This is a genomic window from Streptacidiphilus jeojiense (assembly GCF_000719095.1).
Lineage (GTDB): Bacteria > Actinomycetota > Actinomycetes > Streptomycetales > Streptomycetaceae > Streptacidiphilus > Streptacidiphilus jeojiensis.
Genome location: NZ_JOEH01000007.1, coordinates 110,880 through 166,906, shown reverse-complemented (window position 1 = coordinate 166,906; position 56,027 = coordinate 110,880). Strand labels below are relative to the sequence as shown.

The 56,027-nt window shown below is 72.5% G+C and carries 51 protein-coding genes (2 of these 51 cut by a window edge); 23 read left to right on the top strand and 28 right to left on the bottom strand.

Annotated features, from left to right (window positions below; genetic code table 11):
* On the bottom strand, positions 1-685 hold the 5' portion of the coding sequence (locus IF29_RS0110840) for an NADP-dependent oxidoreductase (RefSeq protein ID WP_030252794.1). Its footprint begins 248 nt before the window's first position; 685 of the gene's 933 nt are visible here — the first part of the coding sequence; the start codon lies at positions 683-685; the stop codon falls past the left edge of the window.
* A gap of 198 nt (positions 686-883) precedes the next feature.
* On the opposite strand from IF29_RS0110840, the gene IF29_RS0110835 reads away from it, so the two are divergent.
* The 3 genes from IF29_RS0110835 to IF29_RS0110825 all read left to right on the top strand — a co-directional run bounded on the left by IF29_RS0110835 (position 884) and on the right by IF29_RS0110825 (position 2,814).
* Positions 884-1,087 (top strand): DUF4287 domain-containing protein, encoded by a 204-nt coding sequence (locus tag IF29_RS0110835; protein ID WP_030252793.1) that lies wholly within the window; start codon positions 884-886, stop codon positions 1,085-1,087.
* Positions 1,088-1,156: 69 nt separating this feature from the next.
* The gene (locus IF29_RS0110830) at positions 1,157-1,558 is read left to right on the top strand and encodes a type II toxin-antitoxin system VapC family toxin (RefSeq protein WP_030252791.1); all 402 of its coding nucleotides are present in this window, start codon (positions 1,157-1,159) and stop codon (positions 1,556-1,558) included.
* Between the two features lie 122 nt (positions 1,559-1,680).
* Complete coding sequence (locus IF29_RS0110825; protein WP_030252789.1) at positions 1,681-2,814, top strand: serine hydrolase domain-containing protein; 1,134 nt, start codon at positions 1,681-1,683, stop codon at positions 2,812-2,814.
* On the opposite strand, the gene IF29_RS43400 is transcribed toward IF29_RS0110825, so the two are convergent.
* The 4 genes from IF29_RS43400 to IF29_RS0110805 all read right to left on the bottom strand — a co-directional run bounded on the left by IF29_RS43400 (position 2,744) and on the right by IF29_RS0110805 (position 7,497).
* A complete protein-coding gene (locus IF29_RS43400) occupies positions 2,744-4,411 on the bottom strand; it encodes an ankyrin repeat domain-containing protein (RefSeq protein WP_051725163.1) in 1,668 nt (555 codons plus the stop codon). The two genes, IF29_RS0110825 and IF29_RS43400, sit on opposite strands and share 71 nt — an antisense overlap.
* Positions 4,412-4,612: 201 nt before the next feature.
* Positions 4,613-5,578, bottom strand: coding sequence for an ATP-dependent DNA ligase (locus tag IF29_RS0110815; protein ID WP_232242099.1), 966 nt, complete (start codon positions 5,576-5,578; stop codon positions 4,613-4,615).
* 189 nt (positions 5,579-5,767) lie between these two features.
* A complete protein-coding gene (locus tag IF29_RS43395) occupies positions 5,768-6,943 on the bottom strand; it encodes a hypothetical protein (protein WP_051725162.1) in 1,176 nt (391 codons plus the stop codon).
* 2 nt (positions 6,944-6,945) lie between these two features.
* Positions 6,946-7,497, bottom strand: coding sequence for a SigE family RNA polymerase sigma factor (locus IF29_RS0110805; RefSeq protein WP_037594835.1), 552 nt, complete (start codon positions 7,495-7,497; stop codon positions 6,946-6,948).
* A 205-nt stretch (positions 7,498-7,702) separates the two neighbouring features.
* Between IF29_RS0110805 and IF29_RS0110800 the strand changes: the two genes are divergently transcribed.
* On the top strand, positions 7,703-8,737 hold the full coding sequence (locus IF29_RS0110800; protein ID WP_030252780.1) for a LacI family DNA-binding transcriptional regulator: 1,035 nt from the start codon (positions 7,703-7,705) through the stop codon (positions 8,735-8,737).
* Here the strand turns inward: IF29_RS0110800 and IF29_RS0110795 are convergent.
* The 5 genes from IF29_RS0110795 to IF29_RS0110775 form a co-directional block, all read right to left on the bottom strand.
* Positions 8,734-9,810, bottom strand: a complete 1,077-nt coding sequence (locus tag IF29_RS0110795; protein WP_051725161.1) for a LacI family DNA-binding transcriptional regulator — start codon at positions 9,808-9,810, stop codon at positions 8,734-8,736. The genes IF29_RS0110800 and IF29_RS0110795 overlap by 4 nt on opposite strands.
* A gap of 79 nt (positions 9,811-9,889) precedes the next feature.
* Positions 9,890-10,918, bottom strand: coding sequence for an ABC transporter permease (locus IF29_RS0110790; RefSeq protein ID WP_030252777.1), 1,029 nt, complete (start codon positions 10,916-10,918; stop codon positions 9,890-9,892).
* On the bottom strand, positions 10,915-11,880 hold the full coding sequence (locus IF29_RS0110785; RefSeq protein ID WP_030252775.1) for an ABC transporter permease: 966 nt from the start codon (positions 11,878-11,880) through the stop codon (positions 10,915-10,917). Before IF29_RS0110785 ends, IF29_RS0110790 begins: the two co-directional genes overlap by 4 nt.
* Positions 11,877-13,493 carry a sugar ABC transporter ATP-binding protein gene (locus IF29_RS0110780; RefSeq protein WP_051725160.1) on the bottom strand — a complete coding sequence of 539 codons (1,617 nt, stop codon included), beginning with the start codon at positions 13,491-13,493 and terminating at the stop codon, positions 11,877-11,879. Before IF29_RS0110780 ends, IF29_RS0110785 begins: the two co-directional genes overlap by 4 nt.
* Before the next feature lie 80 nt (positions 13,494-13,573).
* Positions 13,574-14,692, bottom strand: a complete 1,119-nt coding sequence (locus IF29_RS0110775) for an ABC transporter substrate-binding protein (RefSeq protein WP_030252771.1) — start codon at positions 14,690-14,692, stop codon at positions 13,574-13,576.
* Between the two features lie 444 nt (positions 14,693-15,136).
* On the opposite strand from IF29_RS0110775, the gene IF29_RS0110770 reads away from it, so the two are divergent.
* From IF29_RS0110770 to IF29_RS0110760, 3 genes are all read left to right on the top strand, one after another.
* Positions 15,137-17,347, top strand: coding sequence for a glutaminase family protein (locus IF29_RS0110770; RefSeq protein WP_051725159.1), 2,211 nt, complete (start codon positions 15,137-15,139; stop codon positions 17,345-17,347).
* Between the two features lie 78 nt (positions 17,348-17,425).
* The gene (locus IF29_RS0110765; RefSeq protein ID WP_232242098.1) at positions 17,426-17,971 is read left to right on the top strand and encodes a hypothetical protein; all 546 of its coding nucleotides are present in this window, start codon (positions 17,426-17,428) and stop codon (positions 17,969-17,971) included.
* Positions 17,944-18,663: an SDR family oxidoreductase gene (locus IF29_RS0110760; RefSeq protein ID WP_232242097.1), complete on the top strand. Its 720-nt coding sequence runs from the start codon at positions 17,944-17,946 to the stop codon at positions 18,661-18,663. The genes IF29_RS0110765 and IF29_RS0110760 overlap by 28 nt, the downstream gene beginning before the upstream one ends.
* Before the next feature lie 69 nt (positions 18,664-18,732).
* Here IF29_RS0110760 and IF29_RS0110755 read toward each other — a convergent pair whose 3' ends face one another.
* Positions 18,733-20,592 (bottom strand): arabinofuranosidase catalytic domain-containing protein, encoded by a 1,860-nt coding sequence (locus tag IF29_RS0110755; protein ID WP_051725158.1) that lies wholly within the window; start codon positions 20,590-20,592, stop codon positions 18,733-18,735.
* A 199-nt stretch (positions 20,593-20,791) separates the two neighbouring features.
* Between IF29_RS0110755 and IF29_RS0110750 the strand changes: the two genes are divergently transcribed.
* On the top strand, positions 20,792-22,060 hold the full coding sequence (locus IF29_RS0110750) for an MFS transporter (protein WP_030252761.1): 1,269 nt from the start codon (positions 20,792-20,794) through the stop codon (positions 22,058-22,060).
* On the opposite strand, the gene IF29_RS44770 is transcribed toward IF29_RS0110750, so the two are convergent.
* The 3 genes from IF29_RS44770 to IF29_RS48940 form a co-directional block, all read right to left on the bottom strand.
* Positions 21,942-23,300 carry a glycosyltransferase family 87 protein gene (locus IF29_RS44770; RefSeq protein ID WP_030252759.1) on the bottom strand — a complete coding sequence of 453 codons (1,359 nt, stop codon included), beginning with the start codon at positions 23,298-23,300 and terminating at the stop codon, positions 21,942-21,944. The two genes, IF29_RS0110750 and IF29_RS44770, sit on opposite strands and share 119 nt — an antisense overlap.
* A gap of 70 nt (positions 23,301-23,370) precedes the next feature.
* The gene (locus IF29_RS43390) at positions 23,371-25,545 is read right to left on the bottom strand and encodes a SpoIIE family protein phosphatase (RefSeq protein WP_084713903.1); all 2,175 of its coding nucleotides are present in this window, start codon (positions 25,543-25,545) and stop codon (positions 23,371-23,373) included.
* A gap of 39 nt (positions 25,546-25,584) precedes the next feature.
* Entirely contained in the window at positions 25,585-25,926 is a 342-nt protein-coding gene (locus IF29_RS48940; RefSeq protein ID WP_408640810.1) for a response regulator transcription factor, read from the bottom strand.
* Here IF29_RS48940 and IF29_RS0110735 point away from each other — a divergent pair.
* Positions 25,889-26,626: a phosphotransferase gene (locus IF29_RS0110735; RefSeq protein ID WP_030252755.1), complete on the top strand. Its 738-nt coding sequence runs from the start codon at positions 25,889-25,891 to the stop codon at positions 26,624-26,626. The genes IF29_RS48940 and IF29_RS0110735 overlap by 38 nt on opposite strands.
* A gap of 167 nt (positions 26,627-26,793) precedes the next feature.
* Here the strand turns inward: IF29_RS0110735 and IF29_RS0110730 are convergent, their stop codons facing one another.
* The 3 genes from IF29_RS0110730 to IF29_RS0110720 all read right to left on the bottom strand — a co-directional run bounded on the left by IF29_RS0110730 (position 26,794) and on the right by IF29_RS0110720 (position 28,849).
* Complete coding sequence (locus IF29_RS0110730; protein WP_232242096.1) at positions 26,794-27,522, bottom strand: HNH endonuclease family protein; 729 nt, start codon at positions 27,520-27,522, stop codon at positions 26,794-26,796.
* A 145-nt stretch (positions 27,523-27,667) separates the two neighbouring features.
* Complete coding sequence (locus IF29_RS0110725; RefSeq protein WP_030252749.1) at positions 27,668-27,991, bottom strand: hypothetical protein; 324 nt, start codon at positions 27,989-27,991, stop codon at positions 27,668-27,670.
* Positions 27,992-28,063: 72 nt separating this feature from the next.
* The gene (locus IF29_RS0110720) at positions 28,064-28,849 is read right to left on the bottom strand and encodes a DUF899 domain-containing protein (RefSeq protein ID WP_030252745.1); all 786 of its coding nucleotides are present in this window, start codon (positions 28,847-28,849) and stop codon (positions 28,064-28,066) included.
* 226 nt (positions 28,850-29,075) lie between these two features.
* Here IF29_RS0110720 and IF29_RS41740 point away from each other — a divergent pair, with 226 nt between their 5' ends.
* Positions 29,076-30,836: a glycoside hydrolase family 27 protein gene (locus IF29_RS41740; RefSeq protein WP_084713900.1), complete on the top strand. Its 1,761-nt coding sequence runs from the start codon at positions 29,076-29,078 to the stop codon at positions 30,834-30,836.
* 89 nt (positions 30,837-30,925) lie between these two features.
* Here the strand turns inward: IF29_RS41740 and IF29_RS0110710 are convergent, their stop codons facing one another.
* A complete protein-coding gene (locus IF29_RS0110710; protein ID WP_030252743.1) occupies positions 30,926-31,369 on the bottom strand; it encodes a DUF6299 family protein in 444 nt (147 codons plus the stop codon).
* A gap of 153 nt (positions 31,370-31,522) precedes the next feature.
* Here IF29_RS0110710 and IF29_RS0110705 point away from each other — a divergent pair, with 153 nt between their 5' ends.
* The 3 genes from IF29_RS0110705 to IF29_RS0110695 all read left to right on the top strand — a co-directional run bounded on the left by IF29_RS0110705 (position 31,523) and on the right by IF29_RS0110695 (position 34,840).
* A complete protein-coding gene (locus IF29_RS0110705; protein ID WP_051725156.1) occupies positions 31,523-32,236 on the top strand; it encodes a hypothetical protein in 714 nt (237 codons plus the stop codon).
* A gap of 87 nt (positions 32,237-32,323) precedes the next feature.
* A complete protein-coding gene (locus tag IF29_RS0110700; RefSeq protein ID WP_030252741.1) occupies positions 32,324-34,354 on the top strand; it encodes an MFS transporter in 2,031 nt (676 codons plus the stop codon).
* Between the two features lie 159 nt (positions 34,355-34,513).
* Entirely contained in the window at positions 34,514-34,840 is a 327-nt protein-coding gene (locus tag IF29_RS0110695) for an STAS domain-containing protein (RefSeq protein WP_030252739.1), read from the top strand.
* Positions 34,841-34,894: 54 nt separating this feature from the next.
* Here the strand turns inward: IF29_RS0110695 and IF29_RS0110690 are convergent, their stop codons facing one another.
* Entirely contained in the window at positions 34,895-35,461 is a 567-nt protein-coding gene (locus tag IF29_RS0110690; RefSeq protein ID WP_030252737.1) for a hypothetical protein, read from the bottom strand.
* A gap of 189 nt (positions 35,462-35,650) precedes the next feature.
* Between IF29_RS0110690 and IF29_RS0110685 the strand changes: the two genes are divergently transcribed.
* From IF29_RS0110685 to IF29_RS0110675, 3 genes are read left to right on the top strand one after another with little or no spacing between them, the layout of a single operon-like run.
* Positions 35,651-36,352, top strand: coding sequence for a GAF and ANTAR domain-containing protein (locus IF29_RS0110685; protein WP_030252735.1), 702 nt, complete (start codon positions 35,651-35,653; stop codon positions 36,350-36,352).
* A 59-nt stretch (positions 36,353-36,411) separates the two neighbouring features.
* Positions 36,412-37,146 carry a GAF and ANTAR domain-containing protein gene (locus IF29_RS0110680; protein WP_063757477.1) on the top strand — a complete coding sequence of 245 codons (735 nt, stop codon included), beginning with the start codon at positions 36,412-36,414 and terminating at the stop codon, positions 37,144-37,146.
* Positions 37,147-37,186: 40 nt separating this feature from the next.
* On the top strand, positions 37,187-37,927 hold the full coding sequence (locus IF29_RS0110675) for a GAF and ANTAR domain-containing protein (protein WP_063757471.1): 741 nt from the start codon (positions 37,187-37,189) through the stop codon (positions 37,925-37,927).
* Between the two features lie 19 nt (positions 37,928-37,946).
* On the opposite strand, the gene IF29_RS43385 is transcribed toward IF29_RS0110675, so the two are convergent.
* Positions 37,947-38,669 carry a GAF and ANTAR domain-containing protein gene (locus IF29_RS43385; RefSeq protein WP_030252729.1) on the bottom strand — a complete coding sequence of 241 codons (723 nt, stop codon included), beginning with the start codon at positions 38,667-38,669 and terminating at the stop codon, positions 37,947-37,949.
* A gap of 198 nt (positions 38,670-38,867) precedes the next feature.
* On the opposite strand from IF29_RS43385, the gene IF29_RS0110665 reads away from it, so the two are divergent.
* The gene (locus IF29_RS0110665) at positions 38,868-41,204 is read left to right on the top strand and encodes an FUSC family protein (protein WP_051725153.1); all 2,337 of its coding nucleotides are present in this window, start codon (positions 38,868-38,870) and stop codon (positions 41,202-41,204) included.
* Here the strand turns inward: IF29_RS0110665 and IF29_RS0110660 are convergent.
* Entirely contained in the window at positions 41,152-41,775 is a 624-nt protein-coding gene (locus IF29_RS0110660) for a hemerythrin domain-containing protein (RefSeq protein WP_030252726.1), read from the bottom strand. The genes IF29_RS0110665 and IF29_RS0110660 overlap by 53 nt on opposite strands.
* 107 nt (positions 41,776-41,882) lie before the next feature.
* Here IF29_RS0110660 and IF29_RS0110655 point away from each other — a divergent pair, with 107 nt between their 5' ends.
* From IF29_RS0110655 to IF29_RS0110635, 5 genes are all read left to right on the top strand, one after another.
* On the top strand, positions 41,883-42,374 hold the full coding sequence (locus IF29_RS0110655) for a MarR family transcriptional regulator (protein ID WP_030252724.1): 492 nt from the start codon (positions 41,883-41,885) through the stop codon (positions 42,372-42,374).
* A gap of 57 nt (positions 42,375-42,431) precedes the next feature.
* Complete coding sequence (locus IF29_RS0110650; RefSeq protein ID WP_030252721.1) at positions 42,432-43,415, top strand: AraC family transcriptional regulator; 984 nt, start codon at positions 42,432-42,434, stop codon at positions 43,413-43,415.
* A 140-nt stretch (positions 43,416-43,555) separates the two neighbouring features.
* Entirely contained in the window at positions 43,556-45,352 is a 1,797-nt protein-coding gene (locus tag IF29_RS0110645; RefSeq protein ID WP_030252719.1) for an FAD-dependent oxidoreductase, read from the top strand.
* 1 nt (position 45,353) lies between these two features.
* On the top strand, positions 45,354-46,409 hold the full coding sequence (locus tag IF29_RS0110640) for a maleylacetate reductase (RefSeq protein ID WP_030252717.1): 1,056 nt from the start codon (positions 45,354-45,356) through the stop codon (positions 46,407-46,409).
* Positions 46,406-47,347, top strand: a complete 942-nt coding sequence (locus IF29_RS0110635) for an intradiol ring-cleavage dioxygenase (RefSeq protein ID WP_030252715.1) — start codon at positions 46,406-46,408, stop codon at positions 47,345-47,347. Before IF29_RS0110640 ends, IF29_RS0110635 begins: the two co-directional genes overlap by 4 nt.
* A 12-nt stretch (positions 47,348-47,359) precedes the next feature.
* Here the strand turns inward: IF29_RS0110635 and IF29_RS0110630 are convergent, their stop codons facing one another.
* From IF29_RS0110630 to IF29_RS0110615, 4 genes are all read right to left on the bottom strand, one after another.
* A complete protein-coding gene (locus tag IF29_RS0110630) occupies positions 47,360-48,823 on the bottom strand; it encodes a glycoside hydrolase family 76 protein (RefSeq protein ID WP_030252713.1) in 1,464 nt (487 codons plus the stop codon).
* A gap of 138 nt (positions 48,824-48,961) precedes the next feature.
* Complete coding sequence (locus tag IF29_RS0110625) at positions 48,962-49,795, bottom strand: aldo/keto reductase (protein WP_030252707.1); 834 nt, start codon at positions 49,793-49,795, stop codon at positions 48,962-48,964.
* Positions 49,796-49,995: 200 nt separating this feature from the next.
* Positions 49,996-52,557 carry a glycosyl hydrolase gene (locus IF29_RS0110620; RefSeq protein WP_380522497.1) on the bottom strand — a complete coding sequence of 854 codons (2,562 nt, stop codon included), beginning with the start codon at positions 52,555-52,557 and terminating at the stop codon, positions 49,996-49,998.
* Positions 52,558-52,803: 246 nt separating this feature from the next.
* Positions 52,804-53,298, bottom strand: a complete 495-nt coding sequence (locus IF29_RS0110615) for an Lrp/AsnC family transcriptional regulator (RefSeq protein WP_030252703.1) — start codon at positions 53,296-53,298, stop codon at positions 52,804-52,806.
* Positions 53,299-53,403: 105 nt separating this feature from the next.
* Between IF29_RS0110615 and IF29_RS0110610 the strand changes: the two genes are divergently transcribed.
* On the top strand, positions 53,404-54,699 hold the full coding sequence (locus IF29_RS0110610) for an APC family permease (protein WP_063757470.1): 1,296 nt from the start codon (positions 53,404-53,406) through the stop codon (positions 54,697-54,699).
* Positions 54,700-54,712: 13 nt separating this feature from the next.
* Here the strand turns inward: IF29_RS0110610 and IF29_RS0110605 are convergent, their stop codons facing one another.
* The 3 genes from IF29_RS0110605 to IF29_RS0110595 all read right to left on the bottom strand — a co-directional run.
* Positions 54,713-55,153 carry a (4Fe-4S)-binding protein gene (locus tag IF29_RS0110605; RefSeq protein ID WP_030252700.1) on the bottom strand — a complete coding sequence of 147 codons (441 nt, stop codon included), beginning with the start codon at positions 55,151-55,153 and terminating at the stop codon, positions 54,713-54,715.
* A 60-nt stretch (positions 55,154-55,213) separates the two neighbouring features.
* On the bottom strand, positions 55,214-55,897 hold the full coding sequence (locus IF29_RS0110600; RefSeq protein WP_030252698.1) for a class I SAM-dependent methyltransferase: 684 nt from the start codon (positions 55,895-55,897) through the stop codon (positions 55,214-55,216).
* Positions 55,898-55,963: 66 nt separating this feature from the next.
* Positions 55,964-56,027, bottom strand: partial view of a DUF3887 domain-containing protein gene (locus IF29_RS0110595; protein WP_051725152.1) — the end only. It continues 566 nt past the right edge of the window; 64 of the gene's 630 nt are visible here — the last part of the coding sequence; the start codon falls outside the window, past its right edge — the gene reads right to left on this strand; its stop codon occupies positions 55,964-55,966.

The following is a 56,027-nucleotide window of genomic DNA, read 5'->3' as shown; positions in this document are numbered from 1 at the left end:
GCTGGCCGCCGGGCTTCAGCACCTCGAGGGAGCGGGCGGCCGTGTCCCCGCCCAGGGTGTCCAGGACCAGGTCGACCGGGTCGATGTCGGTGAAGTCCTCGTTGCGGTAGTCGACCAGCTCGTCGGCCCCCAGCTCGCGCAGCAGCGCGTGCTTGGGGGCGCTGGCCGTGCCGATCACATGGGCGCCGCGCTCCTTGGCGATCTGCACGGCCAGGTGGCCCACCCCGCCGGCGGCGGCATGGATCAGCACCCGCTGCCCCGGCCGCAGGTCAGCCGTGTCCACCAGCGCCTGCCAGGCGGTCAACGCGGCCAGCGGGATCGCGCCCGCCTGGACGTGGTCGATCCCGGCCGGCTTGCGCACCAGCGCGCGGGCCGGTGCGACCACGTACTCGGCGAAGGAGCCCGCCCCGTACGGGTACGGCAGCATGCCGAACACCTCGTCGCCGGGTTCGTGGATGGTGACCCCGATGCCGACGCCCTCCACCACACCGGACACGTCCCAGCCCAGGACCAGCGGCAGGCGGTCCAGGAATCCGGGGAACTGCCGGTGCTTCCAGTCGGTGGGGTTCATGCCTGCGGCCTTCACCCGCACAAGCACCTCGGAGGGGCCGGGAACCGGACGCTCGCACTCGGTCTCGTGCAGGACTTCCGGGCCGCCGTAGCTGTTCTGGCTGATCGCGTTCATCGTGGTCATACGGCCACGATGCCTGCTGCGCGGCTGCCGGGACAGTGGCCCGAAGGTCATGATCCGCAAGGATCAGGCCATCGGCTCCGCCGGGGTGCGGAAAACCGCGGCAGGACATGCGCCCGACGTAGATGAGTTCGACGGGTGAATACGGTCTGACCTGAGAAACCACCGCACCGAGAAGAAGGAGACCCAGCCATGACGGCACCGGTGAAAGGCCCCGCCAGCTACTTCCCCTCGATCGAGAAGAAGTACGGCCGACCCATCGCCTACTGGACGGAGCTGATCCGCTCCGCCCCGCTGACCAGGCACATGGAACTCGTCACCTGGCTGAAGACCGAGCACGGGCTGGGCCACGGCCACGCCAACGCCCTGGTGGCACACACCCTGGCGCAGCGGTAGGCAGCGGGGCGGCGCCGCCTACGATGCTGGCGTAGGCCCTGGAGGAGGAGACCGCCCACGACGAAGTACGTGATCACTCCGGACGTGGCCCTGCGCCTCGCCGAGGCAGAGGCGGCGATCCCCGACGAGCACCGACTCCTGGCACCGACGCTGCTCCGCTCCCAGCTGCTGACGCTCCTTTACCAGGCGGTGCGCCGCGGCGAGATGTCCAGGAAGGACGCCGATCGCCGTCTCGACTACGTCCGCTCCCTGCGGATTCGACTGCTCGGAGACCGTTCCCTGCAGTCCACCGCCTGGAGGATCGCCGACCGGCTCGACTGGCCCGACACCCTCGACGCCGAGTACGTCGCACTCACCCAGCTCCAGGGCGACGCACTGGTCACCCTGGACACGGACCTCGCCGACGCGGTCAAGGGACTGGTGACGGTCGCTCCCGTCGAAGCGGTCTCGCAGCCCCCGGGGTGGTGCTAACCCCCGGTGCGATCCGGGCGGGAGCCCCCGGGCCGATGGGCCGCTGGTTGGCGACACTGGACCAGTCGGCGTCGCCGAGTCCGGCGAATCGCCCATCGCACCGCACTGAACAGGGGATCCCCATGCGCACTCGCATGATCGCCGTGTGTGCCGCTCTGGTGGCAGTCGCAGTGGGCACCACCGGAGCAGCACCCCGGGCTTCCGCAGCCGATGCCCCGGCAACCCGGTACGGGGAGGTCCAGGCGATTCTGCAACGGCTGACCACCGTTGACGGGGCGCCAGGGGCGCTGGCCGACATCGGGGCCGGCGGCAGCCGGACGGTGCTGACCAGTGGGGTGGCGGACCTCGCCACCGGCGCGCCGGTGGCCGCGGACAGCCGGTTCCGGATCGGCAGCATGACCAAGATGTTCGTCGCCACCGTGGTGCTGCAACTCGTCGCCGAGCACAGGGTGGACCTCGACGCACCGATCGAGCGCTACCTCCCCGGGCTGGTCCGGGACAACGGCAACGACGGCCGCGACATCACCGTGCGCCAACTGCTCCAGCACACCAGCGGCCTACCCGACTACGTGGACTATCTCAGCGAGGACAGCATCCTGGCCGATCCGCTGGCCCACTACAGCCCCCGGCAGCTGGTGAGCACCGCCCTGGCACATCCCCGGCTGTTCGCACCCGGGACCGGATGGAGCTACTCGAACACCGACTACGTGCTGGCCGGGCTGCTCATCCGGGCCGTGACCGGCCACGCGTACGGGCAGGAGATCGACCGACGCATCATCAAGCCGCTCGGCCTGCACGACACTTCGGTGCCCGTCGACCGGTCCGCCATCCCCGGCACACATCCACACGGCTACGCCGAGGTGACGGCTGCCGACCCGGTCGACGTGACCGCGTTCAACCCGTCGGTGGCCTTCGCCTCCGGGGCCATGATCTCCAGTGGCGCGGACATGGACCGGTTCCTCGGCGCGCTGCTGCAGGGAAGGCTGCTGCCGCCCGCCGAACTGCGGGCGATGCAGACCACGACCCCGACCGGTGACGCCTCCGGGAGCGGATACGGCCTGGGCCTGCAGAGCACCCCGCTGCCGTGCGGCGGGGTGTTCTGGGGACATGACGGCGGGATCTTCGGCTTCGAGACCATGAGCGGTGCCACGCCCGACGGCCGCCAGGTGACCGTGATGGTCAACCTCAACCCCGGCGGTACCGCCGCGCAGGACGCCGACATCCAGGCCGCCGTGACCGCAGCCCTGTGCGAGTAGTCGCGGTCGGACCGGCCTCAGTCCGCCAACTCCCGGGCCGCCTCCGGCCGGCCGAGGTGGTGGGCCCAGTCCAGGGGAGTGGCGTCGAAGCGCCGGTCGCGGATGGCGGGTCGGCCCCCAGCTCCAGCAACAGCCGGATCGCCGGGACGTCGTCGGCCGCGGCGGCCTGGTGCAGGGCGGTCTCCCAGGGCTGGTCGGAGGGGATGTCCCCGCGGCCGAGCGCGTTGACGTCGAAGCCGAGCCCGGCCAGCAGGCGCAGCGCCCCCGGCCGGCCGTTGGCCGCCGCCCAGACCATCGCCGACGGACGGGCCGCGCGCGCTTCGGCGGCTACCCCGGGGTGCGCGGCCAGCAGCCGGGCCACGGCGGGCTCGTCGCCCGCCAGGGCCGCGCCGAGCAGCGCGTCCACCGGGTCCGCGGGCGGGGTTTCCGCACCGTGGGCGACCAGGTAGTCCACGAGCTCCTGGTCGCCGTTGCGCAGGGCCCGGGCGGCGGGGGTGCGACCGTCGGCGAACGGGGCCCGTACGTCCACGCCGTGCTCGACCAGGAGCCTGACCCGTTCGCTCTGGCGGTGGTCGACGGCCCAGCCGAGCTGTCCGCGCAGTAGCTGCTGCGGGGTGTCCAGGGCCTCGCCGAGGCGGGCCCGCCACGGGCCGCCGTCGCCCTGTCCGAGGCCGTGGTCGAACAGCAGGCGCAGATGGTCGTCGTCCGTGCCGAACATCCGGTTGTAGAGGGCCTGGCCGTCCGACGGGTCCGCGCCCGCCTCCAGGAACTGCCGGGCCAGGGCCAGCGAGTCGGGATGCCGGGGCTGCCGCAGCGGTCCCTGCTCGCCCTCACCGAAGGCACCGGTGAGCAGGGTGAACGGGGTAGGCAGGCCGTGCCAGAGGTAGCCCTCGTGCGGATCGGCCCCGGCATCGAGCAGCAATCGGGCGGCGACCGGCGCGTCCCCGCCGACGGTGCCGTGCGTGCCCGCGGAGCCGGCGCCGCCGCGGGCGGCCACCCCGAGGCGCGAGTAGACCAGGTAGAACAGCGGCGTCCAACGGTAGGGGCCGCCGCGCCGGGTGGCGGCGGCCCAGGGGCCGGCCGGGTCCGCAGCGAGATGGCGGAGCAGGGCAGCCAGGTCGGCGGCCGCGCCCGCGGCCCAGATGCTGAGGTCGACCAGGTCCGGGTGGAGCGCCAGCAGGTCCGCCGCCCGGGACCAGCGGTCGGGGCCGTCCGCCGGGGTGTAGCCGAGGCAGGCCAGGCGGCAGAAGCGGTCGGCCCGGCTCTCGGCGTCCTGCCCGACGGCGTCGGGTTCGCTGGGATCCCAGCGATAGCGGGCGATGGTCTGCAGGTGGTGCTTCAGCCGGGGCCAGCCGGCGAATCCGTACTCGCGGGCGACGACCAACTGCGCGGAACTGAGCAGGAACCCCTGGTCGGCGGCGAAGCCGTGGACGGCGACCCGGCGGGCGGCGTCGGGATCACCCCCGCGGACAGCACGTTGCAGGGCCCGGCACTGACCCCGCAAGTGGTCCAGGTCGGCGTCCTCCGGCAGGACCCGACGACCGGGTGCCCGGCCTGCGGCCGGGGCGGGGTCTGCGGGGGAAGGATCGGTCGGCACAACGGCCTCCTCTCGTCATGCCTGCTGTCCGCGTGGTCAGGCCGAAAGGAGTGCAGGGCCGTACGCACAGGTGAACCCGGATGGGCTGAGCCCTTCCCGCGGACCGGAGGCGCTCCGTGGCGCCGTGCTCCGACCCTAGCGTCCGCCCCACCCGCCCGGAAAGCCCGGCTCGAACCCCGGTGCCTGCACCGAGGAGGTGCATCAGTCGGCGTGGGCGCCGCGCAGGCCGCGCCAGACCGGGTGGGCGAGCAGGCCGGCGTCGGTGACGTCCAGGTAGTCGACCTCGCCGGTGACCTCGGGGCGGACGAAGCGGAGCGGGTCGGTGCGGGGGAGGGCCGGTCCGGCGGTGAAGGGGGAGCGGTCGGCGCCGAGGTGGCTGAGCAGGCCGACCAGGGCGCGGCCCTCGGCGTTGGAGAACCCGGCGCCCACCCGGCCGACATAGCGCAGGTCGGCTCCGTCACGGACACCCAGCAGCAGGGCCTTGACGGTGGTGCCAGCCGGGATCCAGCCGCCGATGGTGATGTCCAGGGACTTGGTGTGCTTGAACTTGATCCAGTCCTCGGACCTGACGCCGGGCCGGTACGGCGAGGCCAGGCGTTTGGCGACCACGCCCTCCAGGCCCTTCTGCGCGGTCCACTCCAGCGCCGCGTCGGCCTCGCTCCCGGGCCAGACCGGTGGGACGACCACCCGGTGCCCGTCCAGCGGCAGGGACTCCAGCACCTCGCGCCGGTCCCGGTAGGCCGTCTCCACCAGCGAGCGCCCGTCCAGCCAGAGCACGTCGAAGAGCATCAGCGTCACCGGGAAGGTCCGCGCGCCGGAGCGGATCGCCGCCGGCCGGCGCAGGGACATCCGTTCCTGGAGCCGGCCGAAGGAGGGGCGGCCGTCCGGGCCCGCGGCGATGAGCTCGCCGTCGAAGACCGCGTCGGTGCCGCGCGGCAGCAGGTCCAGCAGTTCGGCGGCCTCGGGGTAGCGCTCGGTGGCCTGGTTGGCGTTGCGGGTCAGCAGCCGCAGGCCCCCGGCACTGCCGTCCAGGTAGGCGGTGATCCGCACCCCGTCCCACTTCACCTCCACCGCCCAGCGGTCCGGGTCGGCGGGAAGCCGGGTGCCTGCGGTGGCGAGCATCGGCCGGATCAGCGGCAGTTCCACGAGAGTACGGCCCAGGGCCACGGTGATCAGCGCCTTCGGTGACGTCGGCGGGCGGGACGCCGACCGTCACGTGCCGGGGGACCGACGGATCTCTGCCACTGCTGCCCCTGGACCCGGTCATCCGCTGCGATCGGCGCCCATCCACGCTAAGACCGGACCGCCGTTCCCGCAGCTCGGAGCTGCGGGAACGGCGGTCCGGCCGACTCGGCGTCAGCCGATGGAGAAGAACGGTGCGTCACCCCGCACGGTCATGTCCGGATCCGTGGGGATGGAGACGACGCCTCCGGCTGGGTTGTCCGCGCCGTTGGCGGCGATCAAGGACACCTCGCCGCGCTTGAGACAGGAGGCGAGGGTCGCGGGAACGACGAGCCGGGTGCGCACCGCCACGCTCTGTCCTGCGCCGAGGCCGATCGTGTCGAGCTTCGGCCACTGGCCGCTGAGTGAGACGGTGCGCCAACTGCTGCCGTCCCACCACTGGGCGGTGGCGAACGGTGTGAAGTCGCAGTTGGGCGTGGATCCAGCGGCATTGAGATACAGACCCACCCCGCTGTAGTCGGCCGTGGTGGTGTTGCTCAGCGTGAAGTCGAACTCGGCCGAGGTGGTTCCGGGGGCCACCGAAGCGGGGCCGGTACCGGTCAGGCTCGGGGTGGCCAGCGGCAGCGTCCGCGACCGGGTGACCGGCGCCGAGCCGCCATCGGCCAGGGTGACCTGGAAGTCGACGGATTCGACGCCGACCGGGGTCACCCGGAGCTGCTCCTGCACGGTCGCCTGCGCCGGCAGGCTCAGCTGGTACGTCGCCGTGTCGGCGGCGGAGTTCCCGGATCCCGCCTTGGTGTAGCCGACCGGCACCGATACCCAGGCGCCGCCGGACCCGTCCTGGCGCTGGACGATCCCGCGCTCCTGCGGCGTGGTCGACGTGGGGGAGCCGACTGTCGGCGCGCCCAGGTCCACGGTCACCGTCTCGGTGCGGGCGGCGCCGGGGTTGGAGACCGTGAAGCCGACCTGGTTCGCGGTCCCCTTGGCCAGTTCGGCGGGCAGCTGGAGGGACAGGCTCGGTGCGACATCGCCGGGCGCGGAGCTGGTGGACGGCGCCGGGGAGGCGCTCGGGCTCCGGCTCGGACCCTGGCTCGGGTGGCTGGTGCCGGTGGAACTGCTGGGGCTGACGGCGGGCGGGGGTGGCACGGGTCCGCCTCCGGACCGGCCCACGGCCAGCGCCGTACCGATCCCGCCGGCGACGAGCGCCGCCGACAGTGCCGACACGGCGACCCGCCGGCGCAGGGTGCGGGTCGCCCCGCGACGCCGGGCAGCCTCCGGACCGCGCGGCCGGGCCGCTGCGCCCGCGGAGGTGGCGATGGTGGACAGCAGGGTGTCGAAGTCCTCTGGCACGGCTAGATCTCCTTCCCGGTGCTGGGCCGCGGGGCGGCGCCCTGGTCGGTGCGGTAGGCCGGCGCCGGTTCGACGGACTCGCTCAGATGCGGGGCCAGGGCCCTGCGCCCGCGGGAGAGCCGGGCCTTGACGGTCCCGGCCGGGACCCCGCTCTGGGCGGCTATCTCCTCCACGGACAGACCGACCAGGTGGTAGAGCACGATCGACTCGCGCTGGTCGGGCGAGATCCTGCGGAGCGCCGCCACCAGGGCCAGGTGATCCGGGTTCAGCCCCTGCACCACGCCCTGCCCGCGCTCGCGGCGGTGCGCCGAGAGCCGGTTCACGGTCTTGCGCCAGGTCGAGACGCTGAGCCGGTAGGCGACGGTGCGCACCCAGGCCTCGGGCGCACCGTGTCTGCTGACCTTGGCCCAGCGCTGCCAGGCGCGTGCATAGGCCTCCTGCACGCAGTCCTCGGCCTCGCCCAGACTGCCGGTCATCGCATACAGCTGGCCCACCATCCGCCGGTACGTCGCGGCATAGAACCCGTCGAAGTCCAAACTGGGCTCGTCCCTCACCGCGCCTCCCCTCCTGTTCGCGCATCCGGCAGCGCTCCTCGGCGCTGCCGCAGTGTTCACGCCTGGGGAGGCACCCCAGTTGCATACCGGACCCGGAAAATGATCCGGTGGCGCTCCTGCGCCCTCAGGGCCGCTATTCTCACGTTGAAACGGCGTGATGGAGGGCTCGAGGAGCCCGCCCGCCGAGGGTGACGGGGGTGAGTCCATGGCGGCGAGGACCGGTGGCTCGGCGGTACCGCGGCTCAAGGACGTGGCGGAGGCCGCGGGGGTCTCGGTGAAGACGGTCTCCAACGTGGTCAACGGCTCGGTCCAGGTCGCCGAGGAGACCCGGGCGCGGGTGCAGCAGGCCATCGACGAGCTGGGCTACCACCCGAATGTGATGGCCCGTCGGCTGCGCACCGGGCGCAGCGGAGTGATCGCGCTGGCCTTCCCCGAACTGCCCTCGCCGTACTTCGCCGAACTGGCGGTCGAGGTGACCGCCGCGGCCCGCCGGCACGGCTGCACGGTGCTGATGGACGACACCGGGGGAGACCCGGTCGCGGAGCTGCGGATCGCCTCCGGTCTGGGCGACCCCATGATCGACGGGGTGATCCTCAGCCCGCTCGGCCTGGACCAGGCGGAGCTGGTGGACCGGGAGCGCCCGATCCCGCTGGTGCTGCTCGGCGAGGCGGACCTGGGCCCGGTGGCGGACCGGGTGCACATCGACAACGTCTCGGCGGCCCGGGACGCGACCCAGCACCTGGTGGACCAGGGATACCGGCGCATCGCCGCCATCGGCTGGCAGGACCCGTCCCCCCGGGCGACGGCGCAGCAGCGGCTGCAGGGGTACGCCGAGGCGCTGGAGAGCGCCGGCCTGCAGCCCGATCCGGCGCTCTTTCCGCCGGTGCGCTCCTACTTCCGGCCCGACGGCGCCGCGGCGATGCGGCGGCTGCTGAAGCTGCCCGAGCGCCCGGACGCGGTCTTCTGCTTCAACGACCTGCTGGCGCTGGGCGCGATGCGTGCGGTGCACGAGGCGGGGCTGCGGATACCGGAGGACATCGCCTTCGTCGGCTTCGACGACGTGGAGGAGGCCGAGTACGCGATCCCGTCGCTGACCACCATCGCCCCGGACAAGACGAAGATCGCCGAGCTGGCCGTCAGCCTGCTGCTGGAGCGAATCCTGCACGGTGACAGCGCACCCAGCCAGTTCCTGGTCCCGGGCTACCGGCTGGTGGTGCGCGAGAGCAGCCGGCGGCGCTAGCCCGGCCCGGGCCCGGGCGCGGACCAGTTGCCGGGCGGCGGGCGGGGGCGGCTCGGACGCCCGGCGGTGGACTCGCGGATCACCAGCCGGTGCCCTGGCCTGATGCGGCGCGGCGGGGGCGCCGGATCCGCCCCGGCCGCGCCGATGCGCTCCAGCAGGCAGTCCACCGCCAGCCGGGCGATGGCGTGCTTGTCCGGCGCGACGGTGGTCAGCGAGACCGCCGCGTAGCGGCCCTCCTCGACGTCGTCGAACCCGACCACGGCGATGTCCTCGGGCACCCGCAGCCCGCGCTCCGACAGGACGCGCATCGCGCCCAGCGCGACCAGGTCGTTGTAGGCGAACACGGCGTCGGGCCGTTCGCCCCGGTCCAGCAGGGCGGCCATCGCGACGGCTCCGTCGCGCCGGTCGAAGCCGTCGGTGGCGGCGACCAGCGCGTCCCTGGCGAGTCCGCCGGAGGCGGCGATCTCCTGGCGCCAGCCGCTCAGCCGCAGATGGGCCGGCTGGCGCGCGCTCTCCTCGCGGGCGCCGAGGAAGGCGATCCTGCTGCGGCCCAGGTCCAGCAGGTGCCGCACCGCAGCCCTGGCGGCCGCGACATTGTCGATGGCGATGTGGTCGTACGGTGCGTCGTACTCGCGCTCGCCGAGCAGCACCATCGGCGGTCCCGCGGTGCGGGCCAGCAGGTCCTCGGACTCCAGCTGTATCGGGCTGAGGATCAGCCCGTCGATGACGTGCGCCCGGAAGCCCTGGGAGACCAGGGCCTCCTTCTCCCGCAGCCCGGCGGTGTGGTCCAGCAGGACGGTCTGCTCGTGCCGGGCGGCGGCGTCGATCACCGCCCCGGCGACCTCGGCGAAGTAGGGGTTGCCCAGCTCGGGGACGGCCAGCGCGATGATGCCGGTGCGCCCCTTGCGCAGATGACGTGCCATCAGATTGGGCCGATAGCCCAGCTCGTCGATGGCGTGCTGGACCCGGGCCCGGGTCGCCGGTGTCACATGGGGGTAGTGGTTGACCACGTTCGAGACGGTCTTCACGGACACGCCGGCGCGCAGCGCGACGTCCTTCAGGCTGACGCCCACGGCACTCTTTCCTGGTCCTGGGTCTCCTGGGTTCCTGGGTCTCCCGGCGGGGGAGCGGGTCTCCCGCCGGGAGGGCGGGTCAGGTCAGCTGCTGGGTCCGGCTGAGCAGCGTCTGCAGCAGGACCACCAGGGCCAGGAAGGCACCGTTGACGGCGTCGGTGAACGCCGATCCGTACTGGGAGAAGTAGTGGTCGATCAGGTTGTGGATGACCGCGAGCAGCAGCACTCCGCTGACGGTGCCGCCGATCGAGCCGCTGCCGCCGGTGAGCAGGGTGCCGCCGATCACCACGGCGGCGATCGCGGTGAGCTCGTAGCCGACGCCGATGGTGGTGACGCCGGAACCGAGCCTGGCGCTGCCCAGGGCTCCGGCTCCGGCGGCCAGGGTGCCGGAGAGCAGGTAGACCAGGACCTTGGCGCGGGCCACCGGCAGGCCCATCAGCAGCGCGGCGTTCTCGTTGCCGCCCAGCGCGGTGAGCGTGGCGCCGAACCGGCTGCGGGTCAGCAGCAGACCGCCCAGCGCGAACAGCACGCCCACCAGGATCACCGGTGTCCAGACGCCGGCGCCGAGGTTGCGGAACCAGGACCCGGCCGGGACCAGGTAGGTGGTCGCGCCCTCGTGGGTGACCGCCTGCAACAGGCCGCGGGCGCCGAGCAGCCCGGCCAGGGTGACGATGAACGGCGCCATCCCGGCGCGGGCGATCAGCAGCCCCTGGACGGTTCCCCAGCCGGCGCCGACCGCCAGCGGCAGCAGGATCGCCAGCCAGGTCCCGCCGGTCTGCGCGCCGTAGGCGCCCAGGACACCGCCGAGGGCGTACAGCGAGCCGACGGACAGGTCGATGCCGCCGGTGATGATCACGAAGGTCATGCCCAGCGCGAGCAGCCAGACGAAGGCGTTGTTGCCCAGGATGCTGCTGACGTTGGACCAGGTGGGGAAGGTCGCGGAGGTGGCCGAGGCGATGGCGGCGACCAGCACCAGCACCGCCAGCGCGCCGCGCCGCTGGACCTGGGCCGCGAGCCGCTCGCGCAGCGGCAGCCGGGCCGAGGCGGCGGACGGGCCGGGACCGGGGCCGGAGGACAGCGTGGTCGGGGGGAGGACGGTCGGACTCATCGGGTACCACGCTCCTGCGATGCGTACACGGCGCAGCAGATGATGGCCGCCTCGACGATCTGGGTGTACGAGTTGGGCACGTTGTGCTGGGTGAGCACCGCGGTGATCAGCTGCATGAACAGCGCCCCGGCCACGGTGCCGAGCACCCGGACCCGGCCGCCGGTCAGCGGGGTGCCGCCGACGACCACGGCGGTGATCGCGTTGAGTTCCATGTTGAGCCCCTGGTTGGCCGGGTCGGCCTCGGCGCCGTGGCCGACGATCATCACTCCGGCGAGGGCGGCCAGCACCCCGGAGACCAGGTAGACGGTCAGCAGCACCCGCCGCACCGGCAGTCCCGCCAGTCGGCTGGCCTGGCGGTTGTCGCCGATCGCGACCAGCCGGCGGCCGAAGGTGGTGCGCCGCACCACCAGGCCCACGGCCAGCGCGACCAGCGCGGTGATCCAGGCCATCAGCGGGATGCCGGCCAGGCTGTCCGAGCCCAGGGAGAGCAGTGCGGTGTCGGTGACCGGCTTGGCCGAGTCGCCGTTGACGATCTCGGCCAGCCCGCGTACGCCGATCATCAGCGAGAGCGTCGCCACGATCGGCTGCACCCGGGTGAAGGCCACCATCGCCCCGCCGACCGCACCGGAGACGGCGCCCAGGGCCAGGGCTATCAGCAGCGCGAACGCCAGCCCGTAGCCCAGGTAGAGCGGTACCACCGCGGCGGCGAGCGCGACCACGGCGCCGACCGAGAGGTCGATGCCCTCGGTGCCGATCACCAGGGCCATGCCGAGGGCCACCAGCAGGGTGGGGGCGACCTGGAAGAGCTGGATGCGGACGTTGCCCGCCGACAGGAAGTCGGAGTTCAACCCGACGGCGACCAGGAACAGGACGGCCAGTGCCGCGTAGACGCCGTACTCCTGAAGCAGTCTCAGCAGCCGGTCGCGGTCGCGCAGGGCGCCGGTCCAGGCGAGGGTGCTCATGGGGTGGGCTCCTTGTCCTGGTCCTTGGCATCGGTGTCCTGGGTATCGGTGTCCCGGGTATCGGCGTCCCGGGCATCGGCGTCCTGGGCCAGTGCGCCGAGCAGTGCGTCCTCGGTGACCCCGTCGCCCTCCAGCTCGCCGACCACGCGGCCGTCCTTGAGGACCACCACCCGGTCCGAGCCCTCGATCAGCTCCTCCAGCTCCGAGGAGATCAGCAGCACGCCGAGCCCGTCCTCGGCCAACTCGTTGATCAGCGCCTGCACTTCGGCCTTGGCACCGACGTCGATGCCGCGGGTGGGCTCGTCCAGCAGCAGGACCTTGGGCTGCAGGCAGAGCCAGCGGGCGAGCAGCACCTTCTGCTGGTTGCCGCCGGACAGGTCGCTGACCTTCTGGTCCGGGCCGGCGGCCTTGATCCGCAGCCGGTCCATGAAGAGCCGGACCACCTCGTCCTGCCTGCGCCGGTCCACCAGGCCGGCCCGGGAGAGCCGGGGCAGCGCGGCCAGCACGATGTTCTCGCGGACCGAGAGGTTGGGGATGATTCCCTCGGCCTTGCGGTCCTCGGCCAGCATCACCACGCCGGCCCGCATCGCGGCGGCGGGGCTGCGGTGCTGCAGGCGGGTCCCGTCGACCTCGACGGTGCCGCTGTCGGTGGCCAGCGCGCCGGTGATGGCCTTGGCGGTCTCGCTGCGGCCCGCGCCCAGCAGGCCGCCAAGACCGACGACCTCGCCAGGGCGGATCTCCAGGGAGACCCGGTGCAGACGGTGACGCAGGCTCAGATCCGTCGCCCTGAGTGCCGGGCGGCCGCCGGCGCCGGCGCTGCGGTCCGCCTCGAAGGCGGTGGCGCCCTTCTCCCGCACCGCGGACATCTCCCGGCCGAGCATCAGCGAGATCAGCCGCAACCGCTCCAGCCCGGCGATCTCGCCGGTGTGCACGACCGCGCCGTCGCGCATCACGGTCACCCGGTCGCAGACCGCGTAGAGCTCGTCCAGCCGGTGGCTGACGTAGACGACGGCGATGCCCTGCGCCTTGAGCCCCCAGATCACCTCGAACAGGGTGTCCACCTCGCGGGGCTCCAGCGACGACGTCGGCTCGTCCATGATCACCACCTTGGCGTCCACCTGGACCGCCCGTGCCAGCGCCACCATCTGCTGCGCGCCCAGCCCCAGCGTGCGCAGCGGCCGGGTGACGTCGGTGTCCACCCCGAAGCGGCGCAGCTCCTGGGCCGCCTGACGGTTCATCCGGCCCACGTCGACCAGGCCCAGCCGCCGGGGTTCGCGGCCCAGGTAGAGGTTGCGCGCCACCGACATCAGCGGCACCAGGTTGACCTCCTGGTAGATCGTGGAGATCCCGGCGGCCTGCGCCTCCAGCGGATTGCGGAACTCCCGGTCCGCGCCCGCCAGCCGGACCCGGCCCGCGTCGGGGCGGTACACCCCGGTCACCACCTTGATCAGGGTGGACTTGCCGGCGCCGTTCTCGCCGATCAGCGCGTGCACCTCGCCCGGCCGCAGGGCGAAGTCCACGCCGCGCAGGGCGTGCACGCCCGCGAAGCTCTTGTCGACCCCCACGGCCTCCAGGACGGAGTCGGGTGCGGGGCCCGGGTCCTGCTGGACCAACGTTGTCCTCCTCGTACGGGACCGCGGGGCTCCCGGGGGCCGCCTCTCGGCGCGGCCCCCGGGAACCGTTGCCGGCCGGTTCAGTAGACGAGCCCCTGGGTCAGCGCCTGCTGGGCGTTGGCGCTGGTGAAGTGGGAGTCCTTGATGATGACCTTGGGCTGGACGCCGGTGGTCCCGAAGAAGTCCTTGAGGGACTGGAACGCCAGCGGGCCGAAGCGCGGATTGGTCTCGATGTCCGCCACTACCTGCCCGGCGGCGACGTCCTGGACGGCCTGCTGGATCCCGTCGATGGTGACGACCTTGACGTCCTTGCCCGGCGTCTTCCCGGCGGACTTGATCGCCTGGATCGCGCCCAGGGCCATGGCGTCGTTCTCGGCGTAGACGGCGTTGATGTCGGAGTGCGCCTGGAGCAGCTGCTCCATCACCTTCTGGCCGTCGGTCTGGTCGAAGTTGGCGGTCTGCGAGGCCACCACGGTCATGCCCGGGTACTTGGCGGCGAGCTTGTCGGTGAATCCCTTGGTGCGGTCGGCCGAGACGTTGTTGCCCGGAGTGCCCTGCAGGATCGCCACATGGGCGGTACCGCCGGTGGCGCCGGCCAGGTCGTCGGCGGCTATCTGGGCCTGGCCGTAGAAGTCGGAGCCGATGAAGGCGATGAAGTCGGAGCAGGCGGTGCCGGTGACGGTGCGGTCGATGGTGAGCACCGGGATCTTCTTGGCCTTGGCCTGGGCGAGGGCCGGCCCGAGGCCGTCGGAGTTCTCCGGGGCCACGATCAGCACCTTCGCGCCCTGCGCGATCATGTCCTCGATCTGCGAGTTCTGGGCGTTCACATCGGCGTTGGCGTTGCGCTCGATCAGCTTCACGCCCAGGCGCTTGGCCTCGTCCTCGATGCTCTTGGTCTCGGTGGCACGGAACGGGTTGCTGGTGGACTCGGACTGGGAGAAGCCGACGATGGTCTTGCCGTCGGTGATGTCCAGCTGCGGCACACCCCCGGCGTAGGTCTGGTAGGTGCAGCCGGGGCCGGCCGGGGAACCGGACGGCGAGACCACCTGCTGGGCGGCGGCGGTACCGGCGGCCGTGGCCCCGGAGGACGACGAAGGGGCAGTGGCGGAACCGGAGTTGGTGCATGCGGTCACTGCCAGGAACAGTCCGGTGGTGACGAGCGCCGCGGTCGCGGCTCTGGTCCGGGGGGAGGCGTTCATGCGCCGATCACATCCTCGGAAGAAGGGTGGAGGGAGGAGGGGGCGAGGGATTTCCAACGATGTAGAGGACAGTGGGCCATGAACTGTCAACCTGTCAAGACTCTGTGTCAGAAACGTTTCAGGCGACAGCCCGGCCGTCGAGTCCGACCGAGGGGCCCGTCGTCCTCCGGCCCGGGTCCTGGCCCTGACGGCAGTCGATCGGATCGGTGAATCACCAGTTCAGAAGCGTTTCTGAGGCATTGTCGGGGGCGATGGGGCCATCGGCGGGCGGATCTGCCCGGGGTCTGGACAGGGCCCGGCCGGCGTGCTGTCATTCTTGCTGCTGCGGATTTCCAACGTTGTCAACGATGTGGCCGAGTTCCGCGCGACCCCCTCGACGCTGCGCCGTCCGGCCGCGAATTCCCCCTGCCACCACTGCTCCCCGAGCAGGCCCTGGAGGAACACATGACCGACCCTCAGTACTCCCGCCGCGGGCTGCTCCGCTGGTCCGGTGCGGCCGGACTCGGCGCGGCGGGGCTGGCCCTGCTGCCGCCCGGCGCCGCCCGCGCCGACGCTCCTGACGTCGCGTCAACCGCAGCGGCGACCGACGCCGCGGTGACCGCTGCCGGGGCGACCGCCGCCGGGCAGTCCGCCGGTACCGTCCTCGCCACCGAGTTCGACCCGATCCGACCCCCGGCCGTTCCGCTGGCGGTGCGTTCGCCCTACCTCAGCACCTGGCTCCCGGCCGACAACCCGGCCGGGACCTGGCCCACCTTCTGGACCGGGCGCACCACTGCGATGACCGGCATCGCCGAGATCGACGGGGTGCCGTTCCTCTTCCTCGGCGCCCCCAACATCTCGGGCCACGTCCTGCGCGGCATGGCCCTGCGCCGGCTCACCACGACCGCCACCAAGTCCCGGTTCCTCTTCGAGGCCTCCGGCGTGGAGCTCACCCTGACGTTCCACTCCCCGGTGGAACCCGCCGACCTGCGGCGCCAGTCCGTGCCGCTGTCCTACGTCACCGCCGACGTCCGCAGCACCGACGGCGGCAGCCACCAGGTGCGCCTCTACTTCGACATCTCGGGGGAGTGGGTCCATGCCGACTCCGGCACTCCGATCCGCTGGTCGCAGGAGCAGGTCGCCGGCTCGGGCAGCGCGCTGACCGCGCTGAGCTTCACCCCGGACACGCCGCGGCTGCTGGCCGAGAACGGCGACATGGCGACCTGGGGCTCGATCGTCTGGAGCGCCACCAACCGCTCGGGACTGACCTGGCAGATCGGCGCCGACACCGCGGTACGACCCGCGGCGCTGAACGACGGCAGACTCGGCAACTCCTCCGACAGCGACCAGCCGCGCCCGATCAACGACAACTGGCCGGTGTTCGCGTTCCACTTCGACCTGGGCAGTGTAGGCCGCTCCACCGAGTCCGCGGTGCTCTCGGTCGGCCACGTCCGCGAACCCGCCGTCAGCTACCTGGGCACGCAGCTGCCGCCGCTGTGGAAGTCCTCCTGGTCCTCCTGGCAGCAGATGGCGGCCTTCTTCCATGCCGACGCGGCGGCGGCCGGCAGGCGCGGCGACGCCCTGGACCGCAGGATCCGCGAGGAGGCCACCGCCGCCGGCGGCGAGAGGTACGCCGCGCTGTGTGCGATCGCGTTGCGGCAGGCCTACGCCGGCACCGAGCTGGTCAGCCGGGACGGACAGCCCTGGGCCTTCCTCAAGGAGATCTCCAGCGACGGAAACGTCTCCACCATCGACGTCACCTACCCGGCGATGCCGGCCTTCGCGTACACCGACCCGGAGTACCTCGGGCTGCTGCTGGCCCCGATGCTGGACTACGCCGAGCACGGCGGCTGGCCCAAGACCTTCGCCGAGCACGACCTGGGATCCAGCTACCCCAACGCCTCCGGACACAACGACGGCAACGAGGAGGACATGCCGATCGAGGAGTCGGCCAACATCCTCATCATGAGCGCCGCCTACGCCGCCCGCACCAGCGGCGCCAAGGCCCGGACGTTCGCCGCCGCGCACTACCCGATCCTCAAGCAGTGGGCCGACTACCTGGTCGACAACACCCTCGACCCCGGCTTCCAGAACCAGACCGACGACTTCACCGGCTTCATCGGCCACAGCGCCAACCTCGCGCTCAAGGGGATCATCGCCGTCGGCGCGGCGGGCCAGTTGGCGGCGCTCGCGGGAAAGACCGCCGACGCGGACCACTACCGGGCGGTCTCGCGCGACTACATCTCCCAGTGGGTCGGGCTGGCCCAGGACGCCTCCGGCGACCACCTCAAGCTCGCCTACGACCAGCCCGGGACCTGGAGCCTGAAGTACAACGGCTACCCGGACGCGCTGCTCGGCCTGGGCCTGGTCCCCAAGCAGGTCGCCGCCCAGGAGGCCGCCTGGTACCTCACCCAGGTCAACCAGTACGGCGTCCCGCTGGACGTGCGCCACTCCTACACCAAGGGCGACTGGGAGATGTGGACCGCCGCCTGGCTGCGTGACCACCCGGTCAGCGGGTACCTGGTCGACGCCCTGTACGCCTTCGCCCACACCTCGCCGTCCCGCGTGCCCTTCACCGACTGGTACGACACGGTGACCGACCATCAGAGCGGCTTCCAGGCCCGCCCGGTGATCGGCGGCGTGTTCGCCCTGCTCAGCCTGGGGCAGGCCCGCTAGCACCCGGTCCGGTCGAGATGTGACGCGAACGACCGGCAGCCCTCCTCACATCGGGGAGGGCTGTCTCGTCATAGCGGTATGAAAACGACAATCCGGTACGCAAGTCTCGGCCTGCTGGCCGCGACCGCACTGTACACAGGCATCTGGGCCTACTTCTCCCCGACCAGCTGGTACGCCGACTTCCCCGGCCTCGGCCTCAGCTGGCTTCCCCAGCTGGGCCCCTACAACGAGCACCTGAGCAAGGACGCCGGGGCGATGTTCCTGGCCCTGGCGGTGCTGACCGCCGTCACCCTGCGCTCGGTCCACGACACCCGGCTGGTGCGGACGACCGGAGCGGTCTGGCTGGTCTTCAATGTGCTGCACTTCGGCTACCACGTACAGCACCTGGACATGTACGGCACGCGCGACCAGGTGCTCAACGTGGTGTTCCTGTCCGCCCTGGTGCTGCTGGCCGCACTGCTGCTGGTACCGGACCGTTCCGGGCGACAGGACGGCGTTCGATGGCGTACAACCGGGAGCACCACGGCAACGACGGCGGCACGAACGCGAAGGAGGGCCCGGGCATGCGGGTGGCGGTGGCAGGCAGGACCGGCTTGGTGGGCAGGTACGTGGTCGACGAGCTGACGGCGGCGGGACAGGAGGCGGTGGTGCTGTCCCGGGCCCGGGGCGTGGACCTGGTCACCGGAACGGGACTCGACGCGGCGATGGCCGGCGTGTCCGCGGTCATCGACGTCAGCAACACCACCACCATCAGCGGCAGGAAGGCCGTGGCGTTCTTCGACCGGGCCGGCCGCAACCTGCTGGACGCCGGTGTGCGGGCCGGCGTCGCCCACCACGTCGCCCTGTCGATCGTCGGCATCGACCGGGTGGGCCTCGGCTACTACCTGGGTAAGCTCCGGCAGGAGGAGCTGGTCGGCAACGGGCGGACGCCCTGGACGGTGCTGCGCGCCACCCAGTTCCACGAGTTCGCGGGCCAGACCTTGGACCGGGCCGCCAAGCCGCTGGCGCTGGTGCCCAGGATGCGCACCCAGCCGGTCGCCGCGGCCGAGGTGGCCCGACACCTGGTCCGGCTCACCCTGGCCGAGCCGCAGGGCATGGCTCCCGAACTGGCCGGACCCCGCGTCGAGCAGCTCGTCGACATGGTGCGGAGCCTGCTGCGCAGCCGGAACCAGTCCCGGCTGCTGCTGCCGGTGAAGATGCCCGGCGCCACCGGCGCGGCCATGACGGCTGACGGCCTGCTGCCGCTCGGGCCCGGTCCCCGGGGCAGCCAGACCTTCGACGCGTGGCTCGCCGGGCAACCGGTCCAGGGAGGATGACGACACCCTGCTCGGCGCCGCCCCGGGCAGGGGCCCGGTCGGTCGATGGACCGGGTCCCTGCCCGGTGTTCAGGTCAGGGCGAACTTCTGGGCGGCGCTGCCGTTGCAGTCGTAGATCTGGAGGCGGGTGCCGTTGGCGGTGGCGCCGCTGGGGGAGTCGAGGCAGCGGCCGGACTGGGGGTTGAGCAGGGATCCGTCGGCTTGTTGGATCCATTTCTGGCCGCCGACGCCGTTGCAGTCCCAGAGTTCGACCTGGGTGTTGTCGGCGGTGCCGTTGCCGTTGATGTCCAGGCAGCGCCCCAGCGTGGACAGGGAGTTGTCGGCGTTGTGGGTCCAGTGCTGGTCCAGCGCCCAGGACTGGCAGTTCCACAGCTGCACGGCGGTGCTGTCGACGCCGATGTCGTCGCCGGCCACGTCGAGGCACTGGCTGCCGGGGCCGTTGACCGGACCGCCGCCGTTGACGGCGAACTTCTGGGCGGCGCTGCCGTTGCAGTCGTAGATCTGCAGGCGGGTGCCGTTGGCGGTGGCGCCGCTGGGGGAGTCGAGGCAGCGGCCGGACTGGGGGTTGAGCAATGACCCGTCGGCTTGTTGGATCCATTTCTGGCCGCCGACGCCGTTGCAGTCCCAGAGTTCGACCTGGGTGTTGTTGGCCGTGCCGTTGCCGTTGATGTCCAGGCAGCGCCCCAGCGTGGTGAGGGAGCCGTTGGCGTTGTGGGTCCAGTGCTGGTCCTCGGCGTAGGACTGGCAGTTCCACAGCTGGACGGCCGTGCCGTCCACGCCGGTGTCGTCCGCGGCGACGTCCACGCACTGGCCGCCGGGGCCGGTGATCGTGCCCTGCGGTCCGTTGGGCACGTTGGTCTCGCCGGAGTAGCCCACCGAGACGATGTCGGCCTGCACCGCGTTCTCGGCGGCGTCGGTCGGGTAGCCGGAGACCATGACGCCCTCGAAGAAGGTGCCCATGTTCCAGTTGCTGTTGTCCCCGCCGGTGCCCAGGATGATGCCGCCCTCCTGGTGCATCGGCATGTAGCCGCCGCGGGTCGGCAGCGAGCCGTTCCACCAGGTCGACAGTGATCCGGACTGGGAGTTGCCGCCCTTGAGGGCGTAGCTGGTCTGGCCGTTGTTCTTCAGCACGGCCGTGACGAAGGTGCTGCTGTTGCCGGCGTTCGCGGTGTTGGAGCCGTTGTTCCCCTGGAACATGCCGTTCTCCATGTCGGCCTCGACCCAGGGGCCCGAACCGGTGCACGGCGCGAAGTAGCAGGTGGTGGCGATGGACACGGCATCCATGTGGCCGTTGCCGGTGTCGGCCGGGGTGCTCTCGGCGTTGCCGTAGTCGAAGCAGCAGGCGGAGCCGACGTGGGTGCCGCTGGCCACCATGTAGGCGCCCTCGGCCTGGCCGTTGACCGCGGCGCCGGAGGCCGCCCCGGAGGAGCGGTAGCCGACGCCCGGCGAGATCCAGATGCCGTACACCTTGTGCCCGCCGGCGGTGACCGCGAGCTCGCTCGCGTCCGCGCCGCGGTCGGCGCCCATGCCGGAGGTGCCGGCCGGGCCCGGGGTCAGGTCGTTGTGGCGCGAGGTCTGGTCGTAGATCCGGGTGATGCGGCAGGTGGAATCCCCGCAGAAGGTGTCCTGCGCGCCGGCGTTGGCGTAGCCGCCCTGGGACAGCAGGCCGATGTCGGCGGTGGCCCCGTCGGATGCCCGGGTGACCTGGTACAGCGGGCCGTTGTAGGCGGAGAACAGGGCCCGCACGGTGCTGTGGGCGGCGACGCAGGGGGTGCCCGCCGCGGCGTAGATGTCGCACGGCAGCGAACCGGCGGCCTGCGCCACCTGGGGAAGGCCGATCAGCGCGGCGAGTACCAGTCCGAGGGCCGCCAGCGAGGACGCCAGCGCCCTTCGGACGGCTTTGGTGACGGCGGATCTCGTTGGGGGCATGGCGTCCTGCTTTCTCACCCATCCGATTACAACGTTGTAGGTCACCGTTCCGCATTGGATATGTACTGTCAATACTCCTGCTGCGGAACCGGGATGACCCACCGTCAGCCGGTCCCGCGAGGCCGATCCGGGGCTAGGCTCTGCCCGGTGATCGCGCCGACCGTGCGGTCGCCGGGGCCGGCAGGGGGAACGGGGGGCCATGTCCACGCTGGGTACGGGAAGTCGCGGCGGGGCCGTGCTGATGGCGGCGCTGGTGGTCGACTCGATCGGCAACGGGCTGTTCCTGCCGCTGCAACTGGTGTTCTTCAGCCAGCTCACCGATGTCCGGCTGGGCCTGCTGGGGGTGCTGATGAGCGCGGCCAACACGCTGACCCTGCCGATCCCGGTCTGGACCGGCGTGCTGGTCGACCGCTTCGGCGCGTTCCCGCTGGTGGTCGCGGCGCAGCTGATGCAGGGTGCGGGCTATCTGGGGTACGACCGGGTGCACGGGCCGGTCGGCATCCTGCTGGCCACCACCCTGGTCGCCGTCGGGGTGCGGGTCTTCTGGTCCAGCGTGTTCACCGCGGTCGCGGACTTCGCCGACGGCAGCCCGTCGACGCGGACCAAGGACACCTGGTTCGCCTGGGCCAACACCACCAGGACCGCCGGGCTGAGCGCGGGCGGACTGGTGGCCGCGGCCGCCATCGCCGACGGCAGCGACGGCGCCTACCGCGCCGTCGCCCACGGGTCCGCCGCGGCCTACCTGACCGCGGCCGTCGCCATCGCCGTGTTCGTGCGCGCGCCGGGACGGGTGCGGGGCACCGGCGATCCGCAGGCGGGCTACCGGACCCTGCTGCGGGACCGCGTCTTCCTCGCCTTCACCGGCGTCAACACCGTGTTTGCGACCACGAGCATGATGCTGGCCCTGGGCCTGCCGGTGTTCGTGCTGGACGGGCTGCACGGCCCGCGCTTCCTCGCCCCGGCGATCCTGGTGGGCAACACCGTGCTGCTGGCGGCGCTGGCGGCGCCGGTGATCAAGCGGCTGGCGCCCTACCGGCGCTCCCGGGTCGTCATCGCGGCCGCCGTGCTGTGGGCGGTGTGGTGCCTGCTGTTCGCGGCGCTGTCGCCGACCCTGCGGATCTGGCTGGTCCCGCTCCTGGCGGGGGCGGCGCTGCTGTTCACGGCGGCCGAACTGCTGCACGCCCCGGTGTCCATGGCCCTGGCCACCGGGCTGGCTCCGGCCGCCGCCCGCGGCCGCTACCTGGCGGTGTTCCAGTACTCCTTCACCTTCGCCGGCATGGTCGCCCCGGCGTTCTTCACCACGCTCTTTGAAGCCGGACGGGCCCTGCCCTGGTTGGTGCTGGGCGCCGTCAACCTGCTGGCCGCGCTGGCGATGCGGCTGCTGGAGCCGCGGATCCCGGCCGCCGCCCAGCACGAGGAGCGGCCGTCGGGCGACGATCGTCGGCTGCCGAAGGCCGTCGGCCCGTAGCGGTGGCCTGCCACAGCCGCCGTGCGGACAGCAGCGCCGCGGCGAGCAGCAGCAGGTCCCGGGCGGTGAGCAGCAGCGTCGCCGGGATCGAGCCGTGGACCAGCTCCCGGCCCAGGAACGGGAAGACCGCCGCCGTCAGCGGACAGGCCGCCAGCACCAGCAGCGCCGGCTGCCGCTGGGACGTACCGGTCCGCAGCAGGCACACCGCGGCCAGGCCGACCAGCCACACCAGGTACTGCGGGCTGAGCACCCGGCTGGTGACCACGAAGAGCAGCACCGCGGTGAAGGCCGCGTCCGGCAGCACCTGGCCGGCCGAACGGTCCGCCCGGGCCCGCCACCACAGCAGCCAGGCCAGCGCCGCCACCGACAGCGCCTCGCCCACCCGGGCGACCACCCCCACCCACGGCCCCAGGAACTCGGTCGACCCCTCGTGCACCCCGATCCGGCCCGACCAGCCCAGGTGCCGGGCCAGCTGGAACGGCAGCGCGGGCAGCGACTCGAACTCGATGCCCCGGTCCCGCTGGGCGGTCAGGAATCCGAACGCCCCCGGTATGGTCGCCGCGAAGGCCACCGCCCCGAGGACCACGGTGGCCGCCGCGGCCGCCCAGGACACCCGTGAGCGCCGCCCGCGCTCGGTGCCCACCAGCAGCAGCACCGGCCACACCTTCACCAGCGCGCCCAGCCCCACCAGCACCCCGAACGCGATGTCGGCGGCGGGCAGCCGGTGCCAGGAGGCGGCCAGCAGCGCGGCCACCGCAAGCGCCGTCACCATCACGTCGAAGCGGTTCCACGGCGTGGTCCACAGCAGCGGCAGGCCCAGCGCCCAGATCCAGCAGCCCGCCGAACTGCGCCCCCGCCCCCGGCCCTGCTCCCGCCCCCGGCCCTGCTCCCGTCCCCGGCCGCGTGTCGCCGCCCGCAGCAGCATCGCCATCACCGCCGCGTCGCACACCGCGCACAGGCAGATGAAGGCGTGCCCGTAGTCCGTGAACGGCACCAGCGCCGGCCACAGCACCGGCCCCGCCGCGCCCGGCGGGTACTGCCAGCTGACGTCGTGCACCGGGAACGCCCCGTGCCGCAGCACCTCGGACCACGGCCGGTAGACCCGGTCCACCGAGTAGTCCAGGCCGCCGGGGGCGGCGAAGGGCCCGATCTTCAACGACCCCGCCACCAGCACCAGTCGCGTCAGCGCCCAGACCAGCAGCGCCCACCGTGCCCGCGACCAGGCCGCCCAGGATCCCATCGGCGCAGTCTCTCATCCGACCGCACCGCGCCCCGACCCCGGGGGGTCGTGTACGTACGGATCCCGGCGGTCAGCGCAGCTGCCGGGCGACCAGGACCAGCGCGGCCTGGTCGTCGTCGGTGAAGCCGCCGGTGAAGGCGTCGACGGCGTCGGTGACCGCGTCCAGGATCTGCTGCGCGTCGGTGACCCCGGCGGTCGCGCGCAGGGCCTCGGCCAGGCGCTCCTCCCCGAAGAACGTGCCGGCCGGGTCGCGGGCCTCCAGGATCCCGTCGGTCACCAGCACCAGGCTGTCCCCGTCGTCCACGGTGAACACCTCCAGCACCAGCTCCGGGTCGGAGGAGACCCCGAGCAGCTGGCCGGCCGGGCTGGGACTGCTGACGGTGCCGTCGGCGCGGCGCAGCAGCGGCGGCGGGTGCCCGGCCCGCACCATGCTCACCGCGATCCCGTCGCGGGTGCGCCGCAGTTCGGCGTAGATCAGGGTGACGAAGCTCTCGCCGCCGTCCGCCCGGGCCAGCAGGGCGTCGTTGATCGCCTCCGCCACCGCGCTCGGGGTGGCCAGCAGCGGGGCCACCGCGCGGGCGGTGTTGCGCACCAGCGCGGTGGTGGTCGCCGCGTAGGCGCCGCGGCCGCAGACGTCCCCGATGACCAGCCCCCACCAGTCGCCGGGCAGCGGGAAGACGTCGTAGAAGTCGCCGCCGATGTCCAGCCCCTCGCCCGCGGGCCGGTAGGAGGCGGCCAGCTGCGCCCCCGGCACCTCGGGCAGCGCGGCCAGCAGCAGCCCCGCCTGCAGGTCGCGGGCCAGCCGGGCCCGCTGGTCGTGCTGGCGGGTGGTCTCGGCGCCGGCCGCGGCGGTGCGGGCGAGCTCCTCGGCCAGGGCGATGGTGCGGTCGTCCAGCGGCCGGTCGGCGGTGGCCGCCAGGCTGAGCACGCCGAAGGTGTGCCCGCGGGCGGTGAGCGGGACGCAGACCTGCGCGGTGATGGGCAGGCCCAGCTCCTGCCACGGCCCCGGGGGAGCGGAGGTCACCGTCTCGCCGGCACCGCCGGCCAGCACCCGTCCCACCGGGGACGCCCCCAGCCGCCCCGGCTCCTCGGCCGCCAGCAGCGCCTCGACCCGTTCCGGCAGGTTCGGCGCCACCGCGACGGCAACCCGGCGGATCCGGCCGCCCTCCAGCACGTCGATGACGCAGACCGGCCCCAGGGCCGGCACCGCCAGCCGGGCCAGCCGCTGCAGGTTCTGCGGGTAGTGGGCCTCCTCGCTGACCGCGGTGCTGGTCTCCAGCACGAACGCCAGGTCGGAGCTCAGCGCCTGCTCGCTCTCGTGCGCCCGGCGCCGCGCCTGCTCGGCCCGGTGGCGCTCGATGGCCAGGGCGGCGGTGCGGGTGAAGACGATGCTGAGGTCCAGGTCGTCCTCGCGCAGCAGCTGCGGCGTGCGGTGGTACATGGCGAAGGTGCCCAGCAGTTCACCGGAGCTGGAGATGATGGGCGAGGACCAGCAGGCCGCGAGCCCGGCCCGCTTGGCCAGATCCAGGTAGGAGGCCCACAGCGGATCGGTGGCGATGTCGTCGACCACCACCATCTCGCGCCGGTACGCGGCGGTGCCGCAGGAGCCCTCCACCGGACCGATCGGGCTGCCGTCGATGGCCTCGTTGTAGAAGTCGGGCAGGCTGGGGGCGGCCCCGTGCACCAACCGCTGCCCCGACGGGTCCAGCAGCAGCACCGAACTGAGCACCTTGGGCGAGATCTTCTCGATGGCGCGGCACATGCCGTCCAGGACCTCGGCCAGCGGCGCGTCCCGGGCGATCTGTTCCAGCAGCACCTGCTGCTCGGCGGCCATCTTGTGGGCGGCGCGCTGGCGGGTGACGTCCACGGCGACGAAGACCACGCCCTGGATCTGCCCGGTCTGGTCCAGACGTGGTTCCAGGCTGAAGTCGAAGTACCGCAGCCGTGACTTGCCGGTCGGTCCGAGCAGGACCTCGGCGGTGTGCGCCACGAACGGTGCGCCGTCCCGGTAGACCCCGTCGACCAGGCCGGTCAGCCCCTGGTGCACCAGCTCGGGCACGACCTCCACGATCGGACGGCCCAGCAGCCGGCGGTCCCGCCCCACCCCGATGGCCTCGAAGAAGGCGTCGTTGGCCCCCGTGAGCAGATGCTCGGGACCGCTGAGCAGGGCGAAGAGCACCGGCGCGTGCGCGAACATGTCGGCCACCAGATCGGGACCCGCCGCGAGGTCGGCGGGCCGCTTCATGGCTGCGCTCCGTTGGCTCGGCTCCCTGGCTGCATGAGATCAGCCTGACCCCGCCGGTGCGGGCCAACAAGTCGGAGCCGCAGAGTCACCGGATCCGCGGCGCGGCGGCTCGGCCTCATGGGCCTTGGCGGTGGCCGGACTGATGAACAGCTCCGTGGCGATCTCGCCGTTGGACAGGCCCCGGCCGACCGGGGTGAGCACCTCCCGCTCACGCTCGGTGACGCCGTCCAGCGCGCCCGGCGGTGAGCCCGGCCCGCCGGTGGCCGCCGGCGCCGAGGCAGTCTCGGGGCGCTGGACGAAAGGGCCGGCATGGGCCGATGCCGGGCCGGTGCATGATGGGGCCGTGGAAGCCGAAGTAGCGCTGTCGGGCGGTCGGATCACCCCGGGCGTGGTGCGCGTCGGCGACACGGTACGCCGGCCGGCCTCGGCGGCCTCCGGATTCGTCGCGGACCTGCTGCGGCACCTGGAGCGTCAGGGCTTCGACGGTGCGCCGCGCCACCTGGGCCGCGACCAGCAGGGCCGTGACATCCTCAGCTACCTGCCCAGCCACGTCCCGGAGCGGTTCCGGACCTGGACCGACGGGCAGGTCGCCGCCGCCGGCACGCTGCTGCGGGCGCTGCACGACGCCACCCGCGGCAGCAGCCTGGCCGCACCCCAACCGCTGGTCTGCCACGGCGATCCGGGACCCAACAACTGCGTCTTCCGCGAGGGCCGTCCCGTCGCGTTCATCGACTACGACCAGGCCGCGCCCGGCGAAGCCCTGACCGATGTCGGCTACCTGGCCTGGACCTGGTGCATCAGCTCCAGGCCCACCGCCCCGCCCGCCCACGCCCAGGCCGCCCAGGTGCGGCTGCTGGCCGACGCCTACGGGCTGACCGCTCCCGAGCGCCGCCTGCTGCCGGACGCGGTCCTCGACAGCCAACTCCGCAACGCCCGCTGGTGGCAGGACCGCCGCGACGCAACCGGTCCGACGCCCGCCACCAGCGCCCAGATCGCCGAACGGGTCGCCTGGTCCCACCGCGAACACGCCCACACCCACACCCACCGCGCCGCCTTCGACGAAGCGCTGCGCGCTTCTTGAACCGCGGTCAGGTCCGGGCGCGGCCCTCCGGGCCCACGGGCGGGGCGGCGGAGGGCCGCTGGTGCGGGGGTGTGAGGCGCCCGCGCGAAGCGTGTGCCCGAACGTGTGTCAGTTATGCGTAGTCGTCCGCGACGCGGTGCCGATCGCGCGAGGTGTCGGGGGCTTCGCTACCTGGGTTCCACGGGCAGGCCCTGCTTCGGGCAGGTGGTGAGGACGTGCTGCATCGCGGACCTCTCCGGTGCGGTGACCGACAGGTGGTACTTGGTCTTGACGGCGATCTGGCGGGCGACGTAGGAGCAGTGGTAGCCGGCCTGCGGGGGGAGCCACTGCGAGGCGTCGCCGTCGCCCTTGGCCTCGTTGGTGGGGCCGTCGACGGGCAGCAGTTCCAGGGGGTCCTCGGCGAGGTCCTTGCGCTGGGTGGCGGTCAGCCGGGAGGCGCCGCTGGTCCAGGCGTTGCCCAGGGCCACCACATGGTCGATCTGGATGACGGTGGACTTCGGTCCGCGCACGAAGTCGATGGTCCTGCCGGTGTAGGGGTCGTGCAGCGTTCCGGAGGCGACGATGCAGTGACCGGAGCGGTAGGTGATCCGGGTCAGGTACAGGGCCAGGATGTCGTCGCGGGTGTCGCAGCCGTTGTGCCCGTCCACGTCGTCAACGTCGTCGGTCCAGGCGGCGCCGAAGGCCAGTCGGTTGTAACCGCTCATGGTCCCGGCCGCACGGACCGGCAGGCGGTTCAGGGCGGCGCCGGCGGACCCGCTGACTGCGTCCTGGCCGGCGGCCGGCGGCGAGGTCTGCGCCGGGGCTGCACCTACCAGCGGCTTCTGGCAGCCCGTCAGGCCGACCAGCCCCGCCACCAGGAGCGACGTCACCGCCGTTGCTGTCCTGCTGCGCTTCACGCACATCCCCTTCTGCCGGCCTGCTGACGACCGCTCACCGTGGTGTGCGGTAGCCGTCTTCCGCGTGCGCCTACCCGGACCGGCCGCCTCCAGTCGGGCCCGGCGCGCCGCAGGCGGTTGCGCGGCGCACCGGGCCCGACGGGGGTCAGGGAGCGCCGGGCGGGGTGACGGTGGCCAGGATGTGGTGGTCGCTGTCGTGCAGTTCCAGGCGCGCCGGAGGGGTGGCGCCCTTGAGGGTGTAGTGCTCGCGGATCCGCGTCAGGATCTGTGGGAGCGCTGCCTCGGTGTCGCTGGACACCGGGCCGTTCTGCAGCCAGTGCAGCGTCAGCGTCCAGTCCTGTGCGGTGTCGGTGGTGGGGGAGGGTTCGGTCTCGGCGGTGACCGCGATGGAGTCCAGGGCGCCGATGATCGCTGCCATGTCGTCCGGGTCGATGCGCCCGGGGTCCTCTTCGATGCGTGCTTCAGCCATACCGGTCGCCTGCCCAGTCCCATCGCGCACAGGCGTCCCAAAGAAGACCCCAGGTTTTTCGATGACGGAGTGTCAGTGGTGCTGGCCCTGTCGGCCGAGGGTGTCCGCCGGGGTCGCGCCGGGGCGGGTCCACTGCGGTACCGGGCGGCCGGTGGGGCCCCAGGTGGGGTTGCCGTCCGCGTCCGCGCGCCAGTACCAGCAGGCCCCGCGTTCCTCGGTCGGGTACCCCTCCGGCTTGTCCTCCCAGGCCTCGCCGCGGCCGTAGGGCGTCATGTCGAGCAGGGCGAAGGACCCCATGAACGCCTCGTTGCCACGGCCGGTCGTGGAGTAGGTGAGGAACACCCGTTCGCCGTCGCGCAGGAAGCAGGTGAGGGTTCCCATGTTGTCGCCGACCGGGGGTGCCACGTCGCGCACCGAGTACCAGGGCTGGGTGTAGCCCATGAAGGCGACGAAGGGAGCGACCTCCTCCCACCGGCCGGCGGTCAGGACGGCGAACGAGACGCCGCGGGCGTTGAGGTAGACCGCGTCCTTCAGGTGCCAGGCCGCGTAGGTGCAGCCCTCGCACTGGCCCTGGTGCGGCGCGCCGTCCCACCACATGTGCTTGTAGACCACGAGCTCGTCGCGGCCCTGGAACAGGTCCAGGAACGGGACCGGGCCGTCGGGGCCGACCACCTCGACCTTCCCGTCGAACTCCACCATGGGCAGCCGGCGGCGGGCCGCGGCGATCGCGTCCCCCTCGTGGGTGTGGGCCTTCTCGCGGACCAGGAGCTCGTCCCGGGCGGCCTGCCAGGAGTCCAGGTCGACGACGGGCGGGTGGCCGGGCAGCGTGCTGGTCGGGTCGTCGGGGGTGGTTGTCATGGTGTCCTCCGTGGAGTGTCCGGTGCCGGGCGGTGTTCTGCGGCACCCACGGGAGTGGACTCGCGGCCGGGCCGGAACTCATCGGTGTTCTGGTGCGAATGCCGAGCCACAATCAAACAATTCCGAGCGCTTGATCGACCAGGCTGCAACATATATTGACTTTGCGTCAGCTGTGGAGTTGAGTGCCACTCGCCTCGCACATGACAATCGAGGACGGGAGACACTCATGCGTCAAGGAATCCCCAGAACCGTCGACCGAAGGGCCCGCAGGTTGGTCGCGGCGTTGACCGCGGGCGCGGCGGCACTGGCGATGGCACTGCTGCCGATGCCGCAGGCCCAGGCCGAGAACAACGGGGTCGGCCAGACCCCGGCACTGGGCTGGAGCAGTTGGAGCTACGTCCGCTCCGCGCCGACCGCGGCGGTGATCGACGCCCAGGCCGACGCGATGAAGAGCAGCGGGCTGGCGGCGATCGGCTACCAGTACGTCAACATCGACGACTTCTACTACCAGTGCCCCGGCAGCCAGGGCCCGGGGGTGGACCAGTACGGCCGGTGGGCCACCGACACCACCAAGTTCCCGCCGTCCGGCTCCACCGACGGGATCGCCGTGGTCGCCAACCACGTGCACGCCGACGGGCTGAAGTTCGGGATCTACGTGACCCCGGGCATCTCCAAGCAGGCCGTCGCCCAGAACACCCCGATCCAGGGCACCAGCTACCACGCCGACGACATCGCGACCACCAGCTCCGAGAACAACTACAACTGCGGCGGCATGGTCGGGATCGACTACAGCAAGCCCGGTGCGCAGGCGTTCATCAACTCCTGGGCCAATGAGTTCGCCTCCTGGGGCGTGGACTACGTCAAGATCGACGGCGTCGGCACCGGCGACGTCGGCGACGTGCAGGCCTGGTCGGCCGCGCTGCAGCAGACCGGACGCCCGATCCACCTGGAGCTGTCCAACAACCTCGCCATCGGCAGCGCCGGCACCTGGGCGCAGTACTCCAACGGCTGGCGCACCGGCGGGGACGTCGAGTGCTACTGCGGTTCGAACGGCAGCAGCTATCCGCTGACCGACTGGGGCAACATCCAGCAGCGCTACGCCCAGGTCGCCGCCTGGCAGCCCTACGGCGGCCCCGGGGCGTTCAACGACTACGACTCGATCGAGGTGGGCAACGGCTCCAACGACGGGCTCACCGCCCCGGAACGGCAGTCGCAGCTCAGCCTGTGGGCGATGGCGGCCTCCCCGCTGATCCTGGGCACCGACCTGACCCACCTCGACGCGACCGACCTCGGCTACCTCAAGAACACCGCGGTGCTGGCCGTGGACCAGGACGCGGTGGACGCCTCCCGGATCGTCAGCAACGGCAACCAGCAGGTGTTCAGCAAGACCGAGTCGGACGGCAGCGTGATCATCGGCCTGTTCAACTACTCGGGCAGCAGCAGCCAGACCGTCAGCGTCAACCTGGCCGCCGCCGGCATCACCGGCTCGCCCACCGCCACCGACCTGTGGACCGGCTCCTCGATCGGCACGATCAGCGGCACCTACAGCGTCAACCTCGGCCCCGGCGCGGTGCAGCTGCTGCGCACGCCGCCCGGGACCAGCACCGCCACCGAGTACGTCAGCACCGCGTCCGGACGCTGCCTGGACGACCCCAACTCCAACACCACCCCCGGCACCCTCCAGGAGATCTGGGACTGCCACCACGGCCCCAACCAGGAGTGGACCTACTCCGGCGGGACGCTGCGCACGCTCGGACTGTGCCTGGACGCCTTCAACCAGGGCACCACCTCCGGGACCAAGATCGACCTCTACAGCTGCAACGGTCAGAGCAACCAGCAGTGGACCCTGAACTCCAACGGCACCATCACCGGGGTGCAGTCGGGCCTGTGCCTGGACGTCACCGGCGGCGGGGCCAGCGCCAACGGCACCGGGGTCGAACTCTGGACCTGCAACGGCGGCAGCAACCAGAAGTGGACCAAGGCCTAGCCGGCACCGACCTGCCGTACGGACGGGCCCGCGGCGGCCCGTCCGTACGGCAGTGTCGTCGCCGGGCGGCCCCGCGCCCGGTGGGGGCCTCAGCCGTTGGCGGGGTGCAGGTCGACCTGGTGGCGGTCGGCGGCGATGATGTCCGGCAGCGGGAGTCCACCGCTGCTGTCCAGGTGCATCAGCGTCGCCTGGACCTGGCCCGGACCGGGGGTCAGCGTCGTCCCGTCCCCGGACTGGCCCTGGTTCACCCAGGTGTGGTCGAGGCCGTCGCAGGTGGCCGCGGTGCCGCCGATGCTGTGCTGCACGGAGCCGGTCTGCACCGAACTCGACACGAACACCGGGCCGCCGTCGGCCGGTGCCGAGCAGCGGTACGTGCCGGAGAGGGTGACCGTCCCGTCCTTGGCGACGGTCCCGGTCGGGTTCGCGGACACCGATCCGGCCGACTGGTCGGCGCGGGCGGTCGAGGCCATCGGGGCGGCGACGGCGGCGAGCGCCGCCGCTACCACCGCTGTGGCCAGCATGTTCTTCTTCATGATCTACGCAACGGCGGGCGGCGGATCCGGTTACGGGAACCTGCTCCAGATGGGTCCAGGGCGCGCGGGTGACGCGGTCTCAGCGGCTGCTGTGCAGGTGGCGGCTGGTCCTCTACCGTGGTGGTGGTCCCGTCGGGGCCCCGATATGTGAGGATGTTTCAGGTGATTCGCCGTCGTACTCCCTTTGCCGGGGCCGCCGTCCTGTTCGCACTGGCCGCCGTGGTCGGCTGCAACGCCCACTCCGGCGTGTCGGTGGACGCCGCCGGGCCCAGTAGCAGTGCCTCCGGCAGCACCTCGGCCGACCAGGACAGCGGCGCCGCGCTGGCGTACGGGCCAGGGCCGCAGAAGACCTACACGGTCCAGGCCCAGCCGCCGGCCGGGTCCTGCCACGTCGGGTACGACCACGGCCAGCCGCTGCCGGACCCCGCCTGCACCCCCGGCGCGCTGTCCCCGGCGGTCACCCAGGCGACGCTGGCGACCACCATCTGCCGCAAGGGCGGCTACACCGGCACCATCCGACCGCCGGTGGGCATCACCAACAAGGAGAAGGCCGCCAACGCCAAGTCCTACGGCTACACCGGCCCGCTCCACGACGCCGAGTACGACCATCTGATCAGTCTTCAGCTGGGTGGCGACCCCAACGATCCCAGGAACCTCTGGGTGGAGCCGCCCTCTCCCGGCCACAAGGCCGGAGCCGGGCCCAACAACCCCAAGGATGCGGTGGAGACCCGCCTGCACACCGCGATCTGCAACGGACAGGTGACCCTGGCCGCGGCCCAGAAGGCGATCGCGACCGACTGGGAGACCGCCGAGCAGCGCCTGGGCCTCACACCCCAGCCCGGCGACTCCTCCGGCCCCGCGGACTGAGGCACCGCCCTGCCATTGGGATGAACGTTCCGGGCCGCCGGTGCACGTCCCGGGTCCGGAAGCCGGGCCAGGCCCGATAGTGGAGCGATGACCACTACCGTCGCTGCGGCGACCGCGGCCGAGAGGGCGCCGTTGAGCCGGCGTCAGATGAACGTCATCTTCGTGACGATCACGCTGGGGATGCTGCTCGCGGCCCTGGACCAGACCATTGTGTCCACCGCGCTGCCCACCATCGTCGACGACCTCGGCGGCAGCGGGCACATGTCCTGGGTGGTGACCGCGTACCTGCTGGCGGAGACCGTCTCCACGGTGCTGGTCGGCAAGTTCGGCGACCTGTTCGGCCGCCGGGTGGTGTTCCAGATCGCCGCGGTGGTGTTCGTCGCGGGCTCGGTGGTCGCCGGCGTCTCCAACGGGATGCTGATGCTGATCGCCGCCCGCGCCGTGCAGGGCATCGGCGGCGGCGGGCTGATGGTCACCGCGCAGGCGCTGATCGCGGACGTGATCCCGCTGCGCGAGCGCGGCAAGTACCAGGGAGCGCTGGGCGCGGTCTTCGGCGTGACCACCGTGCTCGGCCCGACCCTGGGCGGGCTGTTCACCGACCACCTGTCCTGGCGCTGGTGCTTCTACGTCAACATCCCGGTCGCGGTGGTGATGCTGGCGATGACCGCCCGCTACATCCCCTCGGTCAGGTCCGCGGCCAAGCCGCTGATCGACTACGCCGGGATCGTGCTGGTGGCGCTGGGCGCCTCGGCGCTGATCCTGGGCCTGTCCTGGGGCGGCAACGAGTACGCCTGGGGCTCGGCCACCATCATCGGCCTGTTCGTCGCCTCGGTGCTGCTGCTGACGGCCTTCGTGTTCGTCGAACTCCGCGCGACCGAGCCGATGCTGCCGATGCACCTGTTCCGCAACCCGGTGTTCACGGTCTGCTCGGCGCTCAGCTTCATCGTCGGCTTCGCCATGCTCGGCTCGATGACCTACCTGCCGACCTACCTGCAGTTCGTCGACGGCGTCTCGGCCACCGTGTCCGGAGTGCGGACGCTGCCGCTGGTGGGCGGCCTGCTGGCGACCTCGATGGTGTCCGGGGTGGTGGTGGGCCGCACCGGACGCTACAAGATCTTCCCCATCGTCGGCACCGCGGTGATGGCCGTGGGCCTGTTCCTGATGTCCACGATGGGGCGCGGCACCGGGGTGTGGCTGGAGTCGCTCTACATGCTCGTGCTGGGTCTGGGCATTGGCTCCGCCATGCAGGTGCTGACCATCGCGGTGCAGAACACCGTCGCCTACCACGAGATGGGCACCGCCACCTCGGGCGTCACCTTCTTCCGCACCCTCGGCAGCTCGGTGGGCACGGCGGTGTTCGGCACCCTGTACACCGACCAGTTCACCCCCAACCTGGCCAAGGCCCTGGCCAAGGTCCCGACCGTGCCGCCGGCCGCGGCCCTCAGCCCCAAACTGCTGCACGCACTTCCGCCGGACAAGGCGGCCCCAATCATCGACGCCTACGCCGACACCATCAACTTCGTGTTCCGGTGGGTGGTCCTGGTCGCCCTGGCCGGCTTCGTCATCGCCCTCTTCCTCAAGGAGGTCCCGCTGCGCGACAGCTCCCGGGCCGGCGCCGGCGACATCGGCGACGGCTTCTCGGCCCCGGACGGCACCGACTCGGACCAGCAGCTGGAGCGCGCCGTCTCCCGGGTGCTGCGCAAGGCCGGCCCGCAGGCGGCCCGGCAGATCCTGGCCGATTCCGGCACCCGGCTGACACCCGGTCAGGCCTGGGCGCTGGGCCAGATCCACTGGCGCACCCGGGCCCGGGGCGGGACCTCGGTCACCGAGGTCGCCAGCGCCCACCACATGCCCGCCGAGGTGCTGGAACCGGCCTTCACCGGGGTCTCCCGGGCCGGCTACGCCCGACTGGACGACGACCGGCTCTCGCTGACGCCCGACGGCCACACCGAGGTCGAGCGGCTCACCACCGCGTGGCTCGCCTGGCTCGGGACCCAGCTGGACGGCTGGGACGGCGACGACCCGGCCGACCGCGCGCAACTGGACGGCGCGATGCGGCGCATCGCCGACCGGCTGCTGGACGAGGAGCAGACCTGGCGCGAACCGGCCGACGCCTGACGGGCTTTCACAGCGCCGCGTCCGCGTGGAACACTGAGGGCGGGACGGTTCGACAGCGCAGCCGATGATTCCCGGAGCGCGGCACCGGTGTGCCCGCGTTCCGGACTCGGCCGAGAAGGCTTTCGTGTCGCACTCCGTTCAGCGTCCGCAACCAGCGCCATGACCCGACCACCCCTGCTGGACATCGTCGTCGTCCAGCTCCACGACACCACGCGGCTGCTGCTGGTCGGGGAGATCGACCTGGTATCGGCGCCGTGGCTGCGGACGGTCGTCGCAGAGGTGCTGCAGGAGCCCGGGGTGTGCCGGATCGAGGTGGACACCGCGCTGGTGCGGTTCTGCGACTCCTCCGGGCTGGCCGCGTTCGTCGCGGTGCAGCGACAGGCGGCCGACCAGGGCGTCCCGCTGCGCTTGGTCGAGATCCCCGCGCACCTGCGGAGGGTGCTGCTGCTCACCGGCTTCTACCGTCGGCTGGTCCCCGGGCCGTGAACCGGGACGGCGACGGCGACCTGCGCGGCGTGCCTGCGCGCGGTGTGCCTGCGGTCACGATCCTCCGGTCACCGCGGTCTCCAGCACCGAACTCACCCGCATCAGCCGGAACTCCCAACGGGCGACCTGCGCCAGTTCCTCCTGGGTCAGCTGGGAGTCCTCCCAGAAGAGAACGGCGTTGCACCGCAACTGCCGCTCCGCCTCCTCGGCCCCCAGTCCGTGGTCCGCGGCCCACCGTCGGATCTCGGCGGGCTCGGGAGCGGGCGGGGGCGCCTCCTGCCAGGCCGTCACGAGCCGCTGCGCATAAGGGAGTAAGGGACGTGCGGCATCCATGTAGGCCAGCACCAGGGCCAGCATCGGGCTGACAGCGAGCCGGACGCGCCACACCGGGAGCAACTGGCTGTCGAGCTCGTCCACCAGGTCCGACTGCACGGACAGGACCTGGGTCAGCCACAGTGGCTCGAGGTCCGCGACGAGCGGCAGACCGCGTCGGACGGACTCCTCCTCCAGCCGATCGCGCCGCAGCATCAGCGCCGCGCCGAAGGAGGCCTCCTCGGGCGACGGCACCCATTCCAGGGTGATGAGCGCTCGTTCGATGGCCGAGACGGGGTCCTGCTCCATGCTGCACACGGTAGTCCCCGCGGGCGACGCGGAAAGGGCCCACAGCGGCACAGTTGTGTCGCGATGCAGTGGTCGGGTCCCGGCGGGGACTTGGCCCTAGGATGGGCCCACTGGATCTGTGCGCCGTTTCCGCAGATCCCGGTCGACGCGCGGACGGCACCGGGTGGTGGCATGGGAGAGCTGGCGCGCATGGCGCGCGAACTGACCCTGGCGGCTCAGGGCGGCCGCACGGGGGTCCTCGACCGCCTGTGCGCGGTCTGCGCGCGCACCCTGCCCGTGGACGGTGCCGCCATCGCCATGATGGCGACGGCCGGGCGGCCGATGGCCCGTTCGGCCAGTAGCACCGGTGTGGCGCGGCTGGAGGAGCTGCAGTTCACCCTGGGCGAAGGGCCCGCCCTCGCGGCCTTCGCCGAGCGGGAGACCGTGGTGGCCGCGGATCTGCGGCACCCCGACGTCCGCTGGCCGGTCTTCGCCTCCCAGGCCTCCCCGCGCGACCCGCAGGACCAGGGCTTCCGCGCGGTCTACGCCTTCCCGCTGGTCCTGGGGCACGTCCCGCTGGGCGTGCTGGACCTGTACCGTCGTGCGCCCGGCGGGCTGGACCCCGAGCTGCACACCCAGGCCCGACTGGCGGTGGACACCGTCGCGCTGGCCGTGGTGGGCAGCGCGGCGCCGGTCGACGACGCGGGACTGCCCCGCTGGCTCGACGAGGCGCTGGGGGACCAGGTCGAGGTGGACCAAGCGGTCGGCATGGTGATGGTGCAGCTGGGGCTGGAGCCCGAGCCGGCACTGGCCCGGATGCGCGCTCACGCCTTCGCCCACGGCCTGATGATCGGCGAGGTGGCGCAGGCCGTCGTCGACCGGCGACTACGGTTCTCCCCGGAGGACAAGTGAGCGGTCGCCATTGTCCGTCCGGGCCATTGGAGGGCGTAGCGTGGGGTGTGGAGGTGCCCGTGCCGATCGACGCGCAGTTGAACGAGGTGTTCGCGGACTTGGCCGAGGTACTGGTCAGCGACTTCGACCTGGCTGACCTGCTGCACCGGCTGGCCGGCGCCTCGGTCCGGGTCAGCGACGCGGTGGGCGCCGGAATCGTGGTGGTGGACCAGCAGGGCCGGCTGCGTGACGTGGCCTACTCCAGCGAGGACGTCCGCAGGTTGGAGCGCTTCCAGCTGGAGTACGAGGAAGGTCCCTGCGTGGCGTGCCATGCCGGGGGGCAGTCGGTGCACGAACCCGATCTGGCTGCGGCGGCCGTCCGCTGGCCCCGCTTCGTTCCCCGGGCCACCGCGATGGGGGTGCGTTCGGCCGATGCGCTACCCCTGCGGATGCAGGGACGGACCGTGGGCGCGCTGAACCTGTTCCACGCCGAGGTCGGACCGACGCCGCCCGCCAAGTTGCGGGCCGTGCAGGCACTGGCGGACCTGGCCATGCTCGGGATCGTGCAGCACGGCAGCGGCACCACGTCGGTGCGCTCGGTGCAGGCCAGTGTCAGGGACGCCCTGTCGGACCGATCGATGATCGAGCGCGCCAAGGGCATGCTCGCCGAACACGGACAGCTGACCATGGACGAGGCGTTCCTGCGCCTGCTCCGCTACGCGGAACTGAACGCGACCGGGCTGACCCAGACGGCGGCCGAGCTGAGCCGTACGCCGGGGCACGCCGCGACGGTGCTGGCGGCCACGGCGGGCTAGCCGTCGCCACGACCACACTCGGTAGGAGACGGGAACGCCCGTGAGTCGCCCCCCGCAGTCGGGCGTTCCAGCCGCGGTGCTGTGGAGCCGTACGGCACGGGCCCTGCACGCGCCCGGGAGCGTGGCCGGGACCCTGGAGGCCGTCGCGGCGCTGGCCCATTCGATCGTGCCGGGCGCGGACTTCGCCGGGGTGACCGTGCTGGAGCGGGACGGGGCCCTGCAGGGCCGGGCGGCCACCGCCCCCGTCGTCCAGGAGCTGGACCGGTTGCAGGGCGAGCTCGGCGAGGGCCCGTGCCTGGAGGCGGCTCGGGAGACGACGGTGCTGCGCATCCAGGACATGGACAGCGAACGGCGCTGGCCCGGCTTCGCCTCCCACGCGAAGGGGCTGGGGATCGTGAGCATGATCTCGTGCACGCTGGCCATCTCCCGAGGGCCGCGCGCCTCACTGAACCTGCATGCCGCACGCCGCGGTGCCTTCGACGACGAAGCGGCGCAGCTCGCCGCGGTCTACGCCGACCAGGCCGGGCTGGCCCTGTCGCGCGCGCTGGCGGTGGAGTCGCTGCACCGGTCCATGGAGGGCCGGCAGGTGATCGGTGAGGCCACCGGCATCCTGATGGAACGCCACCGGAGCGGGTCCGAGGCTGCCTTCGCCGAACTGGTCGGCGCCTCGCAGCGACTGAACGTCAAGCTCCGTGAAATCGCCCTCCAGGTCGTCCGGACCGGCCAGGAGCCCGGTGACCTGGAGCTCCGGGACTTCCCGGACCGGCCCCGGCAGGCGTGACCCCGATCGGACCGGAGGATCAGCCGGGAGGCGTCGGCTCGATGCCGGGCAGTCTCCGCTCCACGAGGTCACGGGCCAGGTCGTGCAGCGGCATCCGCCGCTCCCGGGCGTAGCCGCGAAGGCACTGGAAGGCCAGATCGGTGTCGATGTCCCAGCGCTCCGCCAGCATGCCCTTGGCCTGCTCGATCACCACCCGGCTGTACAGGGCGTGGCGCAGCTGCTCGGCGGTCTCGGTGCTCTCCCGGAGCAGGCGGGCGCGGGCCAGGTGCACCATGACGACGTCGGCCAGGGACTGCGTGAGTTCCAGTTCCGTGGCGGTGGGGCCAGTCGCGGTGCAGAGCAGCTGCAGGACGCCCACCGGACGCGATTCCTGGCGCAACGTCAGCAGGACGGCCAGGACCGCGCCGTGGACGGCGGCGCCGGGGGCCAGGTCCGGCCAGACCGCTCCGGCGGCCCGCAGGTCCACCGTGCACACGTCCTCGGCGGAACGCAGGAACTCCAGCCAGCGATCCGGAGGAGTGCTGCGACGCAGCGGATCCGCCAACCATTCCTCGGACTTGGTGTCGGTGGCGATCCGCAGCCGCCGCCCGTCGCCGTCCGCCAGCAGCACGGCACAAGCGGTCACCGTGCCGAGCAGTTCGACGCAGTGGTCGCACAGGCTCTGCAGCACCTGGGGCTCGGAGGGGTTGCCGGCGACTCCCGAGGTGAGCTCAACGGCCGTGCGCATCCACTGGATCGACATGACGGTGCTCAGCCCTCTGGCTTCCGGAACCGGCCGACTCACTTGACGTCCCCCATTGTTCCCGCCATGACGACCGCCGTCCACCACGAGGGAGCATGCGCATCCGCCGGGCGCGGCGGTAGGGTCGGCCGGATACTGGTCGACAACGGGGCAACGGGGCAGTCGACCGTCCCGGCGAGCCGGAGGTGGACTGGTCGTATGGAGGCACCGAGCCCGATCGGGCCCGCGCGGGCGGTCCGCTGGTTGCGCGCCCACGATCCCGGGCTGGCGGCGCTGCGCCGGGCCGGTCGCACCGCGATCGTCATGCCGGCCCTGTTCGCGCTCTGCACCCAGGTGCTGCACTCGCCTGCCATGGCGAGCTTCGCCGCGTTCGGCTCCTTCTCGATGCTGCTGCTGGTCGAGTTCACCGGCCCGATGGTGCAGCGGCTGCGGGCCCAGGCCGGACTCGCGGTGGCCTGGGCGGTACTGATCTGCCTGGGCACGCTGACGGCCCGGGTGACCTGGCTCGCGGTGGTGGTCACCGTCGTCGTGGCCTTCCTGGTGCTGTTCTCCGGGGTGGTCAGCTCGGTGCTGGCCGGCACCGCCACCGCCCTGCTGCTCGCCTTCGTGCTGCCGGTGACCACACCGGTGCCGCTGTCGCAGCTGCCGGACCGGCTGGCCGGCGCCGGACTGGCCGCAGGAGCGGCGCTGCTCGCGGTCTCGCTGCTGTGGCCGAGGCCGGCCGCGGACCCGCTCAGCGGCCCGGCGGCGCGGGTCTGCCGCACCGTGGCGGCCCAGCTGCGCACCGAGGCCGCGCAGTTGGCCGGGGGAGCCGACGCGCCGCGCGCCGGGCAGTGCCGGGCCTCGGCGCGGAAGGCCGCGGCCGCTGCGGCCGAGCTGCGCGGCGCCTTCGACGCCACCCCCTACCGGCCCACCGGCCTGTCCACGACCTCCCGGGCGCTGGTGCGGCTGGTCGACGAGCTGACCTGGCTGAGCACCATCCTGGGCGACCGGGCCGACTACACAGACGACCCCCCGGCCTGCGACCCGGCCGCCCGCCAGGTCCGCCGGGCGGCGGCCGACGCCCTGGACCGCGCGGCCGACCTGCTCGGGGACCTGCACGGCGACCCGGAGGCGCTGCAGCAGGCCGCCGCCGTGCTGGGCTCGGCCATGGACGCCATGGAGCTCAGCTCCACCGCGCGGCTGCCGGTGGACCCGCCGACGGAGAACGGCACGGCCGGGGTCTACACCTTCGTGGCCGCGCTGGACCTGTCCTTCCGGGCCCAGGAGGTGGGCTTCGCCGTCCTGCAGATCGCCGGCAACGTGTCCCTGGCCGCGGCCGCCGAGCGGCGCAGCTGGCCCGACCGGCTGCTGGGCCGCGAACCCGGCGCCCTGATCAACCCGCTGACCGCGGCCCGGGACCGGGCCCGGGCCCATCTGCAGCCGGGCTCGGTCTGGCTGCACAACAGCCTGCGCGGCGCGGTCGGCCTCGGCATCGCGGTCACCCTGGCTCAGGTGCTGACGGTGCAGCACTCCTTCTGGGTGGGTCTCGGCACCCTGTCGGTGCTGCGCTCCAACGCGCTGAACACCGGTCAGAACGCGGTGCGGGCGGTGGCCGGGACGGTGATCGGCTCGGTGATCGGGGCCGCACTGCTGCAACTGATCGGCCATCACGGGACGCTGCTGTGGTTCCTGCTGCCGGTGGCGATCCTGATCGCCGGGATCGCCCCGGCCGCGATCTCGTTCACGGCCGGGCAGGCGGCCTTCACGGTCACCCTGGTGGTGCTGTTCAACATCGGCCTGAACCCGGACTGGCACATCGTGCTGCTGCGGATCCAGGACATCGCCCTGGGCTGCGCGGTCAGCGTGGTGGTCGCGCTGTTCTTCTGGCCGCGCGGTGCCACGGCCGCCGTCGACCGGGCGCTCGCCGACGCCTACACCGCGGGCGCCGGCTACCTGGCCGGAGCGGTGGAGTACGCGCTCGGCCGTCCGGTGTCGGGGCCAGGACCGCTGGTGCAGCCGCTGCCGGAGAGCCGGGAGGCGGCGGCTGCGGCCCGCAGGCTGGACGACGCCTTCCGCAGCTACCTCGCCGAGCGTGGCGCCAAGTCGATGCCGCTGGCGGGGATGACCACTCTGGTGACCGGAGTGGTCGGGCTGCGGCTGGCGGCGGACGCCGTGGTCTCGCTGTGGCGCGACGCCGAGTCCGGGCGGGCCGAGGTGGAGAGCACCGGGGCCGGCCTGGAGGTGCTGGGCACGGCGGACCGGGTGACCGACTGGTACCGGGGTCTGGCCGCCGGCTTGGACCAGCACGCGCCGGTCCCCGGTCCGGTCCCGCTGGACGCCGCCGGCGCGGCGCGCATGGTCGAGTCGGTCCGCAAGGACCTGAGCGACGACCGCGGCGTGCCCACGCCCACCGCGGTGCGGGTGATCTGGACCGGCGACCACGTCGACGTCGCCCGCCGGCTCCAGCCCAGCCTGGCCGCCGCCACCAGGCCGGCTCAGCTCAGTCCGCCTGCAGCCGGCGCCGGTAACGCGGTTCCCAGCGCAGGCGGTTGAGCAGCCGGACCGGCGGCGGGAAGGCGGCCAGGATGCGGGGGCGGTCGGCGGGGCGGGCCGCGTCGAGGATCCAGGGCACGTAGACGGCGGCGCCGCGGGGGCCCTGGCGCCGGGCCATGGCGCGGCGGAAGGCGTCCCAGTCCTTTGTGGTCAGCACGGACTGGATCAGCGGGAGCGCGGCCTCCTCCTCGTGCCTGGTGTGGTCGTCCAGCACGGTGGACAGCTCCCGGAGGCGTTCGGGCAGGTCCGCCGAGCGCTGGGCCATCGCGGTGTCGACCGCGTCCAGCACCGGGTCCAGCAGGGCGTGTTCGGCCTCCATCTGCCGCATCAGCTCGGCGTCCCGGGGCCGGTCGGCGACCGCGGCCAGCACCCGCGGCCACAGCACGGTGTCCTCGACGGTGTGGTGCAGCCGGAGCTGGCGGTCGAAGTTCTGCCAGGCGGCGCGGACGGACCCGGTGCCGGCCCGGCCGGCGGCGCACTCCCGGGCCAGCCGGTCCAGGTCGTGGCGGAAGGCGTCGTGGGTGGCGTACATGAGGGTGAAGTCGATGTCGCCGGTCTGCGTGGCGGTCATGGCGAGCCTGTCTTTCCGGAGTGGTGGACGGGGCTTCGGCTGGGTGCGCGGGATCCGGCGCGGGTATGTTGTGCTCTGCAAGCCATAGATTACGAGGAGCATATCATATGGATTCCGTAGCATCTTCGGAGTCGGCGGAGCCGCGCCGGCGCAGGCGGAGCACGGCCGCCATCAGGGAGTCGCTGCGCGAGCTGAGCATCCAGCTGTCCCTGCTCAACCACCAGGTCGGCTCGCGCCTGGCGCTCAAGGACGTCGACCTGGACTGCCTGGACCTGATCAACCGGCACGGACCGCTCAGCCCCAGCGCCCTGGGGCGGCTGGCCGGCCTGCACCCGGCCACCCTGACCGGAATCCTGGACCGCCTGCAGAAGCACGGCTGGATCGCCCGGGAACGCGACACCACCGACCGCCGCGCCGTCGTCCTGCGCCCGCTGCGCGAGCGCAACGCCGAGATCCTGCAGCTGTACTCCGGTATGAACGGCGCCATGGAGGAGATCTGCTCCGGCTACAGCGAGGCCGAGCTCGCCCTGCTCGCGGACTTCCTCGACCGCACCGCCGCGGCCGGTCGCACCGCCACCGACGAGCTGGCCGGCGGCTGATCCGCACGCCCCCGCCGCGACCGGTACGGCCGGGGTGAGCGGCGGTACGGTGTGGTCATGACGCAGCTCACGGCCGAGGCGCCGCGACCGGTCGAGTTCTCCACGGTCGGCCTGCCCGAGCAGCGGCGCATCGAGCTGTGGGAGGGCCACAACGCCGATGCGCTGATCGGCCTGCGCTGCCGGACCATCGACGCGGCCGTCCTGGAGGCCACCGAGCTCAACCTCCAGCTGGACCAGGTCCACCTGGCCCGGGTGCGCGGCACCTCCCACGTGGTGGAGCGGGACGCCGAGGTGATCCGGCGGCGGCCGGCCGACGCGGTCGCGCTGTACTTCAGCCTGGTCGGCGAGGCGTTCTTCTACCACCGGGACGGGGTCCGGGTGGTGCGTCCGGGCCAGCTGCTGATCTGCGACGCCGACCAGCCGTTCCTGCGCGGCTTCTCGAACGGGCTCGAGGAACTGGTCGTCAAGGTCCCGCGCGAGGTGTTCGCCGCCGTGACCGGGACGGGCCGGCCGGCCGAGCCGGTGGTGGTCGACTTCGGCAGCGGCGGCAGCCCCTACGCCCGCGCGCTGGCGCGCCAGGTCGGACGCGCCGCCAGGGCCGTCGACCCGGTGCCCGCCGACGAGCGCGTGCTGCTGGAACTGGTGGCGGCACTGGCCACCGGCGGCCGCGACGGGCTGTCGCCGGCCCACCTCGCCGCCGCGCGCGCCTTCATCGGGATCCACCTCGCCGACCCCGGGCTGTCGGCGCCGCAGGTGGCGGCGGCGGTCGGCCTCAGCACCCGGCACCTGTCCCGGGTCTTCGCCGGGGAGGGCACCACGCTGCCCAAGTACGTCCTCGAACGGCGGCTGGAGGCCGCGCATGCCATGCTGCAGAGGCCGGGCTCCTCGGCGACGACCGTCGCCGAGACCGCCCACGCCTGCGGCTTCGCCTCGGCGGACCACTTCTCGCGGGCCTTCGCCGCCCGCTTCGGCGAGCGGGCCACCGACCTGCGCCGCCGGGCGGTGGCGGCGCGAGCCATGGCGCCCGACCCGACCGGCTGACCCCGGCGGCTGTCCGGATCGGCCATGCCTGTCGTTTCCCGCCCACTTCGGGCCCGCTGCTTCGGGATCCGGTCAGGGCGCACGACAGTGTCAGTCACCGACCGGCAGCGCCGCCGGTCCTGGCGGAAGGCGGAGCCGCGATGCCTGTGTTCGACGACGGTCAGAGCGAGACCGAGATCCCGGTGGGGGTGGTCGAGACCGATGTCCTGGTCGTCGGCTCCGGCCCGGCCGGTTCGGCCGCGGCGCTGTTCCTGTCCCACCTCGGGATCCCGAACATCATGATCACGAAGTACCGGTGGACGGCGAACACCCCCCGTGCGCACATCACCAACCAGCGGGCCATGGAGATCTTCCGGGACCTGGGCATCGAGGACCAGGTGCTCGCCGACGCCACCGACCACGCGCTGGTGGGCGACACGGTCTTCTGCACCTCGATCGCCGGCGAGGAGATCGGCCGGATCCGCACCTGGGGCACCAGCCCGGCCCGGGAGGCCGACTACCAGCTGGCCTCCCCGTGCCTGACCGTGGACATCCCACAGACCTACCTGGAACCCATCCTGGTCAGGAACGCCACGGTGCGCGGGACCCAGGCGCGGTTCTCCACCGAGTACCTCTCGCACACCCAGGACGCCGAGGGCGTGGACGTGCGGGTCCTGGACCGGCTCACCGGCAGCGAGTACACCATCCGGGCCAGGTACCTGATCGGCGCCGACGGCGCCCGCTCCAAGGTCGCCGCCGACATCGACCTGCCCTACCAGGGGCGGATGGACATCGCCGGGTCCATGAACATCACCTTCAAGGCCGACATCGAGCCCTACGTGGGCCACCGCCCCTCGGTCCTGTACTGGGTGGTCCAGCCGGGCTCGAACGTGGGCGGCATCGGCGCCGGGCTGGTCCGCATGGTCCGGCCGTGGAACGAGTGGCTGATCGTCTGGGGCTACGACATCGACGACGAGCCGCCGACCGTCGACGAGGCCGCCGCGCAGCAGATCGTCCGCAACCTGCTCGGCATGCCCGAGCTGGAGGTCGAGATCACCGGGACCTCGCTGTGGGGCAACAACGAGATGTACGCGACGCACCTGCAGAACGGCCGGGTGTTCTGCGCCGGCGACGCGATCCACCGGCACCCGCCGAGCAACGGACTGGGCTCCAACACCTCGGTGCAGGACTCCTACAACCTGGTCTGGAAGCTCGCCGCCGTGCTGCGCGGGCAGGCCGACCCCTCGCTGCTCGACACCTACTCGGTCGAGCGCGCTCCGGTCGCCGAACGGATCGTCAAACGGGCCAACGAGTCGAGTCGTGAGTTCGTCGACATCTTCGTGGCGCTGGGCGTCACCGGGGCCAGGAGCGAGGCCGAGATGATCGAGCAGATCGAGGAGCGCAAGGCCAACACCCCCGAGGGCGCCGCCAAGCGCGCCGCGCTGGTCCGGGCCATGGAGCTGAAGAACTACGAGTTCAACGCCCACGGCGTCGAGCTCGGCCAGTTCTACCGGTCGTCCGCGATCGTCTCCGACGGGTCGGAACCGCCCGAGCCGGTCCGCGACCCGGACCTGTACTACCAGGCGTCGACGGTGCCCGGCTCACACCTGCCGCACGCCTGGGTGGGCGACAACAAGCGCCGGTTCGCGATGATGGACCTGGCGCCGTACGACCGCTTCACGCTGATCACCGGTGTCGCGGGGGAGGCCTGGGCCGCTGCGGCCGACAAGGTGGCGCACGAGCTCGGGGTGCCGCTGACGACCGTGGTCATCGGCCCGGGCCGGGAGGTCACCGACCTGTACTACGACTGGGCCAAGCTGCGCGAGGTGGAGGAGTCCGGCGCCCTGCTGGTGCGGCCCGACAAGCACATCGCCTGGCGGTCCGGCTCGCTGCCGGCCGACGCGGAACGGGAACTGCACGACGCGCTGGCGTCGGTGCTGGGACGGAACGGGATCTGACATGCGCTTCGAGCACGAGGGACTCGCCCAGCGGGTGCTGTTCGGATCGGGGGAGGCTGCGCGGGCCGTCGCCGAGGAGGTCGAGCGCCTCGGCAGCCGACGGGTGATGGTCGTCGCCGGCGCTTCCGAGCGCGGGCTCGCCGAGTCCGTCACCGCCGGTGTGCCGGTGGTGGTGCACCATGACGAGGTGGTGATGCACGTACCGGTCGAGGTGGCCGAGCGGGCCCGGGCCGTGGCCGCCGCCCATGACGTCGACGCGATCGTCTGCGTCGGAGGCGGGTCCACCACCGGGCTGGCCAAGGCCGTGGCGCTGACCACGGGCCTGCCGATCGTGGCGGTGCCGACGACCTACGCCGGGTCGGAGGCCACCAACGTCTGGGGGCTGACCGAAGGGGCCAAGAAGACCACCGGGGTGGACGGCCGGGTGCTGCCGCGCGCGATCGTCTACGACGCGAGCCTGATGCTCGGCCTGCCGGTGGCGATGAGCGTCGCCTCGGGGCTCAACGCGCTCGCGCACTGCGTGGACTCGATGTGGGCGCCGCGCGCCGACCCCATCGACCGGGCGCTGGCAGGCGAGGGCATCCGCGCCCTGCGCATCGGCCTGCCGCAGGTGGTCGCGGACCCGCGCGGGCTGGAGGGGCGCGAGTACGCGCTCTACGGCGCCTATCTGGCGGCGGTGGCCTTCGCGTCGGCCGGCTCCGGTCTGCACCACAAGATCTGCCACGTCCTGGGCGGCCGCTACGACCTGCCGCACGCGCAGACGCACGCCGTCGTCCTGCCGCACGTCCTGGCGTTCAACGTGCCCAACGCGCCCGAGGCCGAGCGGCGCATCGCCGCGGCCTTCGACGCTGCGTCGGCCGTCGAGGGGCTGCGGCGGCTGCGCACCGAACTGGACGCCCCGACGGCCCTGCGCGACTACGGTCTGCAGGAGGCCGACCTGCCGGGTGCGGTCGAGGCGATCCTGCCGGTCGTGCCGGCCGACAACCCCACCCCGGTGGACCCCGACAACCTTGCGCGCCTGCTGCACGCGGCGTGGGAAGGAGCAGACCCCCGATGAGCACGGACACCTCCGAGCCGGACACTTCCCAGCCGGACACCCGCGAGCCGGCCTCCGTCGTCTCCGCCGAGCAGCAGGCCCGTGAGGCGGAGCTGACCGCGCGCGTCCTCGCGTCCTTCGACGGCACCGCCGACCCGCGGCTCAGGCAGTTGATGCAGGCGGCGGTCCGGCACCTGCACGCGTTCCTGCGCGAGGTGCGGCTGAGCGAGGACGAGTGGCAGCGGGGCATCGAGTTCCTCACCGCGGCCGGGCACATCACCGACGAGCGGCGCCAGGAGTTCATCCTGCTGTCGGACACGCTCGGGGCGTCGATGCAGACCATCGCGATCAACAACGAGGCGTACGCCGACGCCACCGAGGCGACCGTCTTCGGCCCGTTCTTCGTCGAGGACGCCCCGCTGGTCCAGCTCGGCGGCGACATCGCCGGCGGTGCCAAGGGCCAGCCCTGCTGGGTCGAGGGGACGGTGGTCGACACCGGCGGCAAGCCGGTGCCGGGAGCGCGGATCGAGGTCTGGGAGGCCGACGAGGACGGCCGCTACGACCTGCAGTACGACGACGACCGCAGGGCGGGGCGCGGACACCTCTTCAGCGCCGACGACGGGTCCTACCGCTTCTGGGCGGTCACCCCCACGCCCTACCCCATCCCGTACGACGGCCCGGTCGGGAAGATGCTGGAGGCCACCGGGCGCTCACCGATGCGCGCCTCGCACCTGCACTTCATGGTGAGCGCGGAGGGGCTGCGGACCCTGGTGACGCACATCTTCGTGCGCGGTGACGACCGGCTGGAGAGCGACAGCGTCTTCGGCGTCAAGGAGTCGCTGGTCCGGGACTTCGCCGGACAGGCCGCGGGCACCCCCACCCCGGACGGCCGCGACCTGGGGGAGATGACCTGGTCGCGGGTCCGGTTCGACATCGTGCTGGCGCCCGGCGGGGCCTGAACCGCGCCGCGCTCAGCCGGCCGCGTTCATCAGGTCGACGGCGCTCTGCTGGCGGGCGGCGTCGGTGCTGTCCAGCGGTCCGGACCAGTGCAGGCCGTAGGCGTCGAGCGGGTTGCGGTCGTCGGCGTAGGCGGTTGCCGCCTGGCGCTGCAGGTAGGCGGTGTAGGGGTGGTCGGACAGCTGGGCGTTGAAGGCGTTGAGCCCGCGCACGGCGGCGCCCTTGAAGGAGGGGCCGTCGCCGCCGCAGTCGCCGCTCTCGCAGGGGTCGCGCAGGATCCCGCCGGAGTTCAGCGACGCGGTCGTGGTCATCGCGTCGCCAAGCTGCCGGCCCCGGGTGAGCAGCGTCGAGTCGCCGGTGGCCCGGTACAGCTCGGCCAGGCCGCCGAGCAGCACGCCCTGGTTGTAGGACCAGACGGCCTGGCCGTTGTTGGCGCAGCTGGAGGTGGTCAGGCCGTCGTTCACCAGGTCGGAGCCGTTGATCATGCCGCTGGCGGAGAACCAGGACCACTCCGCGCTGGCCCGGCCGAGGTAGGCGGTGTCACCGGCGATGCGGTTGTGCAGTGCGGCGTTCAGCTCCAGGTAGAGCGAGTTGGCGATGGCGTTCTTGTAGGTCTTCGCGGTGCTCCACCACACGCCGCCGCCGCAGACCGAGTCCCAGTACTGCGCCATGTGGTCGGCGTCGGCGCGGGCGGTGTTCAGGTACCTGCTGTCGCCGGTCAGGTCGTAGGCGTCCACCCAGGCCAGGCCCCACCAGCCGGTGTCGTCGATGTAGTCGTTGGTGAAGTTGCCGCCCTGGGCCGACAGTTCGAGGTTGTAGGTGTCGGCGATGGCGTACCGGTAGCTGGGCATGCCGGTGACCCGGATGTTGTCGATGACGGCGGTCAGCGCATTGGCCGAGTTCCACCAGCCGGTGGTGTCGAACAGGCCGGTGCCGAGGTCGTAGGACTGCATCAGCGCGGTCACCGCCGCGGTCGGGCGGCTGTAGGCGTTCCAGGTGGTGCGGGCCCAGGGGGTGCAGGCGATCTCGGCGCGGTCGCCGGCCTTGCCGCAGGCCCGCAGCGCGCCGACGCCGAGGTTGTTCCAGTCGTCGACGTTGTACATCAGGGTGCGCCAGCCGCCGGCGCCGGAGGGGACCGTGGTGTCGCCCAGCTTGCTGCCCGCGCTCCAGGTGCGGCCGCCGTCGAAGGAGCGGTCCAACCACACCTCGTCGCCCGGGTTCCCGTTGCCGATCGAGGCCCAGCCCATGGCGTCGGTGTCGTCGAAGTGCAGCACGATGTTCCGGCCGTAGATGGCGGCGGACACCGGCTGCCGGTCCTGTGGGGACAGCGCGGGGTCCCGGGCGTCGCAGTACTTGTTGCAGATGGCGGTCCGGGCCGTGGCCGCGACCGCGGCACCCCCGGAGGTCGACACCGACAGGACCAGGGCCGCGACCACGGCGGCCCAGGTGATGACCGTTCTGGATGCTGTTGACCGCATGTCAGCTCCGCGCTCGCGGGATTCCGGGGGTCCGGTTGCCCCTTGGGACCACACTCCATCAAGGTTGTGTACGCGTCAATGGTCTGGACCACCTTGAGTGGTCGGAGTGCGGTCTGCGGGGGCGACGCCCGAGCCGGATCAGGGGATCCAGTTGAAGGTGTCCGGGTCAGGGCCGGTGCGCTCGTCGCGGTTCAGGCCGGAGACGGCGGCCATGTCGTCCGGGGTGAGTTCGAAGTCGAAGAGGGCGAAGTTCTCCTCGACCCGGGAGCGGGTGACCGACTTGGGGAACACGATGTCGCCGCGCTGCAGGTGCCAGCGCAGGGTGACCTGGGCCGGGGTGCGCCCCAGCCGCTGGGCGATCCGGGTGATGACCGGGTCGTCCAGGACCTTTCCCTGGGCGATGGGGGACCAGGCCTCGGTGGCGATCCCGTGCTCGGTGTCGAAGGCTCGCACCGCGTCCTGGGTCAGGTAGGGGTGCACCTCCACCTGGTTGACCGCGGGGACGACCTCGGTCTCGTCCAGGAGCCGGCGCAGGTGGTGCGGCTGGAAGTTGGAGACGCCGACCGCCTTGGCCCGGCCGGAGCGGTAGATCTCCTCCATGGCCCGCCAGGTCTCCACGAAGTCGCCGACAGCGGGCAGCGGCCAGTGGATCAGGAAGAGGTCCAGGTAGTCGAAGCCGAGGTCGTCCAGGCTCCGGTCGAAGGCCTTGAGCGCGTCGTCGTGGGCGTGGAAGCCGTTGTTCAGCTTGCTGGTGACGAAGACGTCGGCCCTCGGCAGCCCGGAGTCGCGCACGGCCCGGCCCACCTCCTTCTCGTTGCCGTACATCTGCGCCGTGTCGATGTGGCGGTAGCCGACCTCCAGGGCCGCCAGGGTGGCGGCCACGGTGTCGGCGGGCTTGATCTGGTACACGCCGAAACCCAGCTGGGGGATGGTGGTCCCGTTGTTCAGGGCGACGGTGGGGACTGCGTTCACGTTCATTCCTCTCGGCTGCCCGCGCTGCGGGGGGAGCATGCCGGCCGGAGCACAACCGTGCAGCTCAGGTCACTGGTCCAGGCTGGCACGAGCGGGCCGCCGGTGCTCGCCGGGCATGCCGCTGCCCGGACCCTCGGGGGTCCGGGCAGCGGATGACCGCGGGCGGGCCGTCGGTCGGTGCAGGCGATCAGTGCAGGCGATCAGTGCAGGCGGTTCAGGCTGATCGCGTAGATGCCGCGGCCGTGGGTGGCGGCGTAGAGCCGGTTGTCGGGTCCGACGACGACCTGGGTGACGGCGACGGCGGGCAGCTGGCCGATGACCTTCCAGGTCGTCCGGCCCGGAGCCCGGTAGAGGGCGCCCAGGTCGGTGCCGAGGGCGATGCCGCCGCCGGGAGTGAGCGCGATGGAGTCGGCCGGGATGTCGGGCAGGTTGCTGGAGATGTCCTTCCAGGTCAGGCCGCCGTCACGGGACTCGTAGAGGTGGCCGACGCCGGCCCCCGGGCCCTCGTTCCAGGAGCGGGAGAAGCCGTTGACGGCCAGGTAGACGTGGTTGTTGTCGTTGGGGTCGACGGCCAGGCTGGACAGGTAGCGGTTGGGGACGCTGCCGGTGGCGGGCAGGGTGATCTGCTGCCAGCCGGTGCCGTCGGCGTTGCCGACCGCGATGCCGCGGGTGAAGCCCTGGCTGTTGCAGGGGCCGCACCAGGCGGCGTAGATCTTGCCGCCGGAGGCGGCCACCGCGGTGGCGACATGTCCGGCCCCGAGGTCGAAGACCCCGGTCCAGGCGCTGGAGGAGTGGATGGCGAAGCCCTGGGTCTGCACCCACACGTTCTCGCCGCCGGCCACCCAGGTGCTGGGGGTCTTCAGGTCCGAGGTGAAGGGCGCGATGAAGCGGGCGTTGCTGGTGGCGTTGTCCGGCGGGGGCACGTTGTAGGTGGTGGGCGCACCCAGGCCGTTGTTGGCGGCGCAGTTCTGGGTGACGTTGATCTCCAGGTAGACGTACTCCTGGGCGATGTTGCAGCCGTTGGCCGGGTCGTTCAGGGTCATCCCGCCGTCGCCGCCGAAGTTGGAGCCCATCACCGTGTCGTTGCTGCGCAGGATGGACTGGCCGTTGTCCTGCAGGCCGCCGGTGACCGAGACCCCGCCGTTGGCGAGGTCCTTGCCCACGCCGACGGAGTAGTACTGCAGGGTGTCGATGGTGCCGTCGTTCAGCGAGGTCCAGTCGGTGGCGTGGCCGGAAGCGTCGGCCGCGCCGTCCAGCGGCCGCTTGTACATGCCGCCGTCGTTGCCCACGTAGAGCACGGACTTGCCGTGGTAGCTGCCCACCGCGACGGCGTGCTGGTCGGCGTGGGTGGTCTGGGAGCAGTCGCCGGTCTGCTTGGTCGGGTCGATGCTCCAGCAGGGGAAGTAGAAGTTCCAGTAGGGGCCCGGCGTGGTCCAGGTGGCGCCGCCGTCCTTGGTCTCGAAGACCTCCTCCAGGCCGGCGAAGACGTGGTTCGGGTCGTTCGGGTCGACCTGCAGGAACTGGTCGTACCAGCCCTGGGCGCCGGGGTCGGTCAGGGCCGAGCCGGAGGCGGCCAGCTGGTCGGAGGTGGCGATCCGGGTCCAGGGGCCGAACGGTGAGCCGGACTTGGAGACGAAGATTCCCGCCAGCGCGTCGGTGCCGGCGTTGAGTCCGGCCGGGGACTGGTCGATGGCGTAGTAGCGCGAGCCGTCCGCGGAGCGGGCGAAGGTGACGCTGCCGATGTCGGCGGCGTCCGCGGGCAGGTCACCCAGCGAGGTGAGCTTCTGCCACTGCCCGCCGACCTCGGTGTAGAAGCCGTTGTAGGTGTCACCGGAGCGCCAGCCCGCGGCGACCACCACCCGCCCGGGGTGCCTGGGGTCGAAGGCGATGTCACTGACGATGTTCTTGTAGGCGGACGAGGGGTCGTTCGCCAGGGAACCGCCGGGCATGTAGGCGGGGTTGGGGGCGAACTCCAGCTTCCACGGGCCGTTCAGGTGCACGGTGGAGTGCGACCACAGGCCCTCGCTGGTCGCCGCCCACACGGTGGTGCCGCTGAAGCGCAGCTCGTGGATGCTGGTGCTCTGCAGCTCGGTGCCGCCGACCCGGTCCCGGGAGGTGAAGCTGCCGTGCTCGGGGTGGTCCAGGACGTAGACCCCGCTGCCCAGGTAGGCGTCGGCGTTGGTGGTGGCCTCACCGGTGCCCAGCCAGAGCCGGTCCTTGGAGTCCAGGGCCAGTGCCCCGGTGGACTGTGCGGGCAGGGCGTCGCTGATCGCGGTCCACTTGCCGCCGCCGGTGCTGGAGCGCCAGACCCCGCCGCCGGCCGAGCCGGCGTAGACGTGGCCGTCGTCGTCGGCGGCCAGTGCGGCCATCCGGCCGGTCACCAGCCCTGCACCGCCACTGGAGTTGGAGTCGTAGTCGCGGTAGCGCGGGTCGTCGGAGTTGTAGGGGAGGTTGGTGACGTTCTGCCAGCTACCGCCGGTGGTCGGCAGTTTCTGCAGGGCGTTCCAGGCCGCTCCGTAGGCGCCGGGCGCGACCACGCCGGGAGAGGTCCGCGCCTCGGACCACTGGGCGGCGCCCTCGGATATCTCGTCGGCCTCCTCGCTGCCGTCGTCCGCGGGGGCCGCACTGGCGGTCGCTGCGGCGGTCGCGGCGGCGGGGGTGCGGGCGGCGTGCTTCTGGGCGTAGGCCTTGGCCGCCCCGGGGGCGAAGATGCTCGCTGCGCCGGTGCCCCCCGACGACGCCTGGGCGGGTATCGCGGCCATCAGTCCGGCGATGGCGAAGGCCCCGATTGCGAGTCCTCGCCGCCTGCGATGCGCTGTGGTCAACAGGTCCTCCCCGAGTGGTCGGTGTCACTGGTTCGTACTGCTGCGCTTGTGTGCAGGGTGACTTGACCACACTCGGGGTGGTGGCAGACATACTTGTGAACCACCTTTGCCAAATCGTTGTCATGCGCTTGGCGGTGGAACGGATGTGACTCGGGGTCAGCGGATCGGCAGGGGCGGCGCGGATCAGTGCCGGTTGCCGCGGGCCAGGTGGTCCAGGGGGAGCGGGCCGCGGCTGAGCACGGTGCGGATGGCGAAGGTGCTGCGGGCGTCGGTGACCGGTTCGATGGCCAGGATGTGGTCCAGCAGCAGGCGCTCGTAGGCGGCCAGGTCCGGCACCGCCGCCTCGACCAGGAAGTCCGCCTCGCCGGAGACCACATGGCAGGCGACGACGGCGGGGATGGCGACCAGGGCCTCCTCGATCTGCCGGGAGGTCTCCCGCGAGTGCTGGGCCACCTTCAGGGCGATGAACACCGTCAGCCCCAGACCCGCGCGGTCGCGGTCGAGTTCGGCGCGGTAGCCGCCGATCAGCCCGCCGGCCTCCAGGGCCTTGGTCCGGCGCAGGCAGGAGGAGGGCGAGAGGGACACCGCCTCGGCGAGGTCCACATTGGCGATCCGGCCGTCGCGCTGCAAGCGGTCGAGGATGGCGAGATCGGTCCTGTCCAGGCGGTCGTCCGGCATAAAAGTCAGCATAGGGCCTGAATGCTCGAATATTGAGCCGTCAGGAAGGTTCCCGGCGCGGGAATTTGCCATCGCGTGCCGGGCCTTTCGGAGCATGCTTCTCGCATGACGAAGACATCGGATCTGTCCACCGTTCGGGGCGCCGCCCTCTACATCGGCGCGCTGCTGGGCCCCAGCGTCCTGCTGCTGCCAGGGCTCGCCGCCGACCTCGCCGGACCCGCTTCGATCATCGCCTGGATCGGGCTGCTGGCCCTCTCGGCCCTGCTGGCCCGGGTGTTCACGGCACTGGGCACGCTCCTGCCCAGGAGCGGCGGCGTGGCCGCCTACGCCGAAGCCGGGCTCGGGCCCCGCGCCGGACGGGCGGTCGGCTGGTCCTTCCTGGTCGGGGCGGTCTGCGGGGCGCCGGTGGTCTGCCTGATCGGCGGCAGCTACGTTGCGGCCCCCTTCGGCGGCGGGCGGGCGATGAGCGAGACCGCGGCCGCCGCGCTGCTGGCCGTCGTGATCGCGCTGACCCTGGGCGGCGCCCGGGCCACCACCACCGTGCAACTGCTGCTGGTGGCCCTGCTGGTGGTGATGATCGCGGTGGCGGTCATCGGCTCCGCGCCCTCCGCGCACACGTCCAACTGGACGCCGTTCGCGCCGCACGGCTGGTCCTCGCTGGGCAGCGCGGCCTCGGTGCTGATGCTCTCCTTCGTCGGCTGGGAGGCGATCGCCCCGCTGGTCTCCCGGCTCGGCAACCCCTCGCGGCAGCTGCCGCGGATCATCCTGTCCGCCTTCGCCGTGACCGCGGTGGTCTACCTCGCGCTGGCGTTCGCGACGGTCGGGGTGCTCGGCGGCCGGGCCGGCAGCGCGGTACCGCTGGCCGATCTGCTGCGCGTCGCGGTCGGTCCGGCCGGTCCGGTGATCGCGGCGGCCACGGCCGTGGTGCTCACCCTCGCCGCCACCAACGCCTACCTCTCCGGCGCCGCCGCCCTGGCCGCGGAACTGCGGGCGCACCGGCGCCCGGCCGGCGGACGCCCCTCGCGCGGGCTGCAGCTCGGCATCTTCGGCACCGGCGCGGTGCTGCTCGGCGGCTCGGCGAGCGGACTGGTCAGCACGGCGCAACTGGTGGCCCTGCCGACCACGCTGTTCCTCACCGTCTACCTGGGGTGCACCGCCGCGGCCACCCGAGTGCTGACCGGCGGCACCCGGCTGGCCGCCGCGGTGTCGTGCGTCGCCGTCGCGGTTGTCATGGCCTTCGCCGGCTGGTCGCTGATCGGCGCGGCCGTCGTGGTCGGCCTCGGCGCCTCGGCCCGGGTACGGCCCAGGGCCACCAGGCCCGCCGGGCAGGCATCAGTGCAGGTGCCAGCCCCGGCCGGAGCGGTGGCCGAGGAGGCCGGCGTCGACCATGTCCTGGACTAGCGGGCGGGGGCGGTCACTGCCCGCAGGCGCCGGAATGGTCGCAGTAGGGCTGGAGCCGGCTCTGCCCGCAGCCGCAGAGGACCGCCCTGGTCTCGGCGCGGGGACCGTCCGCCGTGTCCACCTGCAGCTCGCCGCGGACGGTCAGCTGCCCGGAGGGGCCGCGGCTGATCCGGGTGGGCCGGTCCGGGGTCTCCGCCGGACCGTCCGCCAACCGGTACTGCAGCGCGCCGGAGGGACAGCGCCGCACCACCTCGGCCACCCGCTCGGGCCCGGCCGCGTCCGGCTCGATCCACGGACGCCTGGCCGTGTCGAAGACCTCGGGCAGCCCCCGTACGCATTCGGCGGCGTGCAGGCAGCGATCGGCGGCGAAGGTCACCGTGACCGACCGCCCCTGGTACGCCTTCTTCTCCGAGCCACTCTTCTCCGAGCCACTCTTCTCCGAGCCACTGCTCATGACGGCCTCCCTCGCCGGACTTCCCCCAGTCTGGACGACCGCGACGAGTTCCGCCGGGTGTCAGCGCAGCCGGCGGGCGCGCAGCACCAGGTCCTCGGCGTGGTGCGCCCCGGCGCCGTGCTCGGGCGCCAGTCGCGGCCGCTGCTCGTCCAGCTCCACCGTCCAGTCCTCGTCGAACAGCGCGGCGACCATCGAGGGCCAGACGTAGTCGGCCGGGTCGAACCCGTCCTCGCGCACCTCCTGGGTCTCCATCCCGGCGTGGTGCACCAGCAGCAGCAGGCCGCCGGGCGCGACCGCCGCCAGCAGCGCACGCTCCGCCGCGGCGTCAGGGGTGCGCAGCAGGGCCGGGTACTGGGCGGAGACCAGGTCGAAGGAGGCCGGCGGCAGCTGCGCGCCCTCCAGGGTGGCGTGCACCCAGTGAACGGCGACGCCGGCGTCCCGCGCGTGCCCGGCCGCCCGCTCCAGCGCCACGGCCGAGACCTCGACCGCGGTCACCTCCCAGCCGGCCTCGGCCAGCCAGATCGCGTCGGCGCCCTCGCCGCAGCCGACGTCCAGCACCCGCCCGGGCGCGAGCCCGGCGACCTCGGTGACCAGCGCGCCGTTGGGCCGGCCGCTCCACAGCCGGTCCTGGGTGGCGTAGCGCTGGTCCCACTGCGCCTGCACCTCGGGGTCCACGACGGGGCCGGCTGCGGCGGACGGGGGAGCGTCGGGCGCGGGCGATCCCGCTGCGATGTCGTCAGTCATGGGGCCAACCTCGCCCATCGGCTCCCGGGCGCGCAAATCCCGTGCCTCAGCGAGCGGTGCGGACGCTCACGGTGCGTCGGGGACGAGGATGAAGAGTCCGGCGACCTTCTCGTCGGTGTCGAAGGCGACC

What these genes read in the sequence shown, in the direction of transcription:
- IF29_RS0110620 (WP_380522497.1), bottom strand. Translation starts at nt 52,557, where the DNA reads ATGGCCGCGATACCCGCCCAGGCGTCGTCGGGGGGCACCGGCGCAGCG.
- IF29_RS0110690 (WP_030252737.1), bottom strand. Translation starts at nt 35,461, where the DNA reads ATGGAGCAGGACCCCGTCTCGGCCATCGAACGAGCGCTCATCACCCTG.
- IF29_RS0110705 (WP_051725156.1), top strand. Translation starts at nt 31,523, where the DNA reads ATGTTTCAGGTGATTCGCCGTCGTACTCCCTTTGCCGGGGCCGCCGTC.
- IF29_RS0110600 (WP_030252698.1), bottom strand. Translation starts at nt 55,897, where the DNA reads ATGACTGACGACATCGCAGCGGGATCGCCCGCGCCCGACGCTCCCCCG.
- IF29_RS0110695 (WP_030252739.1), top strand. Translation starts at nt 34,514, where the DNA reads ATGACCCGACCACCCCTGCTGGACATCGTCGTCGTCCAGCTCCACGAC.
- IF29_RS0110610 (WP_063757470.1), top strand. Translation starts at nt 53,404, where the DNA reads ATGACGAAGACATCGGATCTGTCCACCGTTCGGGGCGCCGCCCTCTAC.
- IF29_RS0110775 (WP_030252771.1), bottom strand. Translation starts at nt 14,692, where the DNA reads ATGAACGCCTCCCCCCGGACCAGAGCCGCGACCGCGGCGCTCGTCACC.
- IF29_RS0110720 (WP_030252745.1), bottom strand. Translation starts at nt 28,849, where the DNA reads ATGACAACCACCCCCGACGACCCGACCAGCACGCTGCCCGGCCACCCG.
- IF29_RS41740 (WP_084713900.1), top strand. Translation starts at nt 29,076, where the DNA reads ATGCGTCAAGGAATCCCCAGAACCGTCGACCGAAGGGCCCGCAGGTTG.
- IF29_RS0110790 (WP_030252777.1), bottom strand. Translation starts at nt 10,918, where the DNA reads ATGAGTCCGACCGTCCTCCCCCCGACCACGCTGTCCTCCGGCCCCGGT.
- IF29_RS0110655 (WP_030252724.1), top strand. Translation starts at nt 41,883, where the DNA reads ATGGATTCCGTAGCATCTTCGGAGTCGGCGGAGCCGCGCCGGCGCAGG.
- IF29_RS0110765 (WP_232242098.1), top strand. Translation starts at nt 17,426, where the DNA reads ATGAAAACGACAATCCGGTACGCAAGTCTCGGCCTGCTGGCCGCGACC.
- IF29_RS0110660 (WP_030252726.1), bottom strand. Translation starts at nt 41,775, where the DNA reads ATGACCGCCACGCAGACCGGCGACATCGACTTCACCCTCATGTACGCC.
- IF29_RS0110700 (WP_030252741.1), top strand. Translation starts at nt 32,324, where the DNA reads ATGACCACTACCGTCGCTGCGGCGACCGCGGCCGAGAGGGCGCCGTTG.
- IF29_RS0110615 (WP_030252703.1), bottom strand. Translation starts at nt 53,298, where the DNA reads ATGCCGGACGACCGCCTGGACAGGACCGATCTCGCCATCCTCGACCGC.
- IF29_RS0110635 (WP_030252715.1), top strand. Translation starts at nt 46,406, where the DNA reads ATGAGCACGGACACCTCCGAGCCGGACACTTCCCAGCCGGACACCCGC.
- IF29_RS43385 (WP_030252729.1), bottom strand. Translation starts at nt 38,669, where the DNA reads ATGTCGATCCAGTGGATGCGCACGGCCGTTGAGCTCACCTCGGGAGTC.
- IF29_RS0110630 (WP_030252713.1), bottom strand. Translation starts at nt 48,823, where the DNA reads ATGCGGTCAACAGCATCCAGAACGGTCATCACCTGGGCCGCCGTGGTC.
- IF29_RS44770 (WP_030252759.1), bottom strand. Translation starts at nt 23,300, where the DNA reads ATGGGATCCTGGGCGGCCTGGTCGCGGGCACGGTGGGCGCTGCTGGTC.
- IF29_RS0110650 (WP_030252721.1), top strand. Translation starts at nt 42,432, where the DNA reads ATGACGCAGCTCACGGCCGAGGCGCCGCGACCGGTCGAGTTCTCCACG.
- IF29_RS0110710 (WP_030252743.1), bottom strand. Translation starts at nt 31,369, where the DNA reads ATGAAGAAGAACATGCTGGCCACAGCGGTGGTAGCGGCGGCGCTCGCC.
- IF29_RS0110785 (WP_030252775.1), bottom strand. Translation starts at nt 11,880, where the DNA reads ATGAGCACCCTCGCCTGGACCGGCGCCCTGCGCGACCGCGACCGGCTG.
- IF29_RS0110640 (WP_030252717.1), top strand. Translation starts at nt 45,354, where the DNA reads ATGCGCTTCGAGCACGAGGGACTCGCCCAGCGGGTGCTGTTCGGATCG.
- IF29_RS0110725 (WP_030252749.1), bottom strand. Translation starts at nt 27,991, where the DNA reads ATGGCTGAAGCACGCATCGAAGAGGACCCCGGGCGCATCGACCCGGAC.
- IF29_RS0110750 (WP_030252761.1), top strand. Translation starts at nt 20,792, where the DNA reads ATGTCCACGCTGGGTACGGGAAGTCGCGGCGGGGCCGTGCTGATGGCG.
- IF29_RS0110645 (WP_030252719.1), top strand. Translation starts at nt 43,556, where the DNA reads ATGCCTGTGTTCGACGACGGTCAGAGCGAGACCGAGATCCCGGTGGGG.
- IF29_RS0110685 (WP_030252735.1), top strand. Translation starts at nt 35,651, where the DNA reads ATGGCGCGCGAACTGACCCTGGCGGCTCAGGGCGGCCGCACGGGGGTC.
- IF29_RS0110835 (WP_030252793.1), top strand. Translation starts at nt 884, where the DNA reads ATGACGGCACCGGTGAAAGGCCCCGCCAGCTACTTCCCCTCGATCGAG.
- IF29_RS0110800 (WP_030252780.1), top strand. Translation starts at nt 7,703, where the DNA reads ATGGCGGCGAGGACCGGTGGCTCGGCGGTACCGCGGCTCAAGGACGTG.
- IF29_RS0110825 (WP_030252789.1), top strand. Translation starts at nt 1,681, where the DNA reads ATGCGCACTCGCATGATCGCCGTGTGTGCCGCTCTGGTGGCAGTCGCA.
- IF29_RS0110665 (WP_051725153.1), top strand. Translation starts at nt 38,868, where the DNA reads ATGGAGGCACCGAGCCCGATCGGGCCCGCGCGGGCGGTCCGCTGGTTG.
- IF29_RS0110755 (WP_051725158.1), bottom strand. Translation starts at nt 20,592, where the DNA reads ATGCCCCCAACGAGATCCGCCGTCACCAAAGCCGTCCGAAGGGCGCTG.
- IF29_RS0110770 (WP_051725159.1), top strand. Translation starts at nt 15,137, where the DNA reads ATGACCGACCCTCAGTACTCCCGCCGCGGGCTGCTCCGCTGGTCCGGT.
- IF29_RS43390 (WP_084713903.1), bottom strand. Translation starts at nt 25,545, where the DNA reads ATGAAGCGGCCCGCCGACCTCGCGGCGGGTCCCGATCTGGTGGCCGAC.
- IF29_RS0110605 (WP_030252700.1), bottom strand. Translation starts at nt 55,153, where the DNA reads ATGAGCAGTGGCTCGGAGAAGAGTGGCTCGGAGAAGAGTGGCTCGGAG.